General features: G+C 64.0%; 23 protein-coding genes and 1 pseudogene (1 of these 24 running past the window's edge). 14 read left to right on the top strand and 10 right to left on the bottom strand.

The window, feature by feature from the left end:
* Positions 1-980, bottom strand: partial view of a TonB-dependent receptor gene (locus KBA48_RS06630; protein ID WP_292904450.1) — the 5' portion only. The gene continues 1,360 nt to the left of window position 1, outside the view; the window shows 980 of its 2,340 coding nt (coding positions 1-980); it begins with the start codon at positions 978-980; the stop codon falls past the left edge of the window.
* 565 nt (positions 981-1,545) lie between these two features.
* On the opposite strand from KBA48_RS06630, the gene KBA48_RS06625 reads away from it, so the two are divergent.
* From KBA48_RS06625 to KBA48_RS06610, 4 genes are all read left to right on the top strand, one after another.
* Positions 1,546-2,499, top strand: a complete 954-nt coding sequence (locus KBA48_RS06625; RefSeq protein ID WP_292904448.1) for a nitronate monooxygenase family protein — start codon at positions 1,546-1,548, stop codon at positions 2,497-2,499.
* Positions 2,500-3,178: 679 nt separating this feature from the next.
* Positions 3,179-4,930, top strand: coding sequence for a ShlB/FhaC/HecB family hemolysin secretion/activation protein (locus tag KBA48_RS06620; RefSeq protein ID WP_292904446.1), 1,752 nt, complete (start codon positions 3,179-3,181; stop codon positions 4,928-4,930).
* Between the two features lie 16 nt (positions 4,931-4,946).
* Entirely contained in the window at positions 4,947-26,690 is a 21,744-nt protein-coding gene (locus KBA48_RS06615; RefSeq protein ID WP_292904444.1) for a filamentous hemagglutinin N-terminal domain-containing protein, read from the top strand.
* A gap of 165 nt (positions 26,691-26,855) precedes the next feature.
* Positions 26,856-27,578, top strand: a complete 723-nt coding sequence (locus KBA48_RS06610) for a SapC family protein (protein WP_292904442.1) — start codon at positions 26,856-26,858, stop codon at positions 27,576-27,578.
* Between the two features lie 246 nt (positions 27,579-27,824).
* On the opposite strand, the gene KBA48_RS06605 is transcribed toward KBA48_RS06610, so the two are convergent.
* Together KBA48_RS06605 and KBA48_RS06600 are read right to left on the bottom strand one after the other, a co-directional pair.
* Positions 27,825-29,396 (bottom strand): MBL fold metallo-hydrolase, encoded by a 1,572-nt coding sequence (locus tag KBA48_RS06605; protein ID WP_292904440.1) that lies wholly within the window; start codon positions 29,394-29,396, stop codon positions 27,825-27,827.
* Positions 29,393-30,916, bottom strand: a complete 1,524-nt coding sequence (locus KBA48_RS06600) for a thymidine phosphorylase family protein (protein ID WP_292904438.1) — start codon at positions 30,914-30,916, stop codon at positions 29,393-29,395. Before KBA48_RS06600 ends, KBA48_RS06605 begins: the two co-directional genes overlap by 4 nt.
* A 308-nt stretch (positions 30,917-31,224) precedes the next feature.
* On the opposite strand from KBA48_RS06600, the gene KBA48_RS06595 reads away from it, so the two are divergent.
* Positions 31,225-34,272: a diguanylate cyclase gene (locus KBA48_RS06595; RefSeq protein WP_292904436.1), complete on the top strand. Its 3,048-nt coding sequence runs from the start codon at positions 31,225-31,227 to the stop codon at positions 34,270-34,272.
* 308 nt (positions 34,273-34,580) lie between these two features.
* On the opposite strand, the gene KBA48_RS06590 is transcribed toward KBA48_RS06595, so the two are convergent.
* Positions 34,581-35,198, bottom strand: coding sequence for a LysE family transporter (locus tag KBA48_RS06590; protein WP_292904434.1), 618 nt, complete (start codon positions 35,196-35,198; stop codon positions 34,581-34,583).
* A gap of 65 nt (positions 35,199-35,263) precedes the next feature.
* On the opposite strand from KBA48_RS06590, the gene KBA48_RS06585 reads away from it, so the two are divergent.
* The 4 genes from KBA48_RS06585 (at position 35,264) to KBA48_RS06570 (ending at position 38,255) form a co-directional block, all read left to right on the top strand.
* Positions 35,264-35,734 carry an Lrp/AsnC family transcriptional regulator gene (locus KBA48_RS06585; protein ID WP_292904432.1) on the top strand — a complete coding sequence of 157 codons (471 nt, stop codon included), beginning with the start codon at positions 35,264-35,266 and terminating at the stop codon, positions 35,732-35,734.
* A complete protein-coding gene (locus tag KBA48_RS06580; protein WP_292904430.1) occupies positions 35,731-36,645 on the top strand; it encodes an EamA family transporter in 915 nt (304 codons plus the stop codon). The genes KBA48_RS06585 and KBA48_RS06580 overlap by 4 nt, the downstream gene beginning before the upstream one ends.
* Positions 36,646-36,774: 129 nt before the next feature.
* Positions 36,775-37,320 (top strand): RNA polymerase sigma factor, encoded by a 546-nt coding sequence (locus tag KBA48_RS06575; protein WP_292904428.1) that lies wholly within the window; start codon positions 36,775-36,777, stop codon positions 37,318-37,320.
* Entirely contained in the window at positions 37,317-38,255 is a 939-nt protein-coding gene (locus KBA48_RS06570) for a FecR domain-containing protein (RefSeq protein WP_292904426.1), read from the top strand. Before KBA48_RS06575 ends, KBA48_RS06570 begins: the two co-directional genes overlap by 4 nt.
* A 66-nt stretch (positions 38,256-38,321) precedes the next feature.
* On the opposite strand, the gene KBA48_RS06565 is transcribed toward KBA48_RS06570, so the two are convergent.
* Positions 38,322-42,710: a hypothetical protein gene (locus KBA48_RS06565; RefSeq protein ID WP_292904424.1), complete on the bottom strand. Its 4,389-nt coding sequence runs from the start codon at positions 42,708-42,710 to the stop codon at positions 38,322-38,324.
* A 378-nt stretch (positions 42,711-43,088) separates the two neighbouring features.
* Here KBA48_RS06565 and KBA48_RS06560 point away from each other — a divergent pair, with 378 nt between their 5' ends.
* The 4 genes and pseudogenes from KBA48_RS06560 (at position 43,089) to KBA48_RS06545 (ending at position 50,327) form a co-directional block, all read left to right on the top strand.
* Positions 43,089-45,614, top strand: a complete 2,526-nt coding sequence (locus tag KBA48_RS06560; protein WP_292904422.1) for a TonB-dependent receptor — start codon at positions 43,089-43,091, stop codon at positions 45,612-45,614.
* A gap of 179 nt (positions 45,615-45,793) precedes the next feature.
* A complete protein-coding gene (locus KBA48_RS06555; RefSeq protein ID WP_292904420.1) occupies positions 45,794-47,119 on the top strand; it encodes a phytase in 1,326 nt (441 codons plus the stop codon).
* Positions 47,120-47,465: 346 nt separating this feature from the next.
* Positions 47,466-47,720, top strand: a pseudogene (locus tag KBA48_RS33010) (calcium-binding protein); the annotation flags it as partial.
* A gap of 57 nt (positions 47,721-47,777) precedes the next feature.
* Positions 47,778-50,327, top strand: coding sequence for a M10 family metallopeptidase C-terminal domain-containing protein (locus KBA48_RS06545; protein WP_367273815.1), 2,550 nt, complete (start codon positions 47,778-47,780; stop codon positions 50,325-50,327).
* A gap of 114 nt (positions 50,328-50,441) precedes the next feature.
* Here KBA48_RS06545 and KBA48_RS06540 read toward each other — a convergent pair whose 3' ends face one another.
* From KBA48_RS06540 to KBA48_RS06530, 3 genes are all read right to left on the bottom strand, one after another.
* Entirely contained in the window at positions 50,442-51,425 is a 984-nt protein-coding gene (locus tag KBA48_RS06540) for a GDP-L-fucose synthase (protein ID WP_292904418.1), read from the bottom strand.
* 195 nt (positions 51,426-51,620) lie between these two features.
* Positions 51,621-52,661 carry a GDP-mannose 4,6-dehydratase gene (gene gmd, locus KBA48_RS06535; RefSeq protein WP_292904416.1) on the bottom strand — a complete coding sequence of 347 codons (1,041 nt, stop codon included), beginning with the start codon at positions 52,659-52,661 and terminating at the stop codon, positions 51,621-51,623.
* Positions 52,662-52,760: 99 nt separating this feature from the next.
* The gene (locus tag KBA48_RS06530; protein WP_292904414.1) at positions 52,761-53,864 is read right to left on the bottom strand and encodes a glycosyltransferase; all 1,104 of its coding nucleotides are present in this window, start codon (positions 53,862-53,864) and stop codon (positions 52,761-52,763) included.
* Positions 53,865-54,277: 413 nt separating this feature from the next.
* On the opposite strand from KBA48_RS06530, the gene KBA48_RS06525 reads away from it, so the two are divergent.
* On the top strand, positions 54,278-55,252 hold the full coding sequence (locus tag KBA48_RS06525; protein ID WP_292904412.1) for an NAD-dependent epimerase/dehydratase family protein: 975 nt from the start codon (positions 54,278-54,280) through the stop codon (positions 55,250-55,252).
* Positions 55,253-55,433: 181 nt separating this feature from the next.
* Here KBA48_RS06525 and KBA48_RS06520 read toward each other — a convergent pair whose 3' ends face one another.
* Both KBA48_RS06520 and KBA48_RS06515 read right to left on the bottom strand, forming a co-directional pair.
* Positions 55,434-55,673: a hypothetical protein gene (locus KBA48_RS06520; RefSeq protein ID WP_292904410.1), complete on the bottom strand. Its 240-nt coding sequence runs from the start codon at positions 55,671-55,673 to the stop codon at positions 55,434-55,436.
* Positions 55,674-55,752: 79 nt separating this feature from the next.
* Positions 55,753-57,450: a SulP family inorganic anion transporter gene (locus KBA48_RS06515; protein WP_292904408.1), complete on the bottom strand. Its 1,698-nt coding sequence runs from the start codon at positions 57,448-57,450 to the stop codon at positions 55,753-55,755.
* Positions 57,451-57,671 lie beyond the last annotated feature (221 nt).

The raw sequence follows: 57,671 nt of genomic DNA, 5'->3' as shown, positions 1-57,671 counted from the left end.
TCACTCAGATCGGCATCCATGTTTGCCGAAAACTGAGAGAACCAGTTATCGAGCTGGTAGTCGAAGCCGTTGGGAAAGGCAGTGGCGCGCGCATCCCGCGGTGCCGCCGGGAAGGTCGACATCGGGAAGGGCACCGGCCTCGCCGTGGCGCCGGTACGGGCCGGCGTGTAGGCAATGAACTGGGGCTGCTGGGCATCGGAGCGGTCACGCCACCCATTGGCTGTCAGCAGGACACTGACCGTGTCTATCGGTGTCCAGAGAGCCGAGAGGCGGCCGCTCAGGAAGCGCTTGTTTCCCAACCTTTCATCCGTGATGTAGTTCTTCTGCCATTCGTTTCGATTTTCGCTGCGGGCGGCCACCCGGACGGACAAGGTGTCGCTGACCGGTGTATTGACGAACCCTTCCGCATCGGCTTGGCCGAACCGGCCATAGGTGAATTCAAAGCCAGCGTCGGAATTCGACTTGGGCTTCGCGGCGATGTAGTTGACCGCGCCGCCCGTGGAGTTCTGGCCGAACAGGGTGCCTTGCGGGCCCTTGAGCACCTCCAGCCGCTCCAGATCCAGTACCGCGCCACGTGCCATCGGTGAAAACGAGAATGGCTGCTGATCCATATAGATGGAGACCGCCGGAGACACGCCCAGCGTGGTATCGTTGAATCCGATGCCGCGAATGAAGAACACAGGATTGCCGAACGCTGTATTGATTGCCGTGAAGCCGGGAACAAGCTTCTCGAGATCCCCGGTTGACGTGATGCCCGCGGCCTTGAGCTGCTCGCCTGTCGCGGCGGTGATCGAAAGCGGCACGTCGCGAAGCCGGTCGGATCGCTTCTGCGCCGTGACAATGATCTCCTGGAGTTCCTCATAGCCACCGGCTTGCAAGGTTTCCGCCGCATTGTCAGCGCCTGGCGCCTGCGCAAAGACGGAACCCACCAATGCCGTTAGCGATGTCATGGTCGACAGTAAAACGATACTTCTCTTCATTCGATTTCTCCCCATTCAACGCGATTTGTTGGTTGGTTGTCTTTTCAATAGCCGGGTGCCACAGATCCTGATCACGCCCTTGTCTGTGTTCCACTCAGAACGACAGAGGGCGGGCGGTGATGCAACGAGACAGCATCAACATGAAAGCTCGCCGGTTCGCCGATACGGTCGCGCACCCCCTGGGAATGACTTCAAAGTCAGATAATGACTATCACGTCCGATGTGGAAGTCAACAGCAGACATCGAACAGGGATGTTCGGGGACCTCGGGCCGCAGAAGTGGGCGGAACCCCGTTTGGGTGGCCGACGGGCCGCCCTCATGGAATCAATCAGCCGGCAGAAACCGCACCGAGGGCCAGGGACATGTTGGCGGCCAACCACCTGCGATGCGTGATCCTGCGATCGGCGGGAGGGGACGCCGTTGACATGGGGCATGGTGTCGACACCCGCAAGTGCGCTGACATGGGTGAAATCGATATTAAAATATTTGACTATAAAGTTAGACTAATCTAGTCAGTTGCCGGTCGCCATATCAAGCTGGCCCTACGACAGAATGGAGCGCCTCTTTGCTGCCCAGATCCCTTGAAGGCCGCTTGCGCCTGCCGATGCTGGTCTCTCCGATGTTCCTCGTATCCGGGCCTGATCTGGTGGCGGAGAGTTGTCGTGCCGGTGTTGTCGGCTCCTTCCCCGCCTTCAATCAGCGGACAAGCGAGGGCTATGAACAGTGGCTCAAGGAGATCAGCGCAAGGGTTGCCAACTATGGCATGCCATGGGGCGCCCAGCTTCCGGTTCATCACACAAATAAAAGGCTTGATGCGGACCTCGCCCTGACTGTGAAATATGAGGTCCCGATCCTTATTTCAAGTATAGGCATTACGCGCGAAGTGACCGACGCGATCCATGCATATGGGGGTCTCGTCTTCCATGACGCGATCAACATACGGCATGCGGCCAAGGCGCTCGAAGCCAATGTCGATGGCATCATCGCGGTGGCCGGTGGTGCGGGGGGACATTCTGGAACCTATAATCCGTTCGCCTTCATCGGCGAACTCAAGCCTTTGCTGGGTGACAAGACCCTCATCCTCGCGGGCTGCATGAGCAATGGGCAGGCGATCGCCGGCGCCATCGCCGCCGGTGCCGACCTCGCCTATGTCGGAACGCGCTTTGTCAACACGGTCGAGAGCATGGCCTCGGACAAGATGAAGCGGCTGGTGCTGGACTCCAACCTGACCGATGTCGTTTACACCGACGAGGTGGACGGCGTCGGCAGCAGCTTCCTTCGACAAACCCTGCCGGGCGCCGCGTTCCGTCAGGATCTGGCGAAGATTGGCTTCGACATCAGCGAGATTCTGGAACCCAAGCGCTGGGTCGATATCTTGAGCGCCGGGCAAGGGGTGGGCGCCATCCACGACATACCAACCACAGCCGATCTGGTTGATCGCCTGGAACGGGACTATCATCAGGCAGTGTCGCGGATGAATGCCATTCCATTGGCTCCGCGTCTGGTTTCCGCCGTTTGACGATACGGGCGGACCCGCTGCGCGCGGTACGCGGGCCGCAGGCGTGAGGCCGCCCACCCCAGCGCCGCCTCTACCCGCGCCAGCAGCGCCTCTTTTGCCCGGGTCGTCCTTTTTGGCAAAGCGCCATTCGCACCGGGCGGGCGGCACCGGCGCCCGCGGCAATGCCGGGCCGGCCGCGTGGTCCGGTGGGCGGTAATACCCGATGGCTTTGCCCTGAACCGCAATGACTGCCGCCTTGCGCATTCTGTCGCTCGGTTGTGTTTCTTTAAGGAAAATAGCCTTAATGAGTGCGCCCTTCGCCTGGGTTGGGCTTGTCCCCTCCTTTGGTGCCCATCTGCACCAACGCCCGGTCAAGCGGGCCTGATTTTACCGACCTATGACGGATCTGATTCAGGAAAGGCCACCTAACGCCATAAGCAAATCACTGACGCCGTACCCGCTCTTCCAAACAAACCGCATACCTGCGCATTTAACATGAAAATTATCGACGTGTTCATCTGCCGTTAACAGACGAGTCCCAATGAAACCGGGTTGGATTTTGTGCCAATATCGAAATACCTTCTCCTATACGGAATCATATAGTTGCCGCGCCGCTTTCAGGCACGTATTGTAAGAAAGAAACGGCAGTATCATTAACAAATTAATGTTGGCGCAGAAATCCGGGGCTGGGGCGGGTAAGATGAAGAATATCGCGGAACGCAAGCGTCCGAACCATGTCTTGCGGCAGGGTTTTGGTGGGGCGGCAGTTGCAGTTTTGGAAACAGCGGCGGTCCTGGTGATCCTGACGGCAGGGGCCGTGCCGGCCCTGGCGCAGCAGCAGGTTCAGCCGACGCTTCCGTCGGGGGCCGAACCGGGGCGTGGGCTGCCACAACCTGTCATGCCCACCCCGTCCGCGCCCGGACAGGCCATCGCTGTTCCGCGTGCTTCCGCTGCCGAGGCGCCGGCCGGGGCGGAAAACTTCACGTTGAGATTGAACAGCGTCCTGATCGAGGGCAATACCGCCTTTGATGCCGAAGCTCTGCGCCCGCTCTATGCCGACCTGATCGGCAAGGACGTGACGGTGCGCGACCTGTTCAACGTCGCCAACGAGATCGAGCTTCGTTACCGCAATGCCGGCTATGTCACCAGCCGCGTCATCGTGCCGGAACAGACGATCGAGGATGGCCGCTTCCGCATCAGCGTGGTGGAAGGCTCCATCACCGACATCGTCTATGCCGACGATATCGGCCCGGCGCGGGATACGGTGGAGCGGCTGCTGGAACCGCTGCGCGGTATCAAGCCGATTAATATCGCCATGATCGAACGCCGCCTGCTGCTGGCCAACGACCTGCCCGGCATGACGGTGCGCGGCAGCCTGGAACCCTCACCGGATGTTCTGGGCGGCTCCATCATTGTGGTGAAGGCGGAACGCAAGCTGATCGACGCCTCGCTGACCTATGACAATCGCAACTCGCCCTATCTGGGCAGTTCCCAACTGATCGCCTCCGTCACCGCCAATTCCATCGCCAGCCATGCCGACCGGTTGGGGTTGTCGGCCAAGATGTCCACCCCGGCCCGCCGTTCCTGGATGGTGGCCGGCAATTATCAGGCATCCCTGGGCAGCAACGGGCTGACGGTCGGCCTTTCCTCCTCCTACGCCAACTCGGCGCCGGGGCGGGAGTTGAAGCAGCTTGAAATCGACAGCGAAGTGGTGGCCGAGGTGGCGACCATCTCCTACCCGCTGATCCGGTCCCGCATGGAAAATCTGCGGCTGGTGGGGGAGTTCGAATATCGCAACGTCAAGACCGACCTGTCTGGCACCGCCTTCAACGAGGACCGGCTGCGCATCCTGCGCACGGGTGTCTCCTATGACCGGTCGGACAATTGGTACGGCATCACGGCGGCCCGCGTCACCCTGCACCAGGGGCTGGACGTGCTGGGCGCCAACGGGCACGGCGCCCCGCTGGCGTCGCGGACCGCCGGTCATAGCGAATATCTGAAGGTCACGGCCGACCTTACCCGCGTGCAGCAATTGCCGCATGATTTCAGCGTTCTGGCGACGCTGACCAGCCAGTTCACCAGGACGCCGCTGCTGGCATCGGAAGAAATCGCCCTGGGCGGTCCCAATTTCGGCCGCGGCTATAATGACGGGGAGATTTCCGGCGACAATGGCTGGGCCGGGTCGCTGGAGCTGCGCTACTCCCCTGCCCTGTCGCTGCTGCCCAACGGTGTGCAGTTCTACGCCTTCTATGATGGCGGACAGGTCTGGAGCCTGTCGAACACGAGGCCGGCCGGCCATGTCACGCTGGCGTCGGCCGGTGGCGGCGTGCGGGCCAACCTGCTTGAGAACCTGTTCGCAACGCTGGAAGTCAACAAGCCGCTGAACCTGGACGTGGCCACCGAGAAGGGCAAGCCCACCCGCGTCTTCTTCAGCCTGACCGCGCATTATTGATAGATAGGGAAAAACTATGAAGAACCATCGCTTTTCCCGTCCGCTCTCCCTGACCGGCCTGCCGGGTTTCCAGCGCCAGCGGCATCATCTGCGTGAGAATCTGCTGACCACGGCCGCCTCGCTGATGGCGGCGACGCGCAAGGCGCCGGCCGGAAACCGGCGCCAGCGCCGTGCCGGGCTGGTGGCGACCATGGGCGGCTTTGCCTATGCGCTCTCTTCGCTGTTCACGCAGGCCGCCTGGGCCAATCCCACGGGCGGCACCGTGGTGGCCGGCCAGGCCAGTATCGTTGCCGCCACGCCGCAGACCCTGAACATCGTCCAGGGCAGCGACAAGGCCATCATCAACTGGCAGGGCTTCTCCATCGCCGCCGGCGAAACGGTGAATTTCCTTCAGCCCACCAGCCAGTCGGTGACGCTGAACCGGGTCATCGGTTCCGATCCATCGGCCATTTTCGGCTCCATCACCGCCAACGGCACGGTGATGCTGGTCAATCCCAACGGGGTGTTCTTCGGCAAGGAATCGCGCGTCGATGTCGGCGGTCTGGTGGCGACCACGGCCAACATCGCCGATACGGACTTCCTGGCGGGCAATTATGCCTTCAACCAGGCCTCGGCCAACCTGAATGCCGGCATTGTCAATGAAGGGCTGATCTCCATCAAGGATAGCGGCCTTGCCGCCCTGGTGGCGCCGTCGGTGCGCAATTCCGGCATCATCCAGGCCCGGCTGGGCAAGGTGGCCCTGGGCGGCGCGCAACGGTTCACACTGGATTTCCAGGGTGACGGGCTGTTGAGCTTCAATGCCGGCTCCACGGTCACCGATCTGGCGCCGGGGGCGGATGGCGTCGCCAAGGCGCTGGTGGTCAATTCCGGCCAGATCGCCGCCGAAGGCGGCACGGTGGTTCTGTCGGCCCGCGCCGTGAAGGGCGTTATCGACAATGTCATCAACACCGATGGCGTGATCAGCGCCACCAGCATCAGTGGCAGCAGCGGCAAGATCGTGCTGTCCGGTGGCACCGGCAAGGTGCAGGTCGCCGGCACGGTCGATGCCAGCGGCGCCAAGGCCGGGCAGACCGGTGGCACGGTGGTGGTGGATGCCGCCGATATCCAGGTGGCCGCCGGTGCGCGTATCGATGCATCGGGCGACCAGGGCGGCGGCACCATCGCCATCGGCAGCAATGGGGACCGTACCGGCGCCTGGGCGGCCGGCCGCGTCGGCATCGCCGAGGGGGCCACGCTGGCGGCCGATGCGCTGACCCATGGCGATGGCGGCAGCGTCACCGTGCTGTCGCAACAGCGGACCGATTTTGCCGGCGCCATCAGCGCCAAGGGCGGTGCCACGGGTGGCGATGGCGGCTTTGCCGAAGTCTCCAGCCGCGATGCCATCACCCTGACCGGTCATGTCGATCTGTCGGCGGTGCAGGGGGCCACCGGCACCTTCCTGCTGGACCCCGCCAGCCTGAAGATCGTTTCCGGCAGCAGCGGCACGCTGGATGGCGGGATCAGCAGCGGATCGCTGCCCGCCTCCACCGCCGACAGCGGGGCCAATACCGTCAGCGCCACCACGCTGCAGGCCATCAACGCCACCACCAACATCGTGCTGGAAGCCACCGGCCTGATCACGGTCGATACCAGCCTCAACCTGCAAACCGGCAGCGGCAACAGCTTCACCTTGCGCTCCACCGGGGCCGGTGGCGGCATCACCTTCACCAGTGCCACGCATGAAATCGCCACGGCCGGCGGCGCCATCACCCTGGATGCCTCGCTGACCGGGGCCAGCCTGAGCAATATCGGCAAGCTGACCAGCAATGGCGGTAATATCACCCTGCTGTCGGGTGACAATGTCAGCCTGGCCGGCGCCATCAATGCCGGGGCCGGGGCTATCAAGATCGAGGCCATTTCCGGCAACATCTCCAATGTGTCCGGTGCCCCGAAACTGACCGGCGCCAGCATCTCCCTGGCGACACCGGGGGGCCATATCGGCGCCAGTGGGGCGGCCATCGCCATCAGTGCGTCCGCGCTGACCGTCAAAGGCGGCGGCGATATTTTTGTCGCCAATGACCAGGCGTTGAGCAGTCTGTCGCTGACCACCGGTCATCTGTTGACGTCGACCACCAACAGCTACGGCATCACGGCGACCGGACTGACCTTCGCGGTGACGGATGGCGCCAGCAATCTGACGCTGACTGACATCTCCTCCACTGGCAATATGGCGTTGAGTGTCATCTCCGATCGTGGCCTGGCGGTCGGTGTCATCAATGCCGGCACGGGCAATATCAGCCTGACGGCCAATGGCGGCACCATCACCCGCACCGGCAGCAGCCCGCGCATCACCGGTGGCGCCCTGACCATGGTGGCAAAAGGCACCAGTGGCAGCAACGGCACCATCGGGACCAGCGATGCCCCGCTGCTGACCACGGTAAGCAGCCTGTCCGCCGAGACGGGCACCCTGGTCATGGTGGACAATACGGGGGCCCTGGCCCTCAATCGCCTGCTGTTGGCCAGCGGCAGCGCCGGCATCACGGCCAGCGGCACGCTGACCGTAGGCGAGGTCATCTTTGCCAGCGGCGGCACCGTAACCCTGACCAGCTCGGGCGGGGCCATCCTGGATGACGGCGTTGCCGGCACCAGGATCAAGGCCGGCGACCTGACGCTGACCGCGGCCAGCAATATCGGCACCTCCGCCGCGCCGATACTGGCCAGCAATGCCACCAGCGTTACGGCAACCGCCAGCAATGGCGGCGCCTATATCTCCACCGAAACCTCGACCACGTTCACCGTTGCGGCAAATGGCGGCGACATCGTCCTGAAAACGACCGGCAGCGCCATCTTGGATGATGTGTCCATCGCGTCTGGCACCGGCAATATCGAGGTTACCGCCGATGGGAACCTCTACTACAATATCGTCAATGCCGGCACCGGCAATGTCACCCTGACGGGGAGCGTCGTCGCCAAGTCTATCCTGGACAGCAATCAGCAGATCACCGCCGATCTGGTGACGGCCAAGGCCACCGGCGTCAGTGGCAGCGTGGAACTGCTGACAACGGCCAGCAAGATCAGCGGCAGCGCCGTCACCAACCTGACCATCGTCCAGAATGGCGCCGTCATTCTGGGTGACCTGAGCGCGGCGGGCACCATTTCCGTCACCGTCGATGGCGGCGGCACCACCACGTTGGAAGGCAAGGTTGTTTCGACAGCCGGCAGCGCAACGTTTGACCTGTCGGGCGCCCTGGCGACCCGTGTCGGCAGTCTGCTGTCGGCCGCCGGGATAACCATGACCGTCGACGGCGCCATCGGTGACAGCACAAACGCGTTGAAGACGGCCACGCAGGCCATGAACATCACCAATACGGGTGACATCTATATCGACAATACCGGCTCGCTGCTGGGCACCCTGGTCATCAACAACAAGCATAACGGCTCCACGCCCAATGCCTTGTCGCTGGCCTCCGGCGGGCAGGTCTTCACCGTTGCCGACAATGGCACCACGGTGACGATCAGCGAGCTCTCCAGCACGTTCATCACCAGTTTCAGCTTCACCAGCGACAAGAATCTGGTGCTGGGCCGCCTGGATATCGAAAACGCCACCAAGGCCACCATCATCACGACGTCCGGCTCCATCCTGGATGATGGACGCAGCGACAGTTTCATCAATGCCAAGTCCATTTCCCTGTCGGCAACGGAGGGTATCGGCGCCTCGGGCCAGGCCCTGGGTGTCAAGACGACGGAACTGGTGGTCGTGACCGCAGGCGATCTGGTCATTGCGAACGAATCGCATTTCAACAGCCTGACCATCTCCAGCAAGCATCGGGACAGCACCGCCGACTACACCTATGCCATCAAGGGTCAGCATCTGGATTTCCGGCTGACGGACAGCAGCAATGGTTATTTGTTCGAACGTCTGATCGATACGGGTTACGCCACTGATGTCGGCGGGCTGAACCTGTTCACCTTTACCGGCGACCGTGACATCACCCTGGGGAACATCAATACCGGTGCGTTCGACTATAGCTATACGCCGGAAGGTTCCCAGTCCACCACCACCACCGGCAATGGGGTGGGGTTCAAGACCACCAGCGGCGCCATCCTGGATGATGGCGACGACAGCACCGGCGTCCTGGCCAGTTACATCGCCCTGCAGGCGACGCGCAATATCGGCGCCGTTACGGCCAGTGCCGATATCGATATCACCGCCAAGGGCCTTTCCGTCACCGCCGGGACCGCCAGCGATCTGACCGCCGGGACCGGTGGTGTCTATATCACCGCCCAGCGCTCTGTCGGCGTCGGTAATTTGGGCGTGCTGACGCTCGGTAACAGCGAGCGTCTCGGTTCAGGCTTTTCAACCGTTTCCGGCGATATTGTGGTGACGCTGCTGGCTGGCGACATCAAGAACAGCACCACCATCGGCACTGTCGACGGGTCTCTCACGCTGGAAACCGTGGCCGGGTCGATCCTTGGCAATTCGAAGGTTTCCGCCAGCGATAATGTCACCTTGAAGGCCAGTGGCAATATCGGTTTGCTCGCCGACAACAATGTCGTTCAGGTAACCGCCAGTGAACTGGACGTCATTGCCACCACCGGCGAGGTGGCTGTGCAGGCCGCCGCCAGATCCAGCAGCAATCTGGTCAAATTCAATGAAGTGACGGCCGGCGGCGATATCGCGGTTGGTGTCACCAATGCCAATGCCGCGCTGGGCGCGATCATCGCCAATAACGGCACCGGCAAGATCACCATCACCAATACGTCCAGCAGCAGCGCAATCAATGATGATGGCGACAATGGCACCCTGATCCGCGGGTCGCAGATCGCCATCACCGCCGCTGGCGGCGTCGGCAACAGCAGCCAGTTGAAGCTGGACACGGCGAAACTGGACATCAATGCGCCGGGCACCATCGATATCGCCGCATCGCAGGTCCTGACCGACCTGAAGGTGACCCGTTCCGGCAACGGCGGCACGGTCAGTATCACAGGCACCGGCCAGACGGTCGGGATCAGCGACACATCCTCCGCCAGCACGCTTTCCACCCTGACCAGCGCCACCGATCTGAATTTCACCCTGGCCGCCACGGGCGACCGGAGTGCCACGGTCGGGGCGGCCAATGTCGGTACGAATGGTACCTTCACCGTTACTGCCGATCGCAACATCACCTATGGCGGCAGCGGCGCCGTCACGGCGGGCACGGTCAGCCTGACAGCGGGCACATTGTATTCCATCGGCACCAGCGCCAACAAAATCCAGCTCAGCACGAACAAGGTCAATGTGACCGCAGGGCGCAATATTTATGTGAACAGCGCAACTTCTCTGACGCATGTTGACATAACCAGCACAAACAGCACGACCGCCGCGAACACGGCCAGCATTTTCGGGATCACCGGTGCCTCGGGTCCTGAATATAGTCTGAGCGACAATGGCACTACCGTTGTGGTTGATGTGATCGGATCGGCGACCAGTTTCAGCCTGGCGGTCAAGAAGAACATCTCGGTATCGGAAATTGTGGCGACCGGTGCGGTAAGCCTGAAAACAGTCGATGGTGGCGCCAATTCCAACATCACGATGATTGGCGGTGGTGCCATCCTGGGCAGCTCCGTGACCCTTTCCGCCACGGGGACCGGCAGCGGCAACGGCTCGATCGGCAGCAGCAGCCGGGCCGTCAAGACCAGCGCGAGCAGCCTGAACATTACCAGTAATGGCGATATCTTTCTCAACAACAGCAACACGGCGCTGACCACGCTGGCCGTTACCAGCACGCACAAGACGTCAGCGCTGGCCGATACGAACACCTACAGCATCAGTGCCATTGGTTCCAACCGGTCCTTCACGGTCACGGAAGATGCCGGCGTTCAGACCGTGGGGCTGACCACGCCCAACAACGGCTCGATGGATTTCAGTTACTCCGTCGACCGGGCGATCCGTGTCTCCAAAATCGATGCCGGGACATCTGCCACCGGCAAGGTCAGCCTGACCAGCACCGGCGGTGCCAGCACGGGGAACACGCGAGTATATGGCTTCATCACCGGTGACAACCAGGACGGAACCATAACGGCGGGCGAAGTCACCGTATCGGCCAAGAGCTCGAATGGCGATATCGGCAACAACGATGCCATGTTCTTCATCGATACGACGAAGCTGTATATTGCCAGTGGCGGAAGTATCCGCTGGGATAATTCCACGCGGCTGACCGATCTTACCCTTGATATTGATTTTAAGATTTCCGGTTCGGTGAACTCCGGGTCCTACACATATGAAGTTCTCGGCAGCAACATGCCTTCACTGAGCATGGTGGCCACTGTAACAAGCGGCAGCGTTTCAGCGCTGAGTATCTCATCCATTTCACAATCATCCGGCCTCAACCTGACGGTACTGTCGACCAAGAAAATCAATGTCAGCAGTATCAATGTCGGGACTGGCACGGTAAAGCTGGCCGCAAACTCCGGCAGTTCGAAACAGAATGTCGATGCCGCCAGAACCTCCAGCGTCGTGACGGCCGGCCGCCTGGAAATCGAGGCGGCCAGCATCGGGAACACCAGTTCCGGCAGTCCCTTCGCGGCCACGGTCGGGCAGTTGAAGATTGATGCCAGCGGCTCCATCGACTTCCGGAATACGGGCAACCTGGCCGTTGACACGGTCAGCAACCGTGTGTCCGGGTCACGCACCAGCGCCACCCTGACGGTGAGCAACGGGTCGCTGACCCAACTGGCGGGTGGCGAAGGGATCAGGAGCGGGGAACTGACGCTGGCGGTGGAGGGGGGTGATATCGGCACCTCCGCCACCGCCCTGAAGATCGACGCGGAAACCCTGGATCTGAACAGCGGCGGCAACGTCTATCTCAATAACCGGTCCGATCTGACGGAGCTCACCTGGACGCTGAAGCACAATGCCACGAACGTCTATGGCATCACCGGCCGCAATCTCGATGTCCAGATGTCCACTGATGGCGGTGGCAATACGCTGATCACCCGGTTTGTGGATGATACGGGTCTCGATCTCGACCTGAAGCTGAATAACAATCTGGTGGTGGGCGTCATCAACGTCCAGAAGGGCCGCGAGCTGAGCCTGACCACCACAGGCACCACCCAGAATATCAGCCGGATCGGGACCGGCAACAATATGCTGACGGCCGGCAAGTTGAGCCTGAAGGCGACGGGCGGCATTCTTCGCAACGGCAGCAGCGAGGCGCTGCAGACCGACGTCAGTGCACTGGTTGTCGACACGCTGAACGATGTCTTTATCGACAATCAGGCCGACCTGCAGACCCTTTCCATCAAGAACGGCAGAACGTCGAGCGATGGCGCGGCGACCTATGCCCTGACCGCGCGCAATGCGACCATCGCGATCACGGGCAGCAGCTCCTATGCGGTGGCGCTGACCGATACGACGGGCCTCGATTTCACCTTCGATACCAAGCTTTCCCAGGTGATCGGCATCGTCGATGTGACGAAGGCCGGCACGGCGACGTTCAATTCCACCGCTTCCATTTTTGGCGGTGCCAACAGCAGCCTTTCCCACATCAATGCCGGCACCCTGTCGATGAGCGGCATTTTGCTGGGATCGAGCGGAAACCGTCTCTATATCGACGCCCCCACGGTGGCGTTGAGGACGCAGGGTGATGTCTATGTCACCTCTGAAACCCATATCGATTCATTGGCCCTGACCAATTCCAGCAACGACAGTACGGCCAACCGCACCTTCGACATTGTCAGTGCCGCCGTTGACGGAACGGCAGGCGCCGTCCAGATCCAGGCCACGCACACCAACGCGGATGGCACGCAGTTCAGCCAGATCCGTGACGTGTCCGGCATGGATTTCACATACAGCGGCGATCGCACGATCATTGTGGACGAGATCGAAATCGGCGGGGCCGGCAAGCTCGTCCTGACCGCCAGGTCCGGCAGTATCCGGGAACTTGACGGCACTTCCTTCATCAAGGCCGGCCGTATCGAGATGTATGCCTCCTCCGGCCTCATCGGTCAGGCCAGCGGCACTGGCGGCGGCCTGCTGGATATCACCACGGCCCAGCTCAAGCTGGCGGCCAATAATGGCGCCTATCTCGACTTCAAGCAGTCGGCGAAGATTGCCGGCTTCACGGTGGGCGGGGCCAGCGAAATCAAGTTCAGCGCCGGCGACCTGCGCATCAGCGGTTCCGAGGACCCGGATGGCAGCATGAGCCTCAACGGTGCCGCCACCACCATCAATGTCACCAACGGGTCGATCCTGGGCGGCGGCACCATTGCCGGTGCGGGTACGCTCACCCTGACGGCGTCTGGTTCCATTGGCAGCGTCGGCAAGGTGCTGCAAATCAACGCCAACAGCAGCGGCACCACCACCCTGACGGCAACCGCGTCGGGTGGTGGCGTTTATATTTCCGAATCTTATGGCCTGACCGTATCAAGCCTGAGTGCTGCGGGTGATGTGGTCCTTAACGCGGGCAGTTCGAGTTACGCGAGGGACTTCACCCTGGCCGGCGCGCTGACCGCCGCCGGCAACAAGGTGGCCATCACCGTCATTGGCGGCTCCATCAAGTCCACCACCAGCAGCGCGATCGAAGCCGGCGAAGTGGTGCTGTCGGCCACCTCCGGTTCCATCGGCGAAAGCACCAATGCCACCACCCGGGTAAAGACCAACACCACCAAACTGACCCTGAAATCCAGCGGCAGCATCGTGGTCGGCAGCAACGCGGATCTCAGCGATCTGACGATCGACCGCAACGCCGCCTTGGCGTCCACGGCGGCCAATGGCGCCCTGTCGGTGACGGCCACGAACCTGACCTTCACGGCGGCGGATACCAGCGGCACCGTGCTGACCAACGTCACCGACACGACCGGTCTCAATTTCACCTACCTGTCCAAGGGCAACAGCATTTCGGTGGGCACCATTTCGGTGGGCAGCGGCAATGTCGCCCTGACCATTGATCCCACCACGGGCCAGTCGACCACCAGCAGCATCACCATGGCGAATGGCGGTACCGGCATCACCGCCGGCACGCTGAAACTGACCAACAACAATACAAGGTCCGGCAGCAGCATCGGCGCCAGCGGTACGCCGCTGCTGACCAATGTCGATACGCTGACATTCTCCACGGCGGGCGACGCCTATATCTCCAACGGCAAGGCGCTGACCACGGGCGCGCTGTCCGCCAGCGGCGCGCTGTCCGTCGTCACGACCAGCGGCGACCTGACCCTGAACGGCGCCGTCAGTTGGGGCAACAGCGCGCTGACGCTGGAAGCGGCAGGCGCCCTGAACAGCAACCGCATCGGCCTGTCCGCCACCGGCACCAGCGCGGCCATCAATCTGAAGGCCGGCACCGGGATCGGCAGCGCCAGCACCCCGCTCAGCCTCACCCCCTATGTCAGCGGGTCCAACAGTTCCTCCGTGGCGGCCACGATCACGGGTAACGGCTCGGCCTATCTTGGCATCACGGGCGGTTTGCCGGGCGGTTTGAGCGTAGGCGTCAAGAACGGCTCCATCAACGTCACCGGCGGCGGGGCGCTGACGCTGGCCAATCTGTCGATCACCGACGATGCCGCCGGCAACGACATCAATGTTACCGCCAGCGGCAATATCAGCATCGGCAGCACCGGGGCGGCCGGCACCGTCAGCGCCGGCATGGGCAATGGCATGGTTGTGCTGACCAGCAGCAATGGCGCGATCATCCAGGGACATGCCAACAGCGGCATCAGCGGGGGCGGCGTGCTGCTGAATACCAGCAGCGCTATCGGCACCAGCGTGGCGGCCCTGGGCGTGAACAGCCGCAATTTCCAGGCGGCTTCCGGCCTCAACGCCACCGGGGTCTATCTCAAGACCTCCGGCACGGAACTGGCCATCACCAGCCTGTCCAGCAATAACGGCGTCATCAACATTGCCGGCGGATCCGGCGTTTCCATCGATCTGGGCAAGGTCACCTCCGGCGGGGGCGCCATCACGGTCACCGCCAGCGGCAATAGCCTGATCCGGGTCGGCACGGTCAATGCCGGCAGCGGGGATGTCACCCTGAATGCCGGGACGGGCACCATCGTCGATGATGGCGTTGCCGACACCGGCATCACCGGCACCACGCTGTCGCTGACCGCCGGCACCGGGATCGGTACCGCCAGCGCCGGTATCAACACCAACGTCGCCACCATCACCGGCGGCACCAGCGGTGCCGGCTCCGTCTATATCAGCGACAGCAACAGCAGCGGCATCAGCCTGGGGACCAGCGGCACGGCGCTGGCCGTGGCCAATGGCGCGCTGAGTGTGTCGGCCGCCGGGCCGGTCGCCGTGGTGAATGTCACCCAGGGGACCGATGGCGTCGACAAGGATGTCACCATCACCACCAGCAGCGGTGCCGTCACCATCACCAAGCTTTATGCCGGCACCACCACCTCCTCCGGCAGCCCCAGCAGCAGCAAGGCCAGCATCAGCGCCGCCACCGACATCCTGACCAGCGGCACCGACACCCACATCATCGCCGGCAAGCTGTCGCTGACCGCCGGCAATGGCGATATCGGGGTTGTCACCGATCTTGCCACCGGTGCCGGGTCGCCGGTTCTGGTCAAGGTGTCCAGCATCGCCGGCCTGTCGGCCGCCAAGGCGGGGGCCGTGGTCTCCATCTCCAACAGCGGTACCGGCAGTTCCACCCTGTCCAGCGGCGCCCTGACCCTGGGCACCGGGGCGTCGGCTTTCATCAAGACGGCGGGCGATCTGTCGATCGACAGCCTGTCACTGACCAGCGGCAATCTGCTGCTGGACAGCGGCGGCACGCTGACGCTGCCCTCCTCTGGCAGCTTCTCCACCACGGGCAACATCACGCTGAAGGGTGCGACCGACATCGTGGCCGGTGCCAGCGGGCGCTCTCTGTCCATCACCGCGGCCGAACTGGTCCTGGTCAGCGGCTCTGCCGGTGGCAATACCAGCCTGACCACCACCGCCGGCAAGATGAATATCAGCCTGACCGGCAATGACAAGAACCTGACCGTCAGCAATACGGGCACTGTCAGCGCCCTGACCCTGGCGGCCAAGGGCGATATCAGCTTCACCAACAACCTGGCCTTCGCGGCCGACAGCGTGTCGGCCACCGGCACCAACCGCACCGTCACCCTGACGGCGACGACGGGCGACCTGACGCTGGGCAGCATCAGCGCCGACACCACCGGCACGCTGACCCTGAACGCCGCGTCGGGCAAGATCCTGTCGGCCGTTGGCGGCTCTACGCTGACGGGCCTGACCCTGAACATGACCACGTCCAGCGGTATTGGCACGGCGGACAGCGCCTTTGTCACCACCTTTACCAAGGTGTCGGCCACCGTCACCGGCACCGGCGGCATCTATCTGTCGGGCACCAATTTCGAACTGGGCGACCTGAAGACCAATAATGGTGATATCGAGGTCACGACCACCGGCTACATCACCGATGCCAACATGGTTGACGGCTTTGTGGCCGGCGGCAGCGGCAATGTGAAACTGACGGCCACGGGCAATGTTACGCTGGCCAAGACCTATACGACCACCGGCAGCGATACCACCCGGTCCGGCTTCTCCGTGGAAGGTGCCGCCATCTCGCTGAGCGGGACGATCAGCACCACGGGCGCGCAGAGCTACAAGGGCAATGTCACCACCAATGGCGGCTTTACCGCCAAGGCGCTGACCGTCACGGGCGACGTCAATCTGGGCAATGCCACCATCCTGACGCGCGGCATCAATACGGTGTCGGGCAATGGCAATGTCTCCATCACCGGCAAGCTGGAAGGCGGCACCGATCTGAAGGATGTGACGATCAGCGCCGGCACGGGGGCCGTCACCATCGGTGGTGTCGCCAGCGGGCTGGGCAGCCTGACCGTCACGGCGGCCACCATCAACGTGGCGGGCGTGTCCACAGCGGCGAGCCAGACCTATACGGGTGCCGTCACCACGACCGGTACCTATACTGTCGGTTCCGACAACAACCTGACCATCACCGGCGCGACGACCCTGGCCGGCGACACCATCTTCTCGCTGGGCACCGGCACCGCCACCCTGACCGGTACGGTGAACGGCGCCCATGCCCTGACCTTCAACAGCGATGGCGCCGTCGTGGTGACCGGGGCCGTGGGCGGCACCACCGCCCTGGCCAGCCTGACCACCGACAGCGACGGCACCTCCTCCTTCAAGTCGGTGACCACCACCGGGGCGCAGTCCTATGGCGATACCGTCACCCTGAACGGCACCTATACGACAAGCAACGCGGCCGTCACCGTCAGCGGTGATGCGACCCTGGCCAGTGCCATCACCATCAATGCAGGCACGGGCAATGTCGCGTTTGGCAGCACGGTCAACGGGGCCTATGCCTTGACCGTCAACAGCACGGGCGACACCAGCTTCACCGGCGTGGTGGGCGGCACCACCGCCCTGACCAGCCTGACCACCAATGCCGGCGGCACCCTGGCGCTGGCGGCCGTCACCACGACGGGCGCGCAGTCCTATGGTGAAAGCAGCACCACGCTGAACGGCAACCTGACCAGCACGGGCAACGGCGCCATCGGCATCGGTGGTGACGTGTCCCTGGGCGGCGATGTCACCCTGTCCGCCGGCAGCGGCGCCATCAGCGTCACCGGCACGATCAACGGCGCCCGCGCCCTGGTCCTGAACAGCACGGGCGCCACCACCCTGTCGGGGGTTGTCGGCGGCACCACGGCCCTGACCAGCCTGACCACCGATAGCGGCGGCACCGCCAGCCTGAAATCGGTGACCACCACGGGTGCGCAGACCTATGCCGGCAGCAGCGTGACCCTGGACGGCACCTATACGGCGGGGGCGGCGTTCAGCCTGACCGCCCCGGTCATCCTGGCCGGCGACACGGTCATCGATGCCGGCACCAACGGCATCACCATCACCGGCACCGTCAACGGCGCCCATGCGCTGACGCTGAACAGCAGCGGCGCCACGGCCGTCAGCGGCGTCATCGGCGGCACCACCGCGCTGGCCAGCGTCACCACCAATGCCGGCGGCACCCTGACGCTGTCGGCCAATGTCACCACCAACGGCGCCCAATCCTATGGCGAGGATGTGACGCTGAATGGCGGCACCCTGACGACCAATGGCGGCGCCTTCACCATCGGCGGCACCACGACCCTGGGGACGAACGTCACCGTCAATGCCGGCGCCGGTGCCATCACCCTGTCCGGTGCGGTGAATGGGGCGCGCAGCCTGACGCTGAACAGCAGCGGCGCCACCGCCATCACCGGCGCCGTGGGCGGCACCACGGCCCTGACCAGCCTGACCACCGATGCGGGCGGCACTACCGCGCTGGCCAACGTCACCACCAGCGGGGCGCAGACCTATAATGACGCGGTCACGCTGAACGGCGCCACCTACGCCACCAGCAACAGCCTGTTCACCATCGCCGGCGCCACCAATCTGGCGGCGGATGCCACCATCACCACCGGCACCGGCGCGATCACCCTGTCCGGCACGGTGGACGGGGCGCAGGCCCTGGTGTTGAACAGCAGCGGGGTGACCACGCTGTCCGGCGCCGTGGGTGGCACCACGGCTCTAACCAGCCTGACCACCAATGCCGGCGGCAGCAGCGTGCTGGCCAATGTCGCTACCAACGGGGCGCAGACCTACAATGACGCGGTGAGCCTGGCCGGCACCTATATGACCGGCAGTGGCGCCTTCACCGCCAACGGGGCGGTGACCCTGACCGCCGATACCAGCGTGTCGGCCGGCACCGGCGACATTGATTTCGCCAGCACCATCAATGGCGCCTTCGCCCTGACGGTGAATAGCGGCGGCACGACCCGTTTCGACGGGATCGTGGGCGGCACCACGGCGCTGGCCAGCCTGACCAGTGATGCCGTCGGCAACACGGAACTGAACAAGGCCATCACCACCACCGGCAACCAGACCTATAACGACGAAATCTCCCTGGCGGGTGGCAGCCTGACGGCGTCCACCGGCAATATCACCATCGTCGGGGCCCTGACCTTGGTCACCGACAGCACCATCGACAGCGGGACCGGCAATATCACCCTGTCCAGCACGGTGGACGGGGCCCGCGCCCTGACCCTGAACAGCAGCGGCACCACCGATGTCGCGGGCGTGGTTGGCGGTGTCACGGCGTTGACCAGCCTCACCACCGATGCCAACGGGGCCGTCAATCTGCTGTCCGTCACCACCACGGGGGCACAGACCATCGGCGGCAGTGGCGGTTCGCTGGTCGGCACCTATCAGGCGGGCGGGGCCTTCACCCTTTCCGCTCCGGTGACCTTGACGGGGGCCACCACCATCGATGCGGCCAGCATCACCATCAGCGGTGCCGTCAACGGCGCGCAGACCCTGGCCCTGAACAGCAGCGGCGCCACCATTGTCAGCGCCGATCTGGGCGGCACCACGGCGCTGACCAGCCTGGTCACCGATACCGGCGGCACCAGCAGCTTCCGGTCCGTCGCCACCAGCGGCGTGCAGACCTTCAACGACGCCGTCACGCTGAACGGCACCTATGCCACCGTCAACAGCCAGTTCACCGCCGAAAAGACGGTGACCCTGGCCGGTGACGCGATCATCCGCACCGGGACCGGCGCGGTCGATTTCAAGGATACGGTAAACGGTGCCCATGCGTTGACGGTCAACAGCAGCGGCGCCACCCGCTTCGCGGCGGATGTCGGCGGCACGACGGCCCTGGCGGGTGTGACGACGGATGCCGGCGGCACCGTGGCCCTGGCGAATGTCACCACCAATGGTGCCCAGTCCTATGGCGAGACGGCCACCATCGGCGGCACCTACAGTTCCGGCAACGGCACCGTGACCTTCAGCGGCCCGGTCACCCTGCTGGCCAACACCATTGTCAGCAGCGGCAGCGGGGCCATCCGTTTCGGCAGCAGCATCGATGGCGGTTATTCCCTGACGCTGAACAGCAGCGGGGCGGCCAGCGTCTCCGGCGTCATCGGTGGCGGCGATGCCCTGACCAGCCTGACCAGCAATGCTGGCGGCAGCATCAGCGTCGTCACCGTCACCACCACCGGCAGCCAGATCTATGGCGATGCCGCCACGATCGACGGCGCGCTGACCACGAACAACAGCGCCATCAGTTTCGCCAGCTCGGTGACCCTGGCCGGAAACAGCTCGGTCAATACCGGCACCGCCGACATCACCGTCGACGGCTCCATCAACGGCGCGTACGCCCTGGAACTGAACAGCAGCGGCGCCACGAAGCTGTTGGGCGATGTCGGCAACGTTCAGGCCCTGGCCCAGCTCATCACCGATGCCGGCGGCACCAGCAGCGTCAGGTCGATCAGCACCGATGGTACCCAGACCTTCAACGATGCGGTGACGCTGAGCGGTGTCTACAACACCCGCAACGGCGCCTTCACGGCCGCGACCTCGGCAACATTGGGCGGCGACAGCACGATCAATGCCGGAAGCGGGGCGATCAACTTCCAGGGCGCCGTGAATGGCGGCTTCGCGCTGGAGGCCAACAGCCAGGGGGCGACCAGCTTCGCCGCCACGGTCGGCGGTAGTTCTGCCCTGGCCAGCCTGGTCACCGATGCGGGCGGCACCAGCACTTTGCAGGATGTCACCACCACCGGCCGCATCACCATCCAGGACAACGCCACCATCGGCGGCAATTACACCAGCACGGGCAACGGTGCCGCCACCTTCAACGGTGCCGTCACCCTGGTGTCCGACACGACCGTATCCACCGGCAGCGGCGCCATCGGCTTTGGCGGCACGGTGGATGGCGGCAGCGCGCTGGTGCTGAACAGCGGTGGCACGACCACCCTGTCCAGGTCGGTCGGCAGCAGAAATGCCCTGACCAGCCTGACCACCGACGGGCCGGGCAGCACATCGCTGGTCGATGTCACCACCAGCGGTGCCCAGACCTATAACGACGCCGTCACCCTGAACGGCACCTACCGCACCAGCAACGCCGAGTTCAACGCCAAGGGTGCGGCCACCCTGGCCGGCGATGCCCTGGTTGCCACCGGCGGGGGCGGCATCACCTTCGGCGGTACGGTCGATGGCGGTCATGGCCTGCGGCTGGAAAGCAGCGGGGCCACCCGGCTGACGGGCACGGTCGGCGGCGCCGGTGCGCTGTCCAGCCTGACCACCGATGCCGGCGGCACCACCACCGCCCTGTCGGTCAGCACCAGCGGCGATCAGACCTATGGTGACGATGCCACCCTCAACGGCACCTACAGCACCGCTGGCGGTTCGTTCCTGACCAAGGGCACGCTGACCCTGGCTGGTGATACCCGCATCACCAGCGGCAGCGGGAACATCACTTTCGATGCGGCCGTCAACGGCGCCCGGACCCTGGCGCTGAGCAGCGGCGGCACGATCACCGCGAAAACGGCCATCGGCGCCGGCACGGCCCTGGCCAGCCTGTCCACCGATGGCGGCGGGACCATCAACTTCCTGTCCATCACCACCAGCGGCGCACAGAACCTGGCGGGTGGCGCGGGCAGCCTGAACGGCACCTACAGCGCCGGCAGCTTCACCCTGACCGCCCCCGTCACGCTGACGGGGGCCACCACCATCACCGCCGGCAGCATCGATATCGGGGCCGGCATCAATGGCGATCAGGCACTGGCGCTGAACAGCAGCGGGACCGTCACGGTCACCGCGGCACTGGGCACCGGCACGGCCCTGGCCAGCCTGACCACCGACAGCGGCGGCAGCAGCAGCTTTGCCGGTGTCGATACCAGCGGGATGCAGACCTATAACGACGCCACCACCCTGTCCGGCAGCTTCACCGCCGGCGGCGGCTTCGTTGCCAACGGCGCCACCACGCTGGCGGCAGCCACCATCGTCAACAGCAATGGCGGGGCCGTCACCTTCAATGGCAGCCTGGATGGAACCCAGGCGCTCACCATCAATGCCGGGGCCGGCAATGTCGCCTTCAACGGCGCCGTGGGCGCCCGCCAGGCGCTGGGTGCGCTGACCATCAACAGCAGCGGTCTGACCCGGCTTTCCGCCATCGGCGTGAACGCCTTCTCCATCCATACCGACAGCGCCGGCACGCTGGATCTGGGCGGCCCGACCATGACCACGGTCGGTGAGCAGAGTTACGGGGAGGTGCTGGTCCTCAGCGGCAATACCACCCTGGCCGGCAGCACCATCACCCTGGGCCAGGGCGCCCAGGGCGGCCATGCCCTGACCATCAAGGGCGATCTGGTGATGCAATCCAGCGTCGGCAACGGGTCCGCCCTGGCCAGCCTGACGGTCAGCGGCAACACGGTGCTGGGCGGTTCCGTCACCACCACGGGCGACCAGAAGTACCAGGGCGGCGCCACTATCGGTGCCTCTACCGTGCTGACGGCCGGCGGCCGGGTCGATTTCGGCAGCGCCCTGGACGGTCCGGGGTCGCTGCGGGTCAACAGCAGCGGCGTCACCCGCTTTGGCGGGGCGGTGCGCATCGGCGCGCTGGAAACCGATGCCGGCGGCACGGTGGAGATCGCGGACAGCGTCACCACCACCGGCAACCAGTCCTATGGCGAGTTGCTGCGCCTTGACGGCACCAGCATCACCCTGGCCGGCTCCACCGTCACCCTGGGGGCCGGGGCCGATGGCAAGGGCAGCCTGACCATCAATGGCAATGCCGTGATCAACGGCAATGTCGGCGCTACCAACGCGCTGACCGATCTGTCCATCAGCGGCACGACCAATCTGCTGGGCGGCACCGTGAAGACCAGCGGCAGCCAGAATTTCGGCGGCCTGCTGACCCTGACGGGCGATACGGGCCTTACCGGCGGCACGGTCACCCTGCGCAACGGGGCCACGGGCAACCGGGCGCTGACCATCACCGGCGATGCCGTTCTGGAAGGCGGGGCCGGGGCGACGCTGGCCAGCCTGACCGTGACCGGCGGCACCGTTCTGAACGGCGGCACGGTGACGACCACCGGCGGCCAGTCCTATGGCCGGGCCGTGACCCTGAACGGCAATCAGGTGCTGACCACCACCGGCGGCCGGATCAGCTTTGCCGGCACCATCGATGGCGGTTCCAATCTCACCATCAATGCCGGTGCGTCGGATGTTGTCTTCACCGGGGCCGTCGGCGGGAACAGCCGCCTGGGCACCCTGACCGTCAACAGCAGCGGGCTGACCAGCTTCGCCGCTGCCGGCATGAACATGGCCGCCATCGTCACCGACGCAGCGGGCACCTTGAACCTCAATGGCGGCGCCATCACCACCAGCGGTGCCCAGACCTATGGAGAGGCTGTCAACCTGGCGGTCGACACCATCCTGACCGGGTCCACCATCACCCTTGACCAGGGCGCGTCCGGCAACCGGGCTCTGACCATCGACGGCAATGCCGTGCTGGGCGGCGCCATCGATCTGTCCACCCTGTCGGTCAGCGGCACCACCCTGCTGGACGGCAAGACGGTCACCACCAGCGGGACACAGACCTATGGCGGGGCGGTCACCCTGGCGGGCGACACGCGGCTGACCGCTGCGTTGGTTTCCGTGGGCGGGGCGATCGACGGCGCCTTCACGCTGACCGTCGTGGGCGATGCGGCCTTTGCTGGTGCCATCGGTGCCGGCACGGCCCTGACCGGGCTGGATGTCGGCGGGGCAGCCACCCTGACGGGCGGCACCATCACCACCAGCGGCGCACAACGCTTTGGCGGCGCCGTGACCCTGGGGGCCGACAGCCTGCTGGATGGCGGTTCGGTGGACTTCCAGGGTGCGGTGTCCGGCCCCTTCGCGCTGCGTGTGAACAGCGCCGGCCTGACCCGCTTCGGCGGCATCGTCAGCGTCGGGGCACTGGCCACCGATGCGGCCGGCAGCCTGTCGCTGGCCAACGGCAGGGTCACCACCACGGGCGCGCAGACCTATGGCGAGCGTCTGGACCTGACGGCCGACACCACGCTGTCCGGCACCTCCGTGACCCTGAATCAGGGGGCGGACGGGGCCTTCGACCTGTCCATCATCGGTGACGCCGTCTTTGGCGGCGCCCTCGGGGCCGATACGGCGCTGACGTCCATCGATGTCAGTGGCAACACGCTGCTGAACGATGCCCGGCCGGTGGCGCCGGAAGGCGCACAGGCCCTGGTGCAGTCTGCGGCGCTGAATGGCAGCACGCTGATATCGGCGGGTTCGGTGAATTTCCAGGGGACCGTGACCGGTACGGGTGACCTGACGGTCAACAGCGCCGGCATCACCCGCTTCGGCGGCGCCGTCAGCCTGGGGTCGCTGACCACGGATGCGGCGGGCAGCCTGTCGCTGGCCGGCGGCAGCGTCACCACCCAGGCGGCGCAGACCTATGGCGAGCGCCTGACCCTGACGGCCGACACCCTGTTGACCGGCACCATTGTCACCCTGAACCAGGGGGCCGACGGTGCCCGTGCCCTGACCATCAAGGGTGACGCCGTGATCGACGGGGCGGTCGGCACGGCCGTCGCCCTGACCAGCCTGAACGTGTCGGGCAGCAGCCGGCTGCGGGGGGGCAGCATCGTCACCAGCGGCACGCAGAGCTTCGGCGGCGCCGTCACGCTGGCCGGCAACATGCTGTTGACCGGCAGCACCATCAGCCTTGCCCAGGGCGCCGACGGTGCCTTCAGCCTGGGGATCAGCGGCGATGCCGTGATCGGCGGCGCGGTGGGGACACAGACGGCCCTCACCACCCTCAGCATCGACGGCACCACGGCGCTGAATGGCGGCAGCATCGCCACCAGCGGCGCCCAGACCTATGGCGGCGCGGTCACGCTGGCCGGCGACGTCCTGCTGTCGGGCGGGTCGGTCGATCTGCAGGGCGCGGTGACCGGCCCGGCCGGGTTGACGGTCAACAGCGCCGGCGTCACCCGCTTCGGCGGCACCGTCACTGTCGGGTCGCTGACCACCGATGCGGCGGGCAGCCTGTTGCTGGCCGGCAGCGGTATCACCACCACAGGCGCCCAGCGCTTTGGCGAACGCCTGACCCTGGCGGCCGACACCACCCTGACGGGCAGCACCATCACCCTGACGCAGGGGGCGGACGGTGCCCATGCCCTGACCATCCGGGGCAATGCGGTGATCCAGGGGGCCGTGGGTGCGGGGACGGCATTGTCCAGCCTCGCCATCACCGGCACCAGCGCCCTGGCGGCCACCATCACCAGCAGCGGCGCCCAGACCTATGGCGGGGCCGTGACACTGGCCGGTGACACGGCCCTGTCGGGCGGTGCGGTGACCTTCGACGGCACGGTCGACGGCGCCCATGCCCTGTCCGTCACCGGTCCGGTCAGCTTTGCCGGCGCAATCGGTGCCGGTACAGCCCTGACCGGGCTGGATGTCAACGGCGCGGCGGGTCTCAATGGCGGTGGCGCCACCACCAGCGGGACCCAGCGTTTCAACGGGGCCGTGACCCTGGGCGGGGCCACCCGCATCACTACCGGCAGCGGCGACGCGCTGTTCGCCGGTCCGGTGAACGGGGCTTTCACCCTGACCGTGGACAGCGCCGGCCTGACCCGCTTCGGCGGCACCGTCACTGTCAGCACCCTGACCACCGATGCGGCGGGCGCGCTGACGCTGGCGGGCGGGTCCATCACCACCAGCGGGGCGCAGACCTTCGGGGAACGCGCGCTTCTGGCATCGGACATGGTCCTGACCGGCAGCATCGTCACCCTGGGCCAGGGCGCGGCCGGCAGCCAGTCCCTGACCATCACCGGCGATGGCATCATCAAGGGCGATCTGGGCACCGGCAATGCGCTGCGGTCGCTGAGTGTCGGCGGGCGCACGACGCTGGGCGGCACCATCAACACCACGGGGGCGCAAAGCTATGGCGGTCCGGTGACCCTGGCCGCCGCCAGCACCCTGAACAGCAATGCCGGGTCCCTGACCTTCGGCGGCGCGGTGGACAGCAATGGGGGGGCCAGCCTGACCCTGGTCACGGCCAATGGCGGCAATGTCGCCTTCAACGGTGCCGTGTCCGTCGGCAGCCTGAATGCCACGGGCGGGAATATCAGCTTCACCGGGGCCACCACCGCGACCACCGGGGCGATCAGCCTGACCAGCAACAGCAGCACGGGCGTCATCAGCTTTGCCGCCAATGCTGCCGTGCAAGCGGCCACGGGCTTCACCCAGGCCGGTGGGGCGCGGGTGCTGCTGCCGTCCAGTGTGGTGGTCACGATCGGCGACATTACCTTCGCGGCACCGGCGGAACTGCCGGCCGGCGCGGCGTCGATCAGCACCAACGGCACCATCACCCTGCCGGGCCTGACCGGAACCAGCACCAACCTGACGCTGGCGGCCGGCACCGGTGGCCTGTTGATCGGTGTCAGCGGTGGTGCGCCGGCGCAGACGCTGCAGGTATTGTCACTGACGGTGCCCACGGCCGGAAGGGCCAGCATGTTCGGCACCATCGGCAACAGCCGCGGCGCGCAGGCCGCCACGGTGATCAGGAGCACGCTGCGTGCGGCCCCCTACTTCATGAACGACACGCCCTGGGGCCAGGTGGAGGAAGTGACGCAGGTCGTTTCCGTGCTGGTTCCCAAGACCCCGGTTCCCAGCACGCCGACCGCAACGGCCCTGTTCTCCGGCACCGTCACCAGCGCGGGGCTGACGCCCAACGCCCTGTCGGCCTATCAGGCGCCGCAGGTTCTGACCACCGTCACCATCCTGGGCGCCGGCAACACGCCGCAGGTGCTGGAAACGACGGGCGGCGGCGCGCCAGTGCTCGGTTCTGGCGGGTCGGTCGGCAGCGGTGCGACCGGGACCAGCAGCCCGTCCGTCATCACCACTACTCCGGCACCGGGGGAGGCGACCAGCGGCAGCGGCACGTCCAGCCCCTCCACCTCCACCACGGACCAGGAGAAGGAGCCGCGGAACTGAATTGCCCCTGGCCGGGTTTCAACCTATGGTGCCGTCGCCAGGGCTTTCGATCCCGTACAGCCGGGATCGAAAGCCCTGGCGCGGCGGTGCCCGACTAGCAGTCCGCAGACATCGCACAACCGGTTTCCCGTTCGACAAGTCCCTGATTCACAGAGAGTTGAGAATATGACCAATCCCAGTCTGCCCATCATGTATGTGCGCCCCCGTCCGGTCCAGTCGGAGCGGGACGCCGGAACCTCGCTTGTCGGCGACAGCAATTTCAGCTTTGCCGCCAAGACCAATTCGGTGCCGGTGATCGCGACCGAATTCACTCTGCTGTGCAAGTTCTTCCCGATCCTGTTCGCCGATTCAGCCCTGTCGCAGCCGCTTGCGCTGCTGGGGGTGCGGACTGAGGAAAACCTGTTCGTCAATGCTGACGGCCAGTGGGAAACCGACATCTATGTGCCGGCCTATGTCCGCCGCTATCCCTTCATCTTCATGGAGGACAAGGAGCGGGGCGAGTTCACGCTGTGCGTGGATGATGCCAGCGCGAACCTGGTCAAGGATGACAGCAACCCGCTGTTCAAGGATGGCAAGCCGACGGAGCTGACCGACCGCGCCCTTGAATTCTGCCGCCAGTTCCAGGCCCAGCACGCCGCCACGGCGGATTTTGTGAAGGCCCTGGTGGATAACGACCTGCTGGTGGAAAACCGGGCCGACATCACCCTGCTGAACGGCACCAAGCTGAGCCTGAACGGCTTCAAGGTGATCGACGAGGCCCGCTTCAACGCCCTGCCGGCCGAGGAATTCCTGCGCTGGCGCGAGCGTGGCTGGCTGCATCTGGCCTATTGCCATTTCATCTCGATCAGCAACTGGGCCGGCCTGATCGAACGCGTCGCCAAGCGCTGATCCACGCCACCTGCCTTGATCCGGACCCTAGACCCGGATCAAGGCAGGTCGTCATGGCACGAGTTTGACCCTGGCGCCACTGCCATTGGCGTGCCGTTACCCCAGCGGCACGAAACCATGACCGATGGTCAAGCTTTCGTGCGCCTCAATCGCCGGCGGGCGCATCCGCGCCCTTTGGCTGCGCGGCATGGGCCGCGCGGCGGCAGTCGCCGCCGTACCATCGGTCAAGAATTTTGACTGATGGTATTACCCCAGCGCCGCCTTCACCCGCGCCAGCAGCGCCTCTCTTGCCGCATCGTCCTTTTCGGCGCGGACCTTTTCCGAAAGGGCCAGCATGGTGGCGGCATAGTCATTGTGCCAGTCCCTGGCGGCGGTGACGGCGCGGGGTGCCGTGGTGGCTTCCACGGTCCGGGCGCCAAGGCCGGTCAGTTGCCACTGGCTGTCCAGCGCCGGGATGTGGATCTTGGCGGGGTCGATGCCGGCCTCGGCCAGACCGCCCTTCAGGGTGGCGCGTTCCTGTTCCTCCCCATGAACCACAAAGATGCCGCCCGACACGGGCAGCCGGTCCAGCGTCCAGCGCAGCAAATGGCCCCGGTCGGCATGACCGGAATAGGTGTCCAAGGTGCGGATGCGGGCGCGGACCTGCACCTCCTCCCCATGGATGCGCACGGCGGCCACCCCTTCCTGCAACAGCCTCCCCAGCGTGGCGGGGGCCTGATACCCCACAAGCAGGACCGTGGCCGATTGCCGCCAGAGATTGTTTTTCAGATGGTGGCGAATGCGCCCGGCCTCGCACATGCCGCTGGCGGCGATGATGATGGCCTCTCCCGTGATGCGGTTCAGGCGCTTGCTGGCCTCCACATCCTCCGTCAGATGCAGGTTGCGGCGGGAAAAGGGGGCCGGCGTGCCGGCCGTGTTGATCTCCGGCAGGTGACGGTCGAAGACGCGGGTGACATGGATGGCCAGCGGGCTGTCCAGGAAGACATTCACGGTCGGCAGCACGCCCTCATCGAACAGCAGGTCCAGGTCGTAGAGCAGTTCCTGCGTCCGCTCCACGGCAAAGGCCGGGATCAGGACCGGGCCGCCCAGGGCCAGCGCTTCCTTCAGTTCCGCACCCAGTTGGGCGCGGCGTTCGGCCGCCGTCACCAGCGGCCGGTCGCGGCCGCCATAGGTGCTTTCAACCACCAGCCAGTCGGGCCGCGCCGGACCTTCGGGATTGCCATGAAACGGCTTGTCCCCCGGCCCGATATCGCCGGAGAACAGGATACGCTGCGGCCCGTCATCGCCCTGGATCTCCAGTTCGATGGAGGCGGAGCCCAGGATATGGCCGGCATCCCAGAACCGCGCCCGCACGCCCGGCTCCACATTGATCCAGACATCGCGGTCGACGGGACGGATGCGCGACAGCACCCGTTCGGCATCGGCCTGGGTATAGATGGGTTCCACCTCCCGCCCGCCGCGCTGCCGGTTGCGGCGGTTCAGGCGGCGCACCTCGCTTTCCTGGATGAAGCCGCTGTCGGGCAGCATGAAGGTCAGCAGGTCGGCCGTGCCACGGGTGGTGACCACCTGGCCCGCAAAGCCATGGCGGTAGAGTTTGGGGATCAGCCCGCTATGGTCGATATGGGCATGGGTCAGCAGCAGGACCGACACATCCGTCGGGTCAAAGGGGAAGTCGCGGTAATTCAGTTCCTGCACGCTTTTGCTGCCCTGGAACATGCCGCAATCAACCAGCAGGACGCCGCCCGCATGCCGGACCAGGAAACAGGACCCGGTGACGCCGCCGGCGGCCCCGTGGAAGGTGATGGTGGGATGGGTCATGGGGTTGGTCCCTTTTCGTTACCATTGCCGTTGCCGTTCACAGCGTAACCGGAGGCCTCGGCGGCAAGGCCGCAGGCGAAGCGGAATTCCACCTCGCGTTCGGCATGGATGCGATAGAGCGGTTCACCGGCCTGCACCGGGTCGCCCACCTTCTTCAACAGGTCGATGCCGGCCCCGGGGTCGAACGGCGCGCCGGCCAGCCGCGCGATGCGGGCGATGCGGTAGCAATCGATGGCCAGGACACGCCCGTCATGGTCGGCCACCACCTCGTGCGACAGGGTGCCCAGGGTGGCGACACGCGGCGGCGGTCCCTGCAATGCCATGATCTGCCGCATCTTGGCCAGGGCCGCCCCGCTGTCCAGCAGCTCGCGCGCCCGCGCCAGACCGGCACCCCCGCGCAGGGCGGGATCGAATTCCAGGATGCGGCCGGCCAGGGCCAGCGAGCGTTCGCGCAGGTCGGCCGGCGCGTCCGCCCGGTTTTCCAGAACCGCCATGACGTCGCGCGCCTCCAGCACGGGGCCGATGCCGCGCCCCACGGGCTGGGTCCCGTCGCTGATGGTCACGCGCAGGGACAGGCCGATGGCATCGCCCACATATTCGAACAGCTTGCGCAACCGGGCCGCGTCATCGGCGCTGCGCACCTTGGCGCTGGGTCCCACGGGCATGTCGATGACCAGATGCGTGGACCCGGCCGCCTTCTTCTTGGACAGGATGGAGGCGACCATCTGTTCGCGCGTGTCGATATTCAGCGGCCGTTCGACGGAGATCAGCACATCATCGGCCGGCGACAGCTTCACATGCCCACCCCAGACCAGGCATCCCCCGGCCTCCGCCACAATGGAACGCATGGTGGGCAGGTCGATTTCGACATTGGCCAGCACCTCCATCGTGTCGGCCGTACCGGCGGGGGACGTGATGGCGCGGGAGGATGTCTTGGGCATGGGCAGGCCGTGGGCAGCCACGATGGGCACCACGATCATGGAGGTGCGGTTGCCCGGAATGCCGCCGATGCAGTGCTTGTCCACCACCAGCGGCGCACCCGGCCAGTGCAGCCTTTCGCCCGCATCGGCCATGGCGCGGGTCAGGGCCAGCGTTTCCGCCGTCGTCATGAAGGACCCGCAGGCCACCAGAAAGGCCGCCACCTCCACCTTGCCATACCGGTGATGGGCGATATCGTCGATGATGGCGCGAAAACAGGCCTCGTCCAGTTCTCGCCCCTCGATCTTGGCATGCAGAGCCTCCCGGCTTTTCGGCGGATGGGGATGGTCCAGGCGGACCAGCGTGCCATCGGCCTGACCAAAGCGGGCAAAGGCCTGTTCGGACAGTCCCAGACAGTCGGGCGGCAGGATGGCGGGGTCATCGACCAGATTGAGGGTTGCGACCAGCCGGTGACCATTGGCCACCACCTCCACCTTCTCCTGCCCCTCGAACGCGGCGGCGCGATAGGTGGTGCAGGCCCGCGACAGGAAAACGACATTCTCCCGGCTGGTGGAAATGCCGATACGCTTCAACCGCAGCACGATACGTTTCCTCTTCGGACTTTCTCGTTCTTTCAACGAACAATGATAGGGCCGCACCAAACCACCGCCATGATCTGGATCAAGGAAACGCTGCGGGCATCCAAACCGATCCGGTGACTTTCAACCCCGTGCTCGCCTTCAACCTGACCTTGAGATTTATCTAAAAATTGAGATACAATGATATGTCATCTGGCGGTGCGGGGAACAGAGAAGTGGGTGGCAGCCCTCGCGGCATCGAACCGGCGGCCGGTTCGACTATGCCTGTCCCGGCGTACAACCGCCGGGTATCCCTGTATTTATTGTGTTTCATGCTGGCTTCCCTTGTGGGGATCATCGCCGGCATCGATGGTCCGCCCGCCATGGCCGCCGATCCGTCGGTGGTTCTGGCCGAACGGGCGGAGGTGGGGTTCCAGACCCTGTCCAATGCCGATGGTCTGTCCAACAACACTGTCATGGCCCTGGCCCAGGACCGGACGGGGTTCATCTGGATCGGCACGCTGGGGGGGCTGAACCGGTTTGACGGCTATGCCACCCGCACCTTCGAACATGATCCGCACGATCCGGGATCGTTGCCCAACGGTTTTGTCCGGGCCCTGCTGCCGGCCAGCGATGGCGGCATGTGGCTGGGCACGCACACGGCCGGCGTCGCCTATTACGATCCGCGCACGGACCGGTTCAAGACGCTGGGTGCCGGGCCGGAGGGGCTGGGCCATGTCCAGGTCTATGCGCTGGCGCCCGATGGACGGGACGGGGTGTGGGTCGCCACCGTGGCGGGGCTGGACCATGTCGGCCGGGATCTGACGATCCGGGAACGGGTGCGAACGGGGGAACTGGGGTTCCCCGAGGGCTATGTCTTCGCCATCTTCCGCGACCGGGCCGGGACCCTGTGGGCCGGCACGGAAAAGGCCGTGGCCCGCCGTCCGGCCGGCGCCGACCACTGGCAGACCCTGTCCGGCGCGGACGCGGAAAGCGCCCTTGCGCTGTCCACCGGTAGCTGGAGCTTTTTCGAGGACCCGGACGGCCGGGTCTGGATCGGCACCAATGGCGGCGGCATCGTTTCCGTGGCCCCGGGGGATGATGCCGCCCGGTCCCATCCCCGCCTGACGGGCCGCGACACGCCGCTGGGCCGCGCCACGGTGCGCGGTATCGTGGAAGAACGGCCGGGCGTGCTGTGGATCTCTTTGTTCGGCGGCGGGGTGGTCGAATATGATATCGGGCAGGACCGCCTGCGTCTGTTCCGGGCCGATCCCAATGTGCCCGGCGCGCTGAAGGGCAATTTCACGCGCGGCATCATGAAGGATCGGGGCGGCGTCGTCTGGGTCGCCACCAATATGGGCGTGGCCTGGCATAATTCGATGCCATCCGGCGTGGCCAGCATCGCCCTGGGCCAGACGCGCGGCTTTTCCGGGCGCGACGCGTGGAGCCTGTGGACCGCCCCCGATGGCGGCCTGTGGCTGGGCCTGGACGATGGCGGGCTGGACCGGCTGGACCTCTCCAGCGGCCATATCGTGCCCTTCGGGCGCGGTGTGGCGCCGGGCGCGCTGGCCGGTACGCCGGTCTATGCCATCCGTGGCGCGGGTGCCGACGACATCTGGGTCGGCTCGGCGGGTCTGGCGCGGTTGCGGCCGGCCGCCGGGGAGCGCACGCCCCAACCGTTCCCGATGCCGGGCACACAGGGGCGCGACGTCACGGCCCTGCGTGTGGGCAACCAGCATCTGTGGATCGGCACCTATTACGGGCTGGTCCGGCAATCCCTGAGCGACGGACAGGCGACGCTGTTCGCGGCCGACCCGGCGCAGCCCGACAGCCTGTCCAACAACGAGGTCTGGTCCATCCTGCCCCGGCCCGACGGCACCGTCTGGGTCGGCACGGCCAATGGCCTGAACCTGATGCGGCCGGATGGCGGTTTCCGGCGGTTCCATCGCGATCCCGACCGGCCGGACGGCCTTCCGCATGATTATGTGGCGGCCCTGACCCTGGATAACCGGGGGCGGCTGTGGCTGGGCACGACGGGCGGCGGCGTGGCGCTGATGACGCGGGAACCCACCGATGACCAGCCCCCGTCCTTCCGCACCGTGTCGCGACAGGACGGGCTGCCCTCCAATACCGTGGCCAGCCTGACCCCCGGTTCCGACGGGCGTATCTGGGTGTCGACCGACAATGGCTTGGCCGCCATCGATCCCGATGATTTCAGCGTCTCTCTGCTGGAACGCGGCGCGTCGGAGAACATCTCCTCCTATCTGCCGGGATCGGCCACCACCCTGCCCGATGGCGGGCTGGTCTTTGGCGGGACCAACGGCATCACTCTGGTGCAGCCGTCGCGCATCCGTTCCCATGCCTATCTGGACGCGCTGGCCGTGACGCGGGTGGTGGCGGGCGGGCAGCCGGCCAATGCCAGTGTCCTGAACCTGCCCGGCGCCCCCGGTCTGGTGCATCTGCCCCCCGGCAACCGCCGCCTTACCGTGGAATTCGCCCTGCTGGACTATGCCGTCACGGGCACGGTCCGCTATGCCTACCGGCTGGACGGGTTCGACACGGACTGGACCACGCCGGAGGGCGAAAGCCGCCTTGCCGCCTATACCAACCTGCCGCCCGGCCGCTATACCCTGCGTCTGCGCGCCCTGGCGCCGGACGGGCAGGTGGTGGCCGAACGCAGCGTCGGCGTTGCCGTGTCCTATCTCTGGCACGAATGGGGCTGGGTGCGGTTCCTGGGCCTGGTGGTGGCCCTGTCGGCGGGGGCGGGCATCGTCATGATGCTGGAACGGGCGCGCATCGACAAGCTGAGCGCGACGAAGCGCGAGTTGGAAGCCAAGGTGGAGGAGCGCACGGCCAGCCTCCGCGACGCCAATGACCGGCTGGCCGAACTGGCCACCCGCGACGCGCTGACCGGCATCTATAATCGCCGTGCCTTCATGGAACGGCTGGACCATGAATGGAGCGCCGCCCTGCGCCATGGCCAGCCCTTCTGCGTGCTGATGCTGGACCTGGACCATTTCAAGGAAGTGAACGACACCTACGGCCATCTCGTCGGGGATACCGTCCTGCGCGAGGTGGCGCAGCGGGCACAGGGCGCCCTGCGGGAAACCGACATGCTGGCCCGCTATGGCGGGGAGGAATTTGTCGTCCTCACCTCCCACACCGATGCCGCCCATGCCGAGATCGCGGCCGATCGCATCCGCGTCGCCGTGGGCAGCCTGCCCATCATCCTGGACGGGGTGGTGATCCAGGTGACGGTCAGCATCGGCGTGGCCCAGGCCGAGCCGCACCGCGAAACCCAGACCAGCCTGTTCAACCGCACCGACAACGCCCTCTACGCCGCCAAGGCGGCCGGGCGCAACCGGGTGGTGGTGGGATAGGGCCAGGGCTGGGGCCTTTCCTCAACCCTCCGCATTTCCCTCACCCTCCCATTGGCTGACGCCAATGGGCCCCTCCCTCTCCCGCAAGCGGGCGAGGGGCGAATTGATACCAAGAGCATGCTCCATGGCTCTTGGTACAAGAGGGTCCCTGATCCGCCCCTCGCCCACGTCAGTGGGAGAGGGAGGGGCCCAAACGCGCAAGCGTTTGGGAGGGTGAGGGAAAGCACAGCCTGAGGGAATTCATAAGCCAACAGCACCGCTTACGATTTCGCGCCGCCGGCACAAGCCCAAACCGCCATGATGCCCCCCTACCCCCAGAGCGCACTGCCCAGCGTGTAGGTACCCAGAAGGCCCAGGATCACGCCCGTGCCGATATTGATCCAATGCACCGTGCGGCCCGTGACGCGGCGGCGCAGAAGGGTGACGCCGCCGCACAGGAACACCCACCAGAGCAGGGAGCCCAGGAAGATGCCCCCCACCAGGGTGCCATCCTCCACCGGCCCGCGCGTATTGCCGAAACCGACGACCAGCGTGCTCATGCCCAGGATGGTGACGGGGTTGGTGGCGGTCAGGAACAGGCCGGAGAATATGGCGGCCGGCAGGTTGCCGGCCACGGGCTCGGCGGCCAGCGGCTTGGGTTCCCGTGTCAGGCTGTGGACCGCCACGATCAGCAGGAACAGCCCACCCACCACCTGCAGCAGCGGCATATTCTGGGTGATGATATTCAGAACGGCGGTAATGCCGAAGGCGGCGATGCCGCTGAAAAATGCATCGGCCAATGCTGCCCCTAGCCCCGTGGCCAGCCCCGTGGCCAGCCCCCGTTCCAGCGAACGGCGGATACAGAGCAGGCCGATCGGGCCCACCGGGGCCGCGATGATCACGCCCAGCACCACGCCCCGCCAGAAAATTCCGATATCGTCCAGCAAATCCAGTACCTTCCGCCTTCAACCGGTTGGCGTGCGGCGCGACATCCGGTTAGGATGGTGCCATCATGACCGACCGCACCCCATCCCCGCTCGACCTGCTTGACGATATCGGCCTGCATCTGCTGCGTGAATTGCAGCGGGATGCGCGACTTTCCTTCGCCGATCTGGCCCGCCAGGTGGGGCTGACGGCCCCCGCCGTCGCCGAACGCGTGCGCCGGATGGAAGCCTCGGGCCTGATACAGGGCTACCGGGCGGAGGTCAACCGCGCCGCCCTGGGTCTTCGGATGACGGCCTTTGTGCGGGTACGCACCCATCCCGGCCGCGATGCGGACCTGGAACGGTTCGCCGCCGACCAGCGCGAGGTGCTGGAATGCCATGAGGTGGCGGGGGACGAGAGCTATCTGCTGAAGGTGGGCGCCACCGATGTGCAGCATCTGAACCGCCTGCTGGTCCTGCTGTCGGGTTTCGGCGCCACCCATTCCACCATGGTCCTGACCACCAAATCCACCGCCCGCGTGCTGGAGCCCTTTCTATGAGCGCCGTTGCCGCCCCGTCCGCCACGCCGGGGGCCATCCGGCGCGCCACCCTGGTGGGCGGCACGGCCATCCTGATCTGGTCGACGCTGGCCCTGCTGACGGCGCTGGCGGGGCCTGTGCCACCCTTCCTGCTGGTGGCCCTGTCCTTCGGGCTGGGCGGGCTGGTCAGCCTGGGCGTGATCCTGGCCACGGGCCGGCCGCTTCTGGCCGTGATGCGACAGCCCCTGCCCGTCTGGCTGTTGGGCATCGGCGGGCTGTTCGGTTACCATTTCCTCTATTTCCTGGCCCTGCAGACGGCGCCGGCAGCGGAAGCCAACCTGATCAACTATCTGTGGCCGCTGCTGATCGTGCTGTTCTCCGGCCTGCTGCCGGGGGAAAGGCTGCGGCGGGCGCAGGTGCTGGGCACGGCGGCAGGGCTGGCCGGCACCCTGCTGCTGGTCACGGGCGGCAAGGGCGTGTCCGTGCAGGCCGGCTATCTGCCCGGCTATCTGGCGGCACTGGCGGCTTCCGTCACCTGGGCCGGCTATTCGGTGCTGTCGCGGCGGTTCGGGGCGGTCCCGACGGAGATCGTGGCCTTTTTCTGCCTGGCTACGGCGGTGCTGGCCGTGCCCTGCCATTTGTTGTTCGAACAGACGGTCTGGCCGCAGGGTGTATGGGGCTGGTCCATCATCGCGGCCATGGGCATCGGGCCGGTGGGCCTGGCCTTCTTCGTCTGGGACCATGGGGTGAAGCGCGGGGATATCCAGACGCTGGGCGCGCTGTCCTATGCCACGCCCTTGCTGTCCACCGGCCTGCTGATTGCGGCGGGGCGGGCCGGCCTGACCTGGCCCGTCATCGCCGCCTGCCTGCTGATCGTGGGCGGGGCCGTGGTGGCCAGCCGGGGCCTGGGCAAGGACCATCAGCGGTCCTGATTGCCGACCCGGTGATATGTGTCCACCGCACCCCCGGGCCTGCGCACGGTGGCACCTTGTGTCACGAAACTGTCGCCATCACCGTGCTAGCCCCTTGACCGTCCAGGGATCGGCCGGGTGGGGATGGTCATGGCGGGGGGCGAAATCGAGGGGGTGCTGGGGGTGGAGCTGCTGGAAACGGCGCTGCCCCGCCATGGCGACCTGATGCGCGCCTATTTCCGCGCCCGCCTGCCCTGCCCGCAGGATGCGGAGGACCATGTGCAGGAAGTTTATTCCCGCGTCATCGCCGCCACCGCCCCGCGCACCGGCATCGCCAACTGGAAGGGCTTTCTGCTGCGCGCCGCCGCCAACCTGCTGACCGACAATTTCCGGCGCGCTCAGGCGCGGGCCGGCGGCCGGCATGTGCCGCTGGAAGACGGGATGGACGCCGGCAGTGATGATGTCGCCACGCCGGAACGCGTGGTCGCGGCGCGTCAGCGGCTGGGCCATGTACAGGCGGCGCTGGCCGAGCTGGACCCCGTCTGCCGCGATGCCTTCCTGCTGTGCCGGGTAGAAGGGCTGAGCCATCGCGACATCGCGGCAAGGCTGGGGATCGAGGTCGGGGCCGTGACCCGGCATGTCGAACGCGCCCTGCTGCATCTGGCCCGCCGCACCGGCGGCCGGGGGGCGTCATGACCCTGCCCGCCGATCATGATCTGGAACAGGCGGCCCGCTGGATGGCGCGGCTGCGGGCCGGGCGGGATGCCGCCACCCGGCGGGAATTCCGCCGCTGGCTGGAACAGGACCCCGCCCATGCCGCCGCCATGGAACGGGTGGCCAGGGCCTGGGAACAGGCCGGGCCGCGATCCCCTGCCCCGGTCCGGTCCGTCCGTCCGCCCCGACCCTTTGCCACAGGTTTTGCCGCGCTGGCGGCGTGCCTGGCCCTGCTGCTGGCCGTGCCGCCGCACTGGCTGGCCTGGGCGCGGGAAACCCACGTCACGGCGCGTGGCGAAACGCGGGCCGTGCAGCTTTGGGATGGCAGCGAAATCCGCCTGGATGCCGACAGCGCGGTGACGGTGGCCTATGGCCCGTTCAGCCGCGATATCCGCCTGACGCGGGGGGAGGCGTCGTTCAAGGTTGCGAAAAGCCGGCTGCGCCCCTTCGCCGTGATGGCCGACCACCTGACCATCGTGGCGACCGGCACGGAATTCATCGTGGAGGATGCGGCCGAGACCAGCGTCACCCTGCTGGAAGGCGGGGTGGATCTGCGCGACCCGGGCACGGACCGGCTGACCGGCCGCCTGTCCCCCGGCCAGATGGCCCTGGCCGACGGCACAAGCCCGCCCCGCATCACCCCTGCCGACATCGAACAGGCCGGCGCCTGGCGCCAGGGCCGCCTGATCTTCAACCAGACGACCCTGGCCGAAGCCCTGGCCCGCTTCGCCCGCTATGGCGGCCCCCGCGTCACCCTGTCGGAAAACGCCGCCGCCCTGCAGGTCAGCGGCGTGTTCGCCACCCGCGACGTGGAAAAATTCGTTTCCGTGGCGGCCAAGCTGCACGGTCTAGCCGTCACGCGCGGCGGCGATGGCGGCATGACCCTGACGGTGGAGCGGGCACGGCGGCGGGGGTGAGGCGGCTGTTACGCGAACAGCGCCGCACGGGTGCCGCAGGTGACGCGCTAAGGGCAGACGGCCGGATCAACCCAGCAGGATATAGCCCTCGTTTCCGATAATACCGGGCGTGAAAGCGATTTCCTCTATCTTGCGACCGGCCAGCGTGGTCGACGCGTCGATGGTTCCATCCCCATCCAGATCCATGTGCCAGGTCGCACCTTGGAAACCCTCAGCGCCGCCACTATTGCTCTGGGCTACGACGCGGCTTGTACCAGCAATCCATCCCCAGATTGTGATGCTTTCTCCCGCGCCAGTCTGAAAGTCGGTGATGGTACTCCAGACGACATTCTGCATTGCGCCATTGGTACCCCGGCCATCGACAAAGAATCGGTCGATGCCGGCGCCACCGGTGATGAAGTTGGAACCGGTGCCTCCATCCAGAATATCGTCGCCCATTCCGCCGTCGATGGCGTCGCTGCCACCCATCGCATTGATCAGGTCGTTGCCATGCGTTCCAATGATCACTTCGCCATCGGCGCCGGCTGTCAGGATCCACTGCAGGCCGAAGCTGCCATCGGCACGGACAGGATCCAGGATCCGGCCACCCAGCAACATCTGGGAGGTTGCATCACGCAGCCCCGTACCGGCTGCAATCGTGTCCCCGGCGAAAGTCAGTATCTCGATAGACCGGAGCGTGTCGATCTCACCGCTGGCCACATGGCGCAAAATCAGGTCATCACCTTGATGCGTCACATGATAGGCGTTGCGTGATTGAGCGAATATGGCGGTATCGGTGCCGTCGCCTCCAACCAGCGTGTCATCACCGCTCGCGCCACCCAGGGTGTCATTGCCAAGCCCGCCTTCCAGGCTATCATTGCCGCCTTGTCCGTAAATCTTATCGCTGCCATCCCCACCCAGAAGCGTATCGTCACCATCGCCGGTAGCCAGATAGTCGTCATAACGTGTGCCGGTGATCAAGAACTGCTCGAAGTCAAAGTAATAGGCATCCAGCTCCCCCGCCAAATTAATGGTCGAGCCCCGTAGGTCAATCCCAGCGCTGGCGTCGCCCGTTTTCACATAACCGCTGAAATCGCCGATGAAGCGGTCCGTGCCGGCCCTGCCATCGAAGACATTCTTGTACCCGTCATCAAGGATTGCTGCCGTGACGGCGATAACATCGTTTCCACTGCCTGTCCGGATGTCTTTGATGCGCTCGATATTGCTGATGGTCGCCGTGCCGTGCTGGAGCTGGTATGCGCTATTGGCCAAGTCGAACTTGATATCCGTTGTTGCGTCCACCAAGTCGATGTTGACCCTATCGATCCCCGCGCCCCCGTCGAGGGACAACCATGCCGCCGTAAAGTCGAACGTGTCGTCATAGCGCGTGCCGGTGATCAAGAACTGCTCAATGCCAAAGAGATAGGCGTCCCACGCCCCGGCCAAGTCAATGGTCAAGCCGTCTATGTCCACCCCACCGACCGCGTCGTCCGTTTTCACATAACCGCTGAAATCGCCGATGAAGCGGTCGGTTCCAGCCCTGCCATCGAAGACATTCTTGTACCCGTCATCAAGGATTGCTGCCGTGACGGCGATAACATCGTTTCCACTGCCTGTCCGGATGTCTTTGATGCGCTCGATATTGCTGATGATCGCAGTGCCGTGCTGGAGCTGGTGTGCGCTATTGGCCAGGTCGAACTTGATATCCGTTGTTGCGTCCACCAAGTCGATGTTGACCCTATCGATCCCCGCGCCCCCGTCGAGGGACAACCACGCCGCCGTAAAGTCGAACGTGTCGTCATAGCGCGTGCCGGTAATCAAGAACTGCTCAATGCCAAAGAGATAGGCGTCCAACATTCCGGCCAAGTCAATGGTCAAGCCGTCTATGTCGACCCCACCGGCCGCGCCGTCTGTTTTCACATAACCGCTGAAATCGCCGATGAAGCGGTCGGTGCCGGCCCTGCCATCGAAGACATTCTTGTTCCCGTCATCAAGGATCGCAGCGGTGACGGCGATAACATCGTTTCCACTGCCTGTGCGGATGTCTTTGACACGCTCTATATTGCTGATGGTCGAGGTCCCATACTGGAGCTGGCGTGCGCTATTGGCCAAGTCGAACTTGATATCTGTTGTTGCGTCCACCAAGTCGATGTTGACCCTATCGATCCCCGCGCCCCCGTCGAGGGACAACCATGCAGCACGAAAGTCGAACGTGTCGTCATAGCGCGTGCCGGTAATTGAGAACTGCTCAATGTTGAAGAAATAGGCCTTCAGCTCCCCTGCCAGGTTAAGGGAGGAGCTGCTTATATCGATCCCGACTGTGGTCGTATCTCCCGCGCCTTTCAAGTAATTGCTGAAATTTCCAATGAAGCGATCGGTTCCTGCCCCTCCCTGGAGGACGGTGCGGGCAGAATTAGAGAGGATAATCTCCTCGCTCATCAAAATATCGTCGCCGTCCCCACCATTCACATCCCCTGAACCGCCGTCGATGAAAAGGAAGTCGTTCCCGCCCCCGCCACTAAGCTCTCGGTTTCCATCGGTACGCGCCATGAATTCGCTGCCATCATTGAACGGCGCCGTATGAAGACCAAGCGTATGTGCTGCAGTTAACGTTTTAGACCAATCGGCGAGAACGAACCGCCGAGCATCGCGATCCGCCAGGTTCACCATCTGCATGCCGAACAGGAACGGATCCGCTTTGTGGATGTTGTAGATATCAGCGACGCCGAGATCCTGGAAAAACTGCGATAGATTGGGCTTATACGACGCTTGTGCAATCAGGTATTTCGCATACTCATTGCCGCCCTCGATGCTTAGTGTCCGCAGTTGCGCCATCACCCCGGCATCCAGCATCTTGGCGCCGTCCGCAAAGAACACCCGGCTTCCGTCACGGGAGTAGACGAGTTCATCCTCATAGTGCCCATACTCGAATGTCGCTATCGACTTCACCTCACCGCCGATGATTGCCGCCGCCAACTGGATCGACCCGAGTGCAGATTCCGCGAGATTCTTCGATGTCTGGACCTGTCCGTCGTCGCGTGCGAACACAAACTCGGATACGAACGTCTTGTTGGGTCCATCCCACCGCACCTGATGGAACGACCTCGGCTCACCGTCGAAAATGTCAAAAACGATGCCACCCACGACCTGGCCTATAAAAGTCCCGATGCCGGGAGCAAAGTAACTACCGATAAACCCGCCGACAGATGACCCGATGTTCGAAAGGTTAAAGGCGGTCCATTGCTGATCGAGATAGGAAAATAGCTGGCTTGAAACCAGACCACCGAGACCGGATAGAAAATTATTGGTAATTTGACCAGATAAAACTTGATCCGAGAAATAAAGATTCTGTTTTTGTATGCCAAATATCTCTTTTGCTAGTGTTGGATTTATTCCCAAGCTGCCCGCAAGCTCGTCGATACCCTCGTCAATGAACACATTGGTAACGGCAGAGCTTAGCGAGCTTGTTACGAGCTGGCCAAGAGGTGATTCAACATCAAGCAGTTCATTGAGTGACGTGGCCAGCGACTGGCTCGCAAAGGAAGCAGCGCTACGGGCGATATTACCCACCAGTTGCTGTCCAAACAGACCATCCGGTAAGCGCACGCCTTCGACCTCAAAAACAATAGTGTCACCGAGGTTGTTTCCGATGGTTTTTGCAAAAGCTTCGCCAACGATGGCGATCGCCTTATCCTTTCTTCCATAATATTGCGCAAGTGTAGATGCCAAATTACCCCCGGCATCGCCAAGATTTGTAACACTTTTATAGAAAATACTACCGTCTTTATTCATATTTGTATATTCTGTTAGCGTTTGATCTGGTGCCAAACTTCCCAGAAAATTGAAAATCTTTTCGTCTTCTGGAATAAAATGGTCATATATACTCTGTGCCATAGCCTCGGCGCCCATGACGACGGCGCTTCCAACAATGTCGGACGTATAATATAGCTGGTCATTCAGATCATAAGTTTTGACGGCTTCGACGATTTCCTGGCTCGCGCCGGGCTCCCCGGCGATTTTCTTAAGAGCAAGCATCAGCGTCGATGTGACATCGTGTAGGATTGTTCCTTTGGCGAGGTTGGGATCGTCCGTCCTGAACAGGGGTTTTCCTGTTCCCTCTGCGCCGCTATATCCCAAGCCTGGATTTAGCCTCGACACCTCCGATGGTGACATCCCGGTGATCGCCGCGACAACGTTGACCGCCTGTATGTGGTATGGATCATTCGCCCTGTTGGGGAAAAGCTTCTCTGCTGTAGGTTCAGGGTCAAATCTGTCCATCGCTTTCGCCCACATGTCCGTGGTAACCCCGCTAAATGCGGTCCACGTCGCCGGGTCGATTTTATTGTTTGCGAATAAGTCCTGATACACGTCAAACTCTGTTTGGCCGTGTACATATGTCGGCGTTTGCGATTGCAGCCGGTAGCCAATGTTACTGATCAAAGATTGCGCTTGTGGGGAAATTTGGATTCCAGCCATAGGACCTCCACTACGAATCAGTTTAAAGACAATGTTCAGAGATAATTATGACTTATTTTTGTTGCATACCCCATGCAGATTACGCCATGAGGGTGACTATCTGCCATTTAGGGGTGTATAGGCGTTATTATTATCGCGTGCCGACCTGCATGTCCGGGGTTATCATTGGCCGTGCCAATCCCCGCCTGTCAGTGACGCATTTGGTCTGTTCGATGTCGTGCGGGCGGTTGGTACGTTTACCCATGAGGGGCCATCCCCATGACACTTCCATGACGCCCGGATGAAAGTTCCGCATCGGCCCGGAAACCGCTGTGCGCTTGCGTCTATCCCGTTGTCCATGCCGGCGATGCCCGGCTGTCCCACGGGAGAGTTCCGATCATGTCCCTGCGTTCCCTGGCCCTTGGCGTTTCCGCCCTGGCGATCCTGTCCTTTGTGCCCGGCCCGGCCCTGGCCCAGGCCCAGCCGGTGGCGGCGTCGCCCGCCGCCTTCACCCTGGCGCCGCGCGATCTGGGTGAGGCGCTGGTGGCGCTTGGCCGGCATTATGGGCGCAATATCCTGTTCACCCCGGCACAGGTGGCGGGCAAGCGGTCGGCCCCTGTCACCGCCGCCGCCGGTTTCGACGCCGCGCTGACGGCCCTGCTGGCCGGCACGGGCCTGTCGGCGGAGGTGGGGGCCGACGGGTCGGTGACGCTGGCCACCCGTACGGCCGCCGCCGCACCGCCGGCCAGCCGCCCGCAGCCCGCCCGTGCCGCTGCCGCCGCCCCCGTCGCCGCCCCGGAACAGACGGAGCCGCAGAAGGTGGAGGAGATCATCGTCACGGGTCAGATCTTCTACCGCAACCGTACCGCCGATCCGAACCCGGTCCTGTCCTACGATCTGGAATATTTCCAGCGGTTCGAGCCGGTGTCGGTGGGCGAGATGATGAAGCGGGTGCCGGGCGTCACCTTCGCGGCCGACGTCCTGGAATATGACGCGGTGCAGATGCGCGGCCTGCCGCCCGGTTACACCCAGGTCCTGATCAATGGCCGCCGCCCGCCGGGCGGAGAGGCCGACCGTTCCTTCTTCGTGGACCGGATCCCCGCCGAACTGGTGGAGCGGGTGGAGATCGTGCGCGCCCCGCGTGCCGACCAGCCGTCCGAAGGCGTGGCCGGCACCCTGAATGTCGTGACCAAGGAGAGCGAGGCGTTCGAGGGCGGGTTCGCCAAGGCCGGCGCCCTGATCAACAAGGATGGCAAGGTCCGCCCCTCCTTCGCCGTCGCCTATGCCGACAGCCTGGACGAGACCTCCTACTGGGCCGCCATCAATTATCAGGGACGGCGCAACCCCAAGAAGAAGGTCACCGATTTCTATGATGGTTCGTTCAGCGAATATACAGGAAGGGAATTGCAGGATGACACCCGTGACGGCGTCGACATCTCCGCCAATGGCGAGCTGGTGACGCGGCTGGGCGAAGGGTCCATCCGCCTGACCGGCCTGGTCGTGGATACCAACCGCGACGAGGACGAACTCTCCGTCACGTTCGAGGGCGACAGCCCGGCCACGCTGGAACAGGAGGAGGTGGAAGTGCAGCGCGAACGCATCGGCCAGCAGACCTACGCCCTGTCGGCGGCCTTCACCCACCCGCTGTCCATCGGCGAACTGGGCCTGGATGCCGGCTGGTCCGGCTATCGTGAGGACAGCAAGACCGAGGTGGATGAGGGCGATACGGTCGATGAGGCCGAACTGGTGGAGCGTGAGACGCTGGACACGACCGACGATGAACTGTCGGGTACCGTCTATTACAAGTTCAGCCAGGGCATGGTGGAGACCAAGGCCGGCATCGACCTGCTGCACAAGAAGCGTGACACCGCCAACCGCACCTTCGAACTGGATGATGGGGAGTGGGAAGAGGAAACGGCCCCCGGCGCCATCTTCACCATCAAGGAACAGCGCTATGACCCCTATGTGCGCTTTTCCTTCGACCTCAGTGAGCGTCTGACCCTGGATGCCGGCGCGCGGTACGAGATCACGCGGCGCGAGGTGAACAGCGAGGAGGGCCGCGCCGATTATGACAGCGAGGCCTTCAACCCGTCCGCCCATCTGCGGTTTCAGGCGACAGAGGCCGACCGGTTCCTGTTCTCCGTCGCCCGCACGGTCCGCCGCCCCGATTACGACCTGATCAGCCCCTATCGCCAGGAGGAGGAGCCGGCGGACGAGGATGAACTGATCGGCAACCCGCTGCTGGCCAATGAACGCGCCTGGGGTATCGATGTCGGGTACGAGCGGCAACTGGGCCGGCGCGGCATCATCGGCGCCAACTTTTTCTACCGCGATATCAAGGATTTGATCGAACTGTACAATACCGGCGAAGAGGCCGAGGCCGGCGGCAATGTCTATGAGGCGCGCAACGCCGGCAAGGGCCAGAGCTGGGGCGTGGAGATCGATTTCTCCACCCCGCTGGACTTTGCCGGCCTGCCCGATACGGGCCTGTTTGCCAATTACACCTGGCTGGACAGTTCGATGCGCGATCCCGTGCTGGGCACCAGGCGCCGGTTCAACAACCAGCCGCACCATGTCTATAATCTGGGCTTCATCCAGACGGTGCAAAGCCTGGATGCCAGTTTCGGCGCCTCGCTGTCCGGCCGGTCGAAGGCCAAGGAAGTGTCGCTGGATGAAGAGGTCGATCTTTCCTATGGCAAGGATCTGGAGGCCTTTGTCGAAAAGCGCTTTGCCGACCGGTTCGTGCTGCGCTTTTCCGCCTCCAACCTGCTGAACCGCAAGAAGAAGGAAGGGTTTGTGACCTTCGACGGCGACAGCGTGGCCGACATCGTCGATGCCCACCGCGCCGGTGATGTGAAGGAGAGCGAGCGCGAAAGCGAGCAGTCCGGCCGCCTGTTCCAGGTGACCCTGCGCGCGACCTTCTGAGTTTTTGATCTGTCGTTCCCTCACCCTCCCAGGCCTTGCGGCCTGGGCCCCTCCCTCTCCCACGTTCGTGGGCGAGGGGTGGAGATTTCGTCCCTCGCCCGCTTGCGGGAGAGGGAGGGGCCCGTCGGCAACAGCCGATGGGAGGGTGAGGGAACCACACCCCCCGTGAAAGGAAGCCCATGCGTCCCCTGATCCCGCTCGCCCTGTTCCTGACGCTTGCCGCCTGTGGCAAGGAACCGGCCGCGCCCGTGCCGACAGCCAGCCTTGCCCTGGTGAAGCCCGTCGCCGAAACCGCGCCGGGCCTGCCGGACAGTGCGGCCAAGGGCGACGCCGACGATCCGTCCTTCTGGCTGCACCCCACGGACCCGGGCAAAAGCCTGGTGATCACGGCGGTGAAGGGATCGGGCCTGCGGGTCTATGATCTTCAGGGCAAGCTGGTGCAGCGCATCGATGCCCAGCCTGATGGCCGCTATAACAATGTCGATGTGGCCTATGGGCTGAAGCGTCCCGACGGCACCAGCATCGATATCGCGGTGGCCAGTGATCGGGGCCGCGACCGGCTGATGGTCTGGGCCATTGATCCCGCCAACCCGACGGCGCCCCTGACCGATATCAGCGACCCGAGCCAGGGCCAGGTCTTCCCCACGCGCCTGTCACCCGATGGCAAGGCGGAGATCGACAATCCCGTGACCGATCAGGCCAGCGCCTATGGCCTGACCCTGTGGCAGGACAAGGCGACGGGCGAGGTGCGGGCCGTGGTGGCGCAGCGCAACGCGGCGCGGCTGGCCGAACAACGGCTGGTGGTGAAGCCCGACGGCACCGTCGGGCATGAACGCACCCGCCACTGGGATTTCCCCACCACCCATAAGGGCCAGAACCTGACCACCGAGAACGAGGATGATCCCGCCCTGGACTGGCAGCCGCAATTCGAGGGGCTGGTGGTGGATGAGGTCACGGGCATCCTGTTCGCAGGTCAGGAGGATGTGGGCCTGTGGCGCGTGAACCTGACCACCGGCACGGCCGACGCCAAGCCCTTCTATGAAACGCGCGGATCGGTGAAAAGCCCGTTCAACAATCCAGACAGCAAGGTGGCGCGCGATGTCGAAGGGCTGGCGCTGTATCGCGGCGCGGACGGCACCGGCTATCTGATCGCGTCCAGCCAGGGCGACGCCCATGGCGATGTGAAGGCCCCGGACGCCGCCGGCCTGGATGACAGTTTCGCTATCTTCGAACGCGGCGGTGACAACCGCTATCTGGGCAGCTTCAAGCTGACCGCCAACGGCCCCATCGATGCCGGCCAGGAATGCGACGGCGCCGAACTGGTATCGATCCCCCTGCCCGGATATCCGCAGGGCCTGCTGATTGTGCAGGACGGCTATAACGACGACCTGAACGGCATGAGCGGGGAACCGGAGGCCACCAACTTCAAATATGTGTCCTGGGCCGATGTCATTGCGGCCTTACCACAACTGACCGTCAAGGCGGGTGGCTGGGCGCCGCGCTGAACGCGAGGCCGGTTTGTTGGGGGGCACGAGAGGGCAGGGCGAAAACCACGCGGGCAAACGAAGCCTGCACCAAACGCCCTATGCCCCCCAAATTGAACCGCGACCGGACAAGGAGGTGTCCCCATTGTCCGGTCCGCCCGCGCGTGGCGGGAGCGCTGGTTGTCAGACCTTGACCTGGGTGCCGGCAACCGCATGCCTTGGAGGGAAAACAGTTCGAACACAGGCTCACCGTTAGTTTCCGCATCACCTCACGCGAGCATTTTTTTATGTTCTGAGTTGAGTGCGGTGTAAAATATGGTTAAGATAATATGGGCTTCCCAATCAATATGTATTAAGGGGATTCTAATTGGCGAATATAAATGGCACAGACGGATTTGACCGGCTGACGGGCACTGCGGGCGATGATCTCATTACTGGCCTGGAGCGTGACGACACGCTGTCGGGTGGCAGTGGCGATGACACACTGATCGGCGGTGGAGGTGATGACTTTTTGTTTGGTGATGCTGGCAACGATGTTCTGACGGGCGGGGCCGGCAATGATCGTTTCGTGATGGAACGCCATGCCCCAAAGGCTGGCGAGGTCCGATCAGCCGATACAATCGCGGATTTCACCAAGGGAGAGGACCGGATTGATGTTTCCGCCCTTGGCATCAGTAGCATGTCCACACTGTCAGACCTGATGCTGCAGGGCAACGGTCAGACAACCATAAGGGTCAAATTTGGCGGTCTTGAAAATGTCACCTATGGCGATCCCGGTGACTTTCATGGCGGTCATCTCAATGAACTCATCGTCGGTGTGGACAAATCGCAACTGACCAGCGCCGATTTCATTTTTGCAACAGACACGGCCGCGCGAAACCTGACCGGCACAGACTGGAACGATGATCTGATTGGTGGGTTGGGCAACGATACGCTTGACGGCCGGGGTGGGGGCGCCGATCGCCTTTTCGGCGATGGGGGTAATGACACCCTGATCGGCGGGCGCGGCAACGACACCCTGATTGGCGGCACAGGTAACGATGTCTTTGTGGTCGGTGCCCGCAATGATCAGTTCAGTGCGACCAATTCCGTTGAGATCAATACGATACAGGATTTCACGCAAGGACAGGACCGGATCGACCTGTCGGGCCTGGGTATCGCCAGCCTTTCCACAGTATTTGAGATGTTATTCCTAGGACCGATTGTCTTCTCGGGCAGTTACTACCGCATATCCAATCTTCGGATCATGTATGGCAATGTTGAACGTGATGTCTATTTTGGCGTGAAGTACGATGATGCCCGTACCTTGCTGACCAATGCCGACTTCATCTTCTCCACCAACAGCGCGGCACAGTCCCTGACAGGAACCAATGGCCGTGACGATCTGTTCGGCGCCCTGGGCAATGATACGCTGTCTGGCGGCGGCAACGAGGACCGGTTGTATGGGGATGCCGGTGATGACAGTCTTTGGGGCGGGGATGGTAACGATACGCTGGTGGGTGGTACCGGTCATGACCGGGTGTACGGCGAACGCGGCAATAACAGCCTGTCGGGCGGCAGCGGCAATGACACGCTGATCGGCGGTGACGCCTTTGATACGATGTATGGTGGGGACGGCGACGACAGTCTGGATGGCGGCGACGGCAATGATTATTTGTACGGCGACGCGGGCAACGACAGGCTGGTTGGCGGCTCCGGCCAGGACATTGCTTATATTTCCGGTGCCAGCGCCAATTACAGCATCGTCTATGAGGATGGGCAAGTCAGGGTCACCGACCTGACGGGGAAGGATGGCATCGATATTCTGATCGGTGTCGAGAAGCTTACCTTCAGTGACCTGACCGTGGATCTGGCACCAATTTACGGCACCAGCGGCGACGATTTGCTGAAGGGCACCATATCGCATGATTATATTCTTGGCGGTGACGGCAACGACACGCTGATGGGCGAGGCTGGGACCGACACGCTGGTGGGTGGTGCGGGCAACGATACCTTGATTGGTGACTGGAGACCCAATGACTTCCGAAATGACACGCTGATCGGCGGCGATGGCGTGGATACGGCGGTCTTTTATGGAAGCCGCGCCAGTTACACCATCACCACCGTTAATGGGCAGACCTCCGTCACCTTCCTACAAATCGCCACAGACCTGCTGACCGGCATTGAGAGGCTGGTCTTCGACGATGCGACGGTGATCCTTGAGGAACCGTCGCCATTGCCGGTCCTGTCCTTGACCGGTGGCGTTATGCGGGAGGGACAGGCGGGAACGGCGGCGCTGATCTTCACGGCCAGCTTGTCGGCGGCATCCAGCCGGGACGTTTCCTTCACCGTGACACCAGATGGCGGAACAGCCACCCCCGGCCACGATTTCGTGTTCGGAAGCCAAACCGTCACAATCGCGGCCGGGTCACGCACAGCCACCATTTCTGTTCCGGTTACCGGCGATACGCGGGTGGAGGGGCATGAGAAGGTGATCCTGCATCTGGGGCAGGTTTCCGGCGCCACCTTGGCCGGCGGCAGCGCCAGCATCGAGGCGACGGGCACAATCCTCAATGATGATTTCCACCCTGCCTTCACGCTAGCCGCCTATCGCGCCTTGAATCCCGACCTTACGCCAGTCTTTGGCACCGACCTCGTTGCCTATGCAGGTCATTACGTCACCAATGGCCAATACGAAGGGCGGCCCGTGACCGGATTCGATGCCGAAGCCTATGCGGCGCTTAATCCCGACCTGTTCAATGCCTTCGGGTTGGATGAAAAGCTGCTGGCCAACCATTATCTTAACAATGGCCGGTATGAGGGCCGCGCGGCCGAAGGGTTCGACGCTGTCGCCTATGCTGTACTGAATCCCGACCTGTTCAGCGCCTTCGGATCAAACCATCAGGCCCTGGTCGCGCACTATATCAGCAACGGCCGGGCCGAGGGCCGGTTGGCGGCCGGGTTCGATGCCGAGGCGTACGCCGCCCTCAATCCCGACCTGTTCAGGGCCTTCGGATTGAACGCAGGGCAGCTCATGGACCATTACATGAAATATGGCCGGGCCGAGGGACGACAGGCGATCGGCTTTGATGCCGAAACCTATGCGGTCCTTAACCCTGACCTGCTGAAGGTGTTCGGCCTGGATCACGCGGCACTGGTCAGCCATTACATCAGCAATGGCCGCGCGGAAGGGCGCCTTGCCTTCATCGCCGACCCTGTTGCCATAACCTCACCCCTGGATTTGCTGTAACGCCAGCGGCAGGAAATATTGACCGATGGTCAATCTTCCCTGCCCCTCTATCGTCGGCGTCCACATGCCAACGGCTTGGCTACACCGCATGTGCGGCGCGGCGGCGGTCATAAATTATGGCCGCTGCCCGATGCCGCGCAAGCCGCCCCTGGCTTCCTGGTCCAGGAACCATTCATAGGTCAGGCGCAGGCCTTCGGCCAGGCTGGTGCGGGCGGTCCAGCCCAGTTTGGCCAGCTTTCTATTATCCATCAACTTGCGCGGGGTGCCGTCGGGCTTGGTGGCGTCGAAGACGAAGCGGCCGCGCCAGCCCACGGCCGCCGCCACCTGTTCGGCCAGCGTGCGGATGGACACTTCCTGGCCCGTGCCGATATTCACATGCTCATACCCGCTGTAATTCTTCAGCAGGAAGACCAGCCCGTCGGCCAGATCGTCGACATAGAGGAATTCGCGCAGCGGCTTGCCCGTGCCCCAGACGGTGACCTGTTGCTGCTTGTCGCGCTTGGCGTCATGCAGGCGGGCCATCAGGGCGGGCAGGACATGGCTGCCGGTGGGGTGGAAATTATCGCCGATACCATAAAGATTGGTCGGCATGGCGGAGATATAGTCGCAGCCATGCTGCTTGCGATAGGCCTGGCACAGCTTGATGCCCGCAATCTTGGCGATCGCGTACCACTCGTTGGTCGGCTCCAGCGGCCCGGTCAGCAGCGCATCCTCGGCCATCGGCTGCGGCGCCAGCTTGGGATAGATGCAGGACGAGCCCAGGAACAGCAGCTTTTCCACATTGTTGCGGAAGGCGGCCTGGATGATGTTCGTCTCGATCATCAGGTTTTCATAGAGGAAGTCGGCGGGGAACGTGTCGTTCGCCATGATGCCGCCCACCTTGGCGGCGGCCACGACCACCGCGTCGGGCTTGTTGGCGGCCACCCATTCCTCCACGGCGGCCTGCCGCGTCAGGTCCAGGACGTCGCGACCCGCCGTCAGGACGGTGCAGCCCTCCGGCGCCAGCCGGCGCACCACGGCGCCACCCACCATGCCCCGATGGCCGGACACCCAGACGCGCTTGCCCATCAGGTCATAGGGCTTCAGATCGCTCATCATCCGTTCCTTTTTCCCCCGAATACCGGGCGGGTGTCTCATACCAATCTCCCTTGATCGTCACCGATCAAGGGAGATTTTGCGTTCCCTCAGACGCCGGGCGGCGGCATCCGCCGCCTTGGCTCACGGCGCATGTGCGCCGGGCTGGCCGTCGCCAGCCTCCAATCTGCCGAAGGTTTGACCTTCGGCAGATTGGTATCAGGCCAGCAGCTTCACGTCGGACAGCACCATGTCCTTCACCAGATCGGGGAAGGAGGTCGTGTGGGTCCAGCCCAGCTTGGCCTTGGCCTTGGCCGGATTACCCAGCAGCAAATCAACCTCGGTCGGGCGGAAATAGCGCGGGTCGATGCGCACCAGCACGGCGCCGGTGGCGGCATCGCGGCCGGTCTCGTCCACGCCCTCGCCGCTCCATTCGATATTCTTGCCGACATGACTGAAGGCACGTTCCACGAATTCGCGCACCGTGTGCGTCTCACCCGTGGCCAGCACGTAATCCTCGGCCTTTTCCTGCTGCAGGATGCGCCACATACCCTCGACATAGTCGCGGGCATGGCCCCAGTCGCGCTTGGCGTCCAGATTGCCCAGATAGAGGCAATCCTGCTTGCCATGATGGATGGAGGCAACGGCGCGGGTGATCTTGCGCGTCACGAAGGTTTCGCCGCGGATCGGGCTTTCATGGTTGAACAGGATGCCGTTGCTGGCATGCATGCCATAGGCTTCGCGGTAATTGACCGTGATCCAGTAGGCATAGAGCTTGGCGGCAGCATAGGGGCTGCGCGGATAGAAGGGTGTTGTCTCCCGCTGCGGCGTTTCCTGCACCAGACCATACAGTTCCGACGTGGACGCCTGATAGAAGCGGGTCTTCTCTTCCAGCTTCAGGATGCGGATGGCCTCCAGCAAGCGGAGCGTGCCGATGCCGTCGGCATTGGCGGTATATTCCGGCGTCTCGAAGCTGACCTGCACATGGCTTTGCGCGGCCAGGTTATAGATCTCGTCCGGCTGGGTTTCCTGGACGATGCGGATCAGGTTGGTGCTGTCGGTCAGGTCGCCGTAATGAAGCTGGAACCGCACATCCTCTTCATGGATGTCCTGATACAGATGGTCGATGCGGGCGGTATTCAGGGAGGAGGAACGGCGCTTCAGCCCATGGACGATATAGCCCTTGGACAGCAGCAGTTCCGACAGATAGGCACCATCCTGGCCGGTGACGCCGGTGATCAAGGCAACCTTACGCGACATGCTTCCACTCTCCGGGCGATGGATGACCATGGCCATGAAGGTTACAGCTTCATACCCATCTTCCGTGATCGTGACCGATCAAGGAAGACGATTGCTGCCTTACACGCCCGTCATGCCCAGCCGTTCCAGCGCCCTGAACGTTGCCTCTGTATCCCCCACAGAGGTACGGATATAGCGCTGACCATCGCGCAGGCCTTCCCGGCAGATCAGATCAACGTCGGATTCAGACGAGCCAATGTAAAGAACATCCTTACCCGATGCAATGCACCCGTAAGCCTTTGACGGGATGACAAAAGCCACAAACCCATCCCGCAACGTGATCAGATGGGCATCGGGTGTCACCAGCAGGCGGCCGAGATCGCCAAACGGCACGGGCCGTCCGCGCGCCACGGGTAGCCCCTCTGCCCGCAGGCGCTGTTCAACCACATCGGCACCGGCCCCGACGGCATTCAGCCAAAGGGCAACGGTGCTGCTGCCTGCCTTATGATGACGGATATAGGCGTCGATGAAAGTATCCGTATCATGGGCGACCCCCCAATTACCGGAATAGAGCAGGACCTTATATCCAGAAAGCTCTGCCGGGATAGGCAGGGGCACTTCATCCCCGGTCAGTTCGACGGGCGGCGGATCACGTTTCAACACGATATTTTCGGCCGGAATCCCGTATCGGCGCAACAGCCGCACCTGATCCTCGCCCAAGGATTCAAACCGTTGCACCCGGCGGCGGAGCCAGATGGTCAGCGCCAGCGCCATGTTCAGCACCCGCGACGGGCGGTCACGCGATGCAATCAAGCATTCCGGGTGGAAATCGGCAATGCGATAGACCAGCACCTTGCGCAGAAACACATTCAAGGGCACAAGAAAGTGCAGCAGAAAAGGCGGTGAGCCCGTAAACAGGATTTCATCTGCCGCCGTCAGATATTTCCAGGCCCGCGAAAGCAGCATGCTGTTGGTGCGCACGGTCCAGGCCAGACGCCGCGCCAGACTGCCGCGATCGAGTGGCTGTCCCGGAAGACGCACAATGCGAAGATGACCCGGCCCGACGGTTTCTTCGTGAATATGAGTGACCGGGTCAGATGTCAGCCCAACCAGCGTCACATCATAGCCGCGTGCGGCCCAGTCACGGGAAAGCATAACGGAATATTGCCCGACAGCCCCGAAATCGGGCGGCAGCCAGTCACAAAGGTAAACAAGTTTTTTCATCACAAAACCAAGGGCATAGCAGGGGCGCGCAAGAACCGCCAAAGCGGTGTTCGTGCCAATAACCGCGAAACCGGGGTCCCTGTCAATTAGCCTTCAGATCGACCATTGACCAGCATCAAGGCAGCCCGCACCCATGGCCTCCCTCACCTATGTCATACAGGAGGCATGGAACATGCCCCTTGGCGGCCAGCGACCGCCGCCCCCTTTGGGCATCTGGCTCACAATCAAGAATTTTGACCCTCGCCATCATTCACACGCATGGCTTGTCAGGTCTGATGGGGTGGGTGATTCAGCATAGGGTGCTTGAGCTTTCTCAGCTTGAACACCATCTTTCTATCGGCTAAGCCAGTGCCGCAGCACCGTATGCTGTTGTGTGTTCTCGTACCAGCAGCGCTAGTTGAGAAGGAATTAGTATGAAGTATATACTCGTTCTTGGCGCAGGTGGCTTTATCGGAAGTCATCTCGTTAGGCGCTTGAAGGCAGAGGGAAATTGGGTTCGTGGTGTTGATCTCAAGTATCCCCGCTACGCGGAAACCGAGGCAGATGATTTTGTTATTGGTGACCTGCGTGAACAATCGACGGTGCGCAGTGTAATTGACCGCCGATTTGACGAGGTTTATCAGCTCGCGGCTGACATGGGCGGGGCAGGTTATATTTTTACTGGCCTGCATGACGCTGAAATTATGCATAATTCAGCAACGATCAATTTAAACGTTTTGGACGCATGCCACAAGCGTAATATCAAGCGTATTTTTTACTCGTCTTCTGCCTGCATGTATCCGCAGGAAAATCAGGAAGACCCCAACAATCCGAACTGCCGCGAGGATAGTGCGTATCCGGCACATCCAGATAGCGAGTATGGCTGGGAGAAGCTCTTCAGCGAGCGTCTGTTCCTGGCCTATCACCGCAATTATGGTATTGATGCACGTGTTGCTCGTTATCATAACATCTTTGGCCCCCAAGGGTCTTGGAATGACGGGCGCGAGAAATCACCCGCTGCGATTTGCCGAAAGGTCGCTGTAGCCGATAACAATGGCGAGATCGAAATCTGGGGCGACGGATCTCAAACACGTTCTTTCCTTTTTATTGATGAGTGCATCGAAGGAACGATAAGGCTCACTCGATCCAACTTTACCGGTCCGGTGAATATTGGATCCAACGAAATGGTGACAATCAATCAATTGGTTGACATCGTTTCTTCGATCGCAGGGAAAACCCTGCACAAACGCCATATTCCCGGACCTCTGGGTGTTCGGGGACGGAACTCAGATAATACATTGATCCAAGAGAAACTTGGTTGGTCACCCAGCATGACGTTACGGTCTGGGCTGGAGAAAACCTATGCCTGGATTTCCGAGAAGGTTTATCAAAAGGCAAATGACCTTTGAGCCTTATTTATCCCAAGAGCCTTGTCCCATGGCTCTTGGGATTTTAAGCCATCTTCTCATACAGGATGGCGGCATCAGGCGCCCATGGGGGTGCGGGTCAACAACCCGCACCGTTCAGCCAGTGCCGGATGGTCAAAACACCCCACCGCCAGACGCAGCAGATACACGACCGGAACCCCATTCAGCGGCACCAGGAAATGCAGCAGGAAGGGCGGGAGCCGGTGAACAGGATCTCATCCGCCGCCGACAGATATTTCCAGGCCGGCGCGATCAGCATGGTGTTGGTACGCACCGTCCAGGCCAGACGCCAGCCCGATGTCAGGCTCACCAGGGTGGCGTCATAGCCACGGGCCGCGCGCTCGCGGCAATGCATCACGGCATAGTGGCCAACGGCGCCGAAAACGGGGGCAGCCCGTCGCACAGGTAAACAAGCTCGGCCATCGCCCAACCGGATGGGCATCTGCACAAGCGCGGCATTGACCGCGAAAGCGGCCGGACTGTCAATCCGCCCCGCCCGCCGGGCTGCCCCCCGTACTGCCGGCGGGACCTTTATCCAGCAGATGCGCGGCCTCTGCCTTTGCCCGCGCCACATCGCCGGCAAAGACCACGGCCCCCTTGCGGTGGCGGTGGCCCAGGCCGCGCAGCACGCCCATCGGCTGCCGCTGCACCCCGGCCATCACCACATGCGCCCCGCGCTTGTCGGCGCGCGCCACCAGCGTGGACAGGGCGTCAGCGCCCGTGGCGTCCAGCATGGGCACCCCGCCCATATCCAGGATCAGCACACGCGGCGCCCCGCCGGTCCGGTCCAGCACGTCCAAAAGCTTGCGCGCCGCGCCGAAAAACATCGGCCCATCGATCCGGTAAAGCGCCGCCCCGGCGGGCAGGCCCAGGGCCAGGCCCGGCTGTTCCCCGCCATCGGAGACCTCCACCGTTTCCGACATGCGATGCATGAACAGCAGGGCCGCCAGCACCACCCCCACCTCGATCGCCACCGTCAGGTCGATGGCGATGGTCAGGACAAAGGTGGTCATCAGCACCACCCGATCGCTGATCGGCGCGGCGCGAAGCTGATGCAGGAAACGGCCCGCATCGCTCATGTTCCAGGCCACGACCACCAGCACGGCGGCCAGCACGGCCAGCGGCACATATGAGGCCAGCCCGCTGAAGGCCAGCATGAACAGCAGCAGGAAGGCCGCATGCAGCATGCCCGACACGGGCGAGCGGGCGCCGGAGCGGATATTGGTGACGGTGCGCGCGATGGCCCCCGTGGCCGGCAGCCCGCCAACCAGGGCCGACGCGGTATTGGCCACGCCCTGGGCCAGCAGTTCCGCATTGGGCCGGTGCCGCCGCCCCGTCATCCCGTCCGCCACCACCGCCGACAGCAGCGATTCCACCCCGGCCAGGAAGGCGATGGTCAGGGCCGCCGGCAGCAGCGTCTGCAGCCGTTCCAGGGTGATCACGGGCAGGGTCGGCATGGGCAGATGGTCGGGAATGCCGCCGAAACGCGACCCGATGGTTTCCACATCCAGCCCCAGGGCGAAGGCGGCAACGGAGCCCAGCACCACCGCCACCAGAAACCCCGGCACCTTCGGCGCCCAGCGACGCAGACCCAGGATCAGGGCCAGCGACCCCAGCCCGACAAGGGCAGCCACGCCCATACTGTCACGGGCTTCCCAGAAGGCGGGCCATTTCTCGATGAATTCCGCCGGCACCGCCCCCATGGACAGACCCAGCAGATCCTTGACCTGACTGGAAAAGATGATGACGGCAATGCCCGATGTGAAACCCGTGACCACGGGCTCGGGAATGTACTTGATCCATTGCCCCAGGCGCAGCAAGGCGGCGGCCACCAGGATCAGCCCCGCCATCAGGGTGGCCAGTACCAGCCCATCATAGCCATGCTGGTTGATCACCCCGACAACGACGACCACAAAGGCCCCCGTCGGCCCCCCGATCTGCACCCGGCTGCCGCCCAACAGGGAAATCAAGAACCCCGCCACCACGGCGGTAACCAGCCCCTTGTCCGGCGTCGTCCCCGACGCAATCGCCAGCGCCATGGCCAGCGGCAGCGCCACGATGGCCACCGTCAGCCCGGCAATGGCATCGGCCCGCAGCGCCGCCAGCCCATAGCCCTCCCGCAAGGTGGTGACCAGCTTGGGCAGAAGCTCCCGGCCAAGGGGAACAGGCGTGACGCTCATGGGCGGACCCCGGAACAACAGAAGGATTTATGTAGTTTGGGGAGGTTCCGCCTTTTGGGTGGTGTTAGTCAAGGGGGGTGTGACGTCCAATCGCTCCCGCAAGCGGCGGACATGTGCCCCATTGCCCTGCGCCCTCACCCGGCGTATTCCGGTGACATCCCCGATCCCAGAAAGCCCCGCCGCCTGATGTCCCCACCCGCCGATCCCTCCCCCTCCATCCC

It is taken from the genome of Niveispirillum sp. (assembly GCF_017996735.1).
Lineage (GTDB): Bacteria > Pseudomonadota > Alphaproteobacteria > Azospirillales > Azospirillaceae > Niveispirillum.
This window is presented reverse-complemented; position numbering and strand designations above follow the sequence as displayed.

What these genes read in the sequence shown, in the direction of transcription:
- KBA48_RS06620 (WP_292904446.1), top strand. Translation starts at nt 3,179, where the DNA reads ATGAAGAATATCGCGGAACGCAAGCGTCCGAACCATGTCTTGCGGCAG.
- KBA48_RS06615 (WP_292904444.1), top strand. Translation starts at nt 4,947, where the DNA reads ATGAAGAACCATCGCTTTTCCCGTCCGCTCTCCCTGACCGGCCTGCCG.
- KBA48_RS06610 (WP_292904442.1), top strand. Translation starts at nt 26,856, where the DNA reads ATGACCAATCCCAGTCTGCCCATCATGTATGTGCGCCCCCGTCCGGTC.
- KBA48_RS06605 (WP_292904440.1), bottom strand. Translation starts at nt 29,396, where the DNA reads ATGACCCATCCCACCATCACCTTCCACGGGGCCGCCGGCGGCGTCACC.
- KBA48_RS06595 (WP_292904436.1), top strand. Translation starts at nt 31,225, where the DNA reads ATGCTGGCTTCCCTTGTGGGGATCATCGCCGGCATCGATGGTCCGCCC.
- KBA48_RS06585 (WP_292904432.1), top strand. Translation starts at nt 35,264, where the DNA reads ATGACCGACCGCACCCCATCCCCGCTCGACCTGCTTGACGATATCGGC.
- KBA48_RS06580 (WP_292904430.1), top strand. Translation starts at nt 35,731, where the DNA reads ATGAGCGCCGTTGCCGCCCCGTCCGCCACGCCGGGGGCCATCCGGCGC.
- KBA48_RS06575 (WP_292904428.1), top strand. Translation starts at nt 36,775, where the DNA reads ATGGCGGGGGGCGAAATCGAGGGGGTGCTGGGGGTGGAGCTGCTGGAA.
- KBA48_RS06570 (WP_292904426.1), top strand. Translation starts at nt 37,317, where the DNA reads ATGACCCTGCCCGCCGATCATGATCTGGAACAGGCGGCCCGCTGGATG.
- KBA48_RS06565 (WP_292904424.1), bottom strand. Translation starts at nt 42,710, where the DNA reads ATGGCTGGAATCCAAATTTCCCCACAAGCGCAATCTTTGATCAGTAAC.
- KBA48_RS06560 (WP_292904422.1), top strand. Translation starts at nt 43,089, where the DNA reads ATGTCCCTGCGTTCCCTGGCCCTTGGCGTTTCCGCCCTGGCGATCCTG.
- KBA48_RS06555 (WP_292904420.1), top strand. Translation starts at nt 45,794, where the DNA reads ATGCGTCCCCTGATCCCGCTCGCCCTGTTCCTGACGCTTGCCGCCTGT.
- KBA48_RS06545 (WP_367273815.1), top strand. Translation starts at nt 47,778, where the DNA reads ATGTCCACACTGTCAGACCTGATGCTGCAGGGCAACGGTCAGACAACC.
- KBA48_RS06540 (WP_292904418.1), bottom strand. Translation starts at nt 51,425, where the DNA reads ATGATGAGCGATCTGAAGCCCTATGACCTGATGGGCAAGCGCGTCTGG.
- gmd (WP_292904416.1), bottom strand. Translation starts at nt 52,661, where the DNA reads ATGTCGCGTAAGGTTGCCTTGATCACCGGCGTCACCGGCCAGGATGGT.
- KBA48_RS06530 (WP_292904414.1), bottom strand. Translation starts at nt 53,864, where the DNA reads ATGAAAAAACTTGTTTACCTTTGTGACTGGCTGCCGCCCGATTTCGGG.
- KBA48_RS06525 (WP_292904412.1), top strand. Translation starts at nt 54,278, where the DNA reads ATGAAGTATATACTCGTTCTTGGCGCAGGTGGCTTTATCGGAAGTCAT.
- KBA48_RS06515 (WP_292904408.1), bottom strand. Translation starts at nt 57,450, where the DNA reads ATGAGCGTCACGCCTGTTCCCCTTGGCCGGGAGCTTCTGCCCAAGCTG.